General features: G+C 60.2%; 32 protein-coding genes. 5 read left to right on the top strand and 27 right to left on the bottom strand.

Annotated features, from left to right (window positions below):
- The 7 genes from AABA86_RS31540 to AABA86_RS31510 all read right to left on the bottom strand — a co-directional run.
- Nucleotides 1–1,972 (bottom strand): Ig-like domain-containing protein (locus tag AABA86_RS31540; RefSeq protein ID WP_338309560.1); only part of this gene is annotated, 1,972 nt, incomplete at its 3' end.
- A 701-nt stretch (nt 1,973–2,673) separates the two neighbouring features.
- On the bottom strand, nt 2,674–3,441 hold the full coding sequence (locus AABA86_RS31535) for a class I SAM-dependent methyltransferase (protein ID WP_338309559.1): 768 nt from the start codon (nt 3,439–3,441) through the stop codon (nt 2,674–2,676).
- Nucleotides 3,428–4,723 (bottom strand): O-antigen ligase family protein, encoded by a 1,296-nt coding sequence (locus AABA86_RS31530; protein WP_338309557.1) that lies wholly within the window; start codon nt 4,721–4,723, stop codon nt 3,428–3,430. Before AABA86_RS31530 ends, AABA86_RS31535 begins: the two co-directional genes overlap by 14 nt.
- 79 nt (nt 4,724–4,802) lie before the next feature.
- Nucleotides 4,803–5,864 carry a right-handed parallel beta-helix repeat-containing protein gene (locus AABA86_RS31525; RefSeq protein ID WP_338309556.1) on the bottom strand — a complete coding sequence of 354 codons (1,062 nt, stop codon included), beginning with the start codon at nt 5,862–5,864 and terminating at the stop codon, nt 4,803–4,805.
- Nucleotides 5,782–6,786, bottom strand: coding sequence for a glycosyltransferase family 2 protein (locus AABA86_RS31520; RefSeq protein WP_212252370.1), 1,005 nt, complete (start codon nt 6,784–6,786; stop codon nt 5,782–5,784). Before AABA86_RS31520 ends, AABA86_RS31525 begins: the two co-directional genes overlap by 83 nt.
- Nucleotides 6,787–6,869: 83 nt before the next feature.
- Nucleotides 6,870–8,039, bottom strand: a complete 1,170-nt coding sequence (locus AABA86_RS31515) for an acyltransferase family protein (RefSeq protein WP_338309554.1) — start codon at nt 8,037–8,039, stop codon at nt 6,870–6,872.
- 84 nt (nt 8,040–8,123) lie between these two features.
- On the bottom strand, nt 8,124–9,668 hold the full coding sequence (locus AABA86_RS31510; RefSeq protein WP_338309553.1) for a class I SAM-dependent methyltransferase: 1,545 nt from the start codon (nt 9,666–9,668) through the stop codon (nt 8,124–8,126).
- A 181-nt stretch (nt 9,669–9,849) separates the two neighbouring features.
- On the opposite strand from AABA86_RS31510, the gene AABA86_RS31505 reads away from it, so the two are divergent.
- The gene (locus AABA86_RS31505; RefSeq protein ID WP_338309552.1) at nt 9,850–11,169 is read left to right on the top strand and encodes a glycosyltransferase family 4 protein; all 1,320 of its coding nucleotides are present in this window, start codon (nt 9,850–9,852) and stop codon (nt 11,167–11,169) included.
- Here AABA86_RS31505 and AABA86_RS31500 read toward each other — a convergent pair.
- The 9 genes from AABA86_RS31500 to AABA86_RS31460 all read right to left on the bottom strand — a co-directional run bounded on the left by AABA86_RS31500 (nt 11,139) and on the right by AABA86_RS31460 (nt 20,987).
- Nucleotides 11,139–12,389 (bottom strand): DegT/DnrJ/EryC1/StrS family aminotransferase, encoded by a 1,251-nt coding sequence (locus AABA86_RS31500; RefSeq protein ID WP_338309551.1) that lies wholly within the window; start codon nt 12,387–12,389, stop codon nt 11,139–11,141. The two genes, AABA86_RS31505 and AABA86_RS31500, sit on opposite strands and share 31 nt — an antisense overlap.
- A complete protein-coding gene (locus tag AABA86_RS31495) occupies nt 12,329–13,330 on the bottom strand; it encodes an NAD-dependent epimerase/dehydratase family protein (protein ID WP_212252380.1) in 1,002 nt (333 codons plus the stop codon). Before AABA86_RS31495 ends, AABA86_RS31500 begins: the two co-directional genes overlap by 61 nt.
- Entirely contained in the window at nt 13,327–14,505 is a 1,179-nt protein-coding gene (locus tag AABA86_RS31490) for a DegT/DnrJ/EryC1/StrS family aminotransferase (RefSeq protein ID WP_338309550.1), read from the bottom strand. Before AABA86_RS31490 ends, AABA86_RS31495 begins: the two co-directional genes overlap by 4 nt.
- 97 nt (nt 14,506–14,602) lie before the next feature.
- Nucleotides 14,603–15,124, bottom strand: a complete 522-nt coding sequence (locus AABA86_RS31485) for an acyltransferase (RefSeq protein ID WP_212252384.1) — start codon at nt 15,122–15,124, stop codon at nt 14,603–14,605.
- Between the two features lie 31 nt (nt 15,125–15,155).
- Nucleotides 15,156–16,646 carry an oligosaccharide flippase family protein gene (locus tag AABA86_RS31480; RefSeq protein WP_338309561.1) on the bottom strand — a complete coding sequence of 497 codons (1,491 nt, stop codon included), beginning with the start codon at nt 16,644–16,646 and terminating at the stop codon, nt 15,156–15,158.
- Nucleotides 16,647–16,677: 31 nt separating this feature from the next.
- Nucleotides 16,678–17,739, bottom strand: coding sequence for a Gfo/Idh/MocA family protein (locus tag AABA86_RS31475; protein ID WP_338309549.1), 1,062 nt, complete (start codon nt 17,737–17,739; stop codon nt 16,678–16,680).
- 70 nt (nt 17,740–17,809) lie between these two features.
- The gene (wecC, locus tag AABA86_RS31470) at nt 17,810–19,072 is read right to left on the bottom strand and encodes a UDP-N-acetyl-D-mannosamine dehydrogenase (RefSeq protein WP_338309548.1); all 1,263 of its coding nucleotides are present in this window, start codon (nt 19,070–19,072) and stop codon (nt 17,810–17,812) included.
- The gene (gene wecB / locus AABA86_RS31465) at nt 19,065–20,189 is read right to left on the bottom strand and encodes a non-hydrolyzing UDP-N-acetylglucosamine 2-epimerase (RefSeq protein WP_212252390.1); all 1,125 of its coding nucleotides are present in this window, start codon (nt 20,187–20,189) and stop codon (nt 19,065–19,067) included. The genes wecC and wecB overlap by 8 nt, the downstream gene beginning before the upstream one ends.
- 3 nt (nt 20,190–20,192) lie before the next feature.
- Nucleotides 20,193–20,987 (bottom strand): WecB/TagA/CpsF family glycosyltransferase, encoded by a 795-nt coding sequence (locus AABA86_RS31460; RefSeq protein WP_338309547.1) that lies wholly within the window; start codon nt 20,985–20,987, stop codon nt 20,193–20,195.
- Between the two features lie 176 nt (nt 20,988–21,163).
- On the opposite strand from AABA86_RS31460, the gene AABA86_RS31455 reads away from it, so the two are divergent.
- Nucleotides 21,164–22,051, top strand: coding sequence for a glycosyltransferase (locus AABA86_RS31455; protein WP_338309546.1), 888 nt, complete (start codon nt 21,164–21,166; stop codon nt 22,049–22,051).
- Here AABA86_RS31455 and AABA86_RS31450 read toward each other — a convergent pair.
- The 10 genes from AABA86_RS31450 to rfbC all read right to left on the bottom strand — a co-directional run bounded on the left by AABA86_RS31450 (nt 22,048) and on the right by rfbC (nt 38,372).
- Nucleotides 22,048–23,268: a hypothetical protein gene (locus AABA86_RS31450; RefSeq protein ID WP_338309545.1), complete on the bottom strand. Its 1,221-nt coding sequence runs from the start codon at nt 23,266–23,268 to the stop codon at nt 22,048–22,050. The two genes, AABA86_RS31455 and AABA86_RS31450, sit on opposite strands and share 4 nt — an antisense overlap.
- Before the next feature lie 26 nt (nt 23,269–23,294).
- Nucleotides 23,295–24,722 carry an HlyD family type I secretion periplasmic adaptor subunit gene (locus AABA86_RS31445; RefSeq protein WP_445083498.1) on the bottom strand — a complete coding sequence of 476 codons (1,428 nt, stop codon included), beginning with the start codon at nt 24,720–24,722 and terminating at the stop codon, nt 23,295–23,297.
- Nucleotides 24,719–26,923 carry a peptidase domain-containing ABC transporter gene (locus AABA86_RS31440; protein WP_212252396.1) on the bottom strand — a complete coding sequence of 735 codons (2,205 nt, stop codon included), beginning with the start codon at nt 26,921–26,923 and terminating at the stop codon, nt 24,719–24,721. Before AABA86_RS31440 ends, AABA86_RS31445 begins: the two co-directional genes overlap by 4 nt.
- A complete protein-coding gene (locus tag AABA86_RS31435; RefSeq protein ID WP_338309543.1) occupies nt 26,901–27,236 on the bottom strand; it encodes a hypothetical protein in 336 nt (111 codons plus the stop codon). The genes AABA86_RS31440 and AABA86_RS31435 overlap by 23 nt, the downstream gene beginning before the upstream one ends.
- 12 nt (nt 27,237–27,248) lie before the next feature.
- A complete protein-coding gene (locus tag AABA86_RS31430) occupies nt 27,249–28,163 on the bottom strand; it encodes a class I SAM-dependent methyltransferase (RefSeq protein WP_212252398.1) in 915 nt (304 codons plus the stop codon).
- A gap of 17 nt (nt 28,164–28,180) precedes the next feature.
- Entirely contained in the window at nt 28,181–34,849 is a 6,669-nt protein-coding gene (locus tag AABA86_RS31425) for a DUF4082 domain-containing protein (RefSeq protein WP_338309542.1), read from the bottom strand.
- Between the two features lie 88 nt (nt 34,850–34,937).
- Entirely contained in the window at nt 34,938–35,840 is a 903-nt protein-coding gene (rfbA, locus tag AABA86_RS31420) for a glucose-1-phosphate thymidylyltransferase RfbA (RefSeq protein WP_212252399.1), read from the bottom strand.
- Nucleotides 35,749–36,738 (bottom strand): dTDP-4-dehydrorhamnose reductase, encoded by a 990-nt coding sequence (gene rfbD, locus AABA86_RS31415; RefSeq protein ID WP_212252401.1) that lies wholly within the window; start codon nt 36,736–36,738, stop codon nt 35,749–35,751. The genes rfbA and rfbD overlap by 92 nt, the downstream gene beginning before the upstream one ends.
- Before the next feature lie 7 nt (nt 36,739–36,745).
- Nucleotides 36,746–37,804 (bottom strand): dTDP-glucose 4,6-dehydratase, encoded by a 1,059-nt coding sequence (rfbB, locus tag AABA86_RS31410; RefSeq protein ID WP_212252403.1) that lies wholly within the window; start codon nt 37,802–37,804, stop codon nt 36,746–36,748.
- A gap of 10 nt (nt 37,805–37,814) precedes the next feature.
- On the bottom strand, nt 37,815–38,372 hold the full coding sequence (rfbC, locus tag AABA86_RS31405) for a dTDP-4-dehydrorhamnose 3,5-epimerase (protein ID WP_212252405.1): 558 nt from the start codon (nt 38,370–38,372) through the stop codon (nt 37,815–37,817).
- Nucleotides 38,373–38,671: 299 nt separating this feature from the next.
- Between rfbC and AABA86_RS31400 the strand changes: the two genes are divergently transcribed.
- The 3 genes from AABA86_RS31400 (at nt 38,672) to AABA86_RS31390 (ending at nt 44,805) form a co-directional block, all read left to right on the top strand.
- Nucleotides 38,672–41,002: an AAA family ATPase gene (locus tag AABA86_RS31400; RefSeq protein WP_338309541.1), complete on the top strand. Its 2,331-nt coding sequence runs from the start codon at nt 38,672–38,674 to the stop codon at nt 41,000–41,002.
- 94 nt (nt 41,003–41,096) lie between these two features.
- The gene (locus tag AABA86_RS31395; protein WP_338309540.1) at nt 41,097–43,196 is read left to right on the top strand and encodes a hypothetical protein; all 2,100 of its coding nucleotides are present in this window, start codon (nt 41,097–41,099) and stop codon (nt 43,194–43,196) included.
- A 139-nt stretch (nt 43,197–43,335) separates the two neighbouring features.
- Nucleotides 43,336–44,805 (top strand): exopolysaccharide biosynthesis polyprenyl glycosylphosphotransferase, encoded by a 1,470-nt coding sequence (locus AABA86_RS31390; protein ID WP_338309539.1) that lies wholly within the window; start codon nt 43,336–43,338, stop codon nt 44,803–44,805.
- Between the two features lie 55 nt (nt 44,806–44,860).
- Here AABA86_RS31390 and AABA86_RS31385 read toward each other — a convergent pair whose 3' ends face one another.
- Nucleotides 44,861–45,229 carry an H-NS histone family protein gene (locus tag AABA86_RS31385; protein WP_338309538.1) on the bottom strand — a complete coding sequence of 123 codons (369 nt, stop codon included), beginning with the start codon at nt 45,227–45,229 and terminating at the stop codon, nt 44,861–44,863.
- Nucleotides 45,230–45,725: the final 496 nt, after the last annotated feature.

The following is a 45,725-nucleotide window of genomic DNA, read 5'->3' as shown; positions in this document are numbered from 1 at the left end:
GCACATTGGTGACTTCGACGATTGCAGCGTCCTTGGTGCCGCCATGACCAATCGGCGGATCGATCGGCTGCGACAAGGCGCTGGTGTTGCCGGCGGCATCGGTCGCGGTCGCGGTGAAGGTGTGGGACCCGTGCTTGAGATTCGGGGTCGTCACGCTCCAGTCGCCGTCGCTCGCGACGGTCGCGGTGCCAAGCAGGGTCGTGCCCTCGTAGAGCTTGATCGAGCTCCCCGCCTCCGCCGTACCGGATACCGTTGCGCGGTTATGTGTCGTCGGATCGCTCAACAGGATCGGAGCATCGGGGGCAGCGCTATCCACCGTGACATCAAGCGCAGTCGATGCCTTGCTGGTAACGCCAGAGACCGTGTCGGTTGCGGTGAAGCTGTGCTTGCCGTCCGGCAGTGCGACGGTCGTGTAGTGCCACGCCCCGTTCGCATCCGCGGTTACGGTGCCGAGCTGGGTCGTGCCGTCGAGCACCTTGACCGTGCTGTTGGCAGCTGCAGTCCCCGCCAGGGTCACCGTCTTGTCGCTCGTGATGTGATCACCGGCGGTGCCGGTATCGCTGGAGAACGAGGCGATCTTCGGCGCGGCCGGCGCAGTGCTCGTGCCCGACGTGCCCGAGCCGGTGGTACCTGTACCCGAGGTACCCGAACCGGACGTGCCCGAGCCGGTGGAGCCCGTCGTCGTTCCAGAGCCAATGACCGGGTCCACAGCCGTCGACGCAGCGCTGACGTTGCCGGCAACGTCGGTCGCCTTCGCCGTCAGGGCGTGCGAACCGACCGACAATGCAGACGTCGTGACGCTCCACGCGCCGCTCGCGTTGGTCGTCGCGGTGCCGACCTGGGTCGTTCCGTCGAACACCTTGATCGCGCTGTTCGCTTCGGCAGTCCCCGACATCACGACCTGATTGGCAGTGTTGACGGTGTCACTCGCGATCGTCGGTGCAGCTGGCGCCTTGGTGTCGACGGTGACCGCCACCGCGGCCGACGCCACGCTGGTCTGGCCCGACGAGCTGGTCGCGGTTGCGGTCAACGTGTGCTTCGCATCGGTCAGGACCTTGGTGATGTAGTCCCAGCTTCCGGTCGAAGTCGCGGTCGCCGCGCCGATCTGCGTCGAACCATCATAGACCTTCACGGTGCTGCCAGCCGCGGCGGTACCGTGCAGGGTGACCTGACTGGCGTCAGTGATACCATCGCCAGTCTTGCCCGTATCGGGTGACCAGGATGCGATGGTCGGCGCTGCCGGGACTTCGGGCGTTGCGGGGGGCGTCGTCGGTGAGGTCGTCGTCGTACCGCTATTTGCCGACGTATTGAGCGTCGACGCCAGCTGCGCGCCGTCCGTGTAATTCCCGGAGAACACCGAATTGTTTCCGCGGATCAACGCGTCACCATACTGCGCGCCGCCAATGTGATTGTTGGTGAACGACACGCCGGTAATCGATGCGGTGCCCAGGTTGGAATCCGCGTATACGGTGTAGGCGCCACCAGTCAGCAGGTTATTGGCAACGGTGACATTCGAGACCGGCCCGAAGTCGTTGTCGATCATGACCGCAGAGGTCCAGCCCCACTGATTGATGATCGAATTGCCGGTGATCTGAATGTTGGAGAGGCCTCCGTCGATCTGGATGCCGTCATAGTGAGGCGATCCGCCTGCCTGGAGATCGTGGATGTAGTTGCCCTGGATGACGGAGTTGCTCCCCGGAACGATGCCATTCTCCACGTTGAAGATGTTGTTCCCGATGAACGTGCCGCTTCCCATGATGCCCTGATTGCCAGTGCCATCCGGTGCACGGCCGGTGCCATCGATGGTGCAATTCTGAACCACTGCGCCCGTGACTCCGGAATCAATGGTCACCGCAGCCCAACCGCCGGACGTGACCTTGCAGTTCTCAAGGGTCACATTGTCCGCCTTGATGTAGACACTGCCGGTGATGTTGAGTCCGGAAACCACCGCTCCCGCCTGCGTGATGACCACATCTCCAGAAGGAGTCAGCGTTACCCCTGCCGGCACCCCAGTGTTCGTCGCGTCAGGCCATGCGTTCGTTGTCGTTGCCAAAATAGTTTCTCCGTCTTCTCTGCATTATCCCCGTTAACTGACACCAGTGCTTATTGCGAGTTTGCGCTCTCGATTTAATCAGTGATCGAGATGCGCCAGGTGCCGTGCTTGCGCGGCGTTAGTGGTCGTCTGCAGACGGCCTTTTTTTGACAAGACCACGGCTCCGCTAAGGTCATTTCGCCACAAGCGCCGTCAGATTCCCGTTTCCGGAAATACCGCGCGGAAATCTACGTTACGGAAATTAAAAGCGATTTCGTTCTAGCCGCGATCAAACGACGGCAAAACATGCGCGTGCCACACTTCACAGAAAAATTCTTTCGAGCTGGCCCGTCGCAACGGTCGAGCGGCTCCGAGATCGACTGCGCTCAACGTTGGCGCACATTAAATAAACCATCGGATGTATAAATAACCAGCGACTGCGCATTATTAAATACGATGCGCGAACGTCCTCTGCAGCAGACTGCGGCAAGACAGTCAGCTCGAATTTGCCGTGCTGCTCCGTTGGCTGAGATGCGCGCCTACCGACGGAGCCAGAGGCGATGCAATGACGTGATGAATGGGCTTAGGTGACAAAGCGAGGCGGCCCGATTTCGCCGGGCAACGTCAAAGCACGGCCTGGCCTAAGTCTTCCGGCACAAAAATACTTTCTCGCCGCGGATGAGGCCATATTGCGCAACCTGAGGCTCGACCGCCGTATACTCGTCGACGACAAAGCCCGCTCGTTCGAGCCGGCGTCGGAAATCACGACCGAAGAAGCGGACGTGATCATGCTGGTTGAAATACAGTATCCGATCTTCTTCTGTTTTCTGCCTCGATCGATCCTCGAACGTTTCTTGCCACCCCTCAATAAGAGGAATCATCGCGATCAGCGTCCCGCCCTTACGCAGGATCCGAAACAGTTCGGGCATGGCCAAGCGATCGTTCACGTGCTCGAGGATGTGGCAGCAAATGATCAGATCGAACCTGTCACTTTCGAGGTCTATCTTTTCGATATTGATGTCAAGATCAGCGCCTTTTTCTCCGAACTCGCAGGTGACGTAACTTCGCGGCTTTCTCGCCTTGATATACTCCGTGAGCCCCTTCTCGGGCGCGAAGTGAAGGATATCCTTCCCCGTAAACAGGCTCTGCTCGGCGTCGCAAAGCGCCAACAGACGGTGCCGCTCGTGCGACAGACAATTCGGACAGAGCGAATCGAAGTTGATTCCCAATGCCAGCGGATTTGCGTAGGCGAAAAACCGGCCTCGATACCCACATACCGAACAGGTCCTCTCAAAGCGCCCGAACAGGAAACGGATCGTCCGAAGCCCGCTGCGTAATGACCAGACATAAGGTCGCAAACGTCCCCTGATGCCGCCAATCGACGATGATGCCACCTCAAAATTGCTCATCTTGCGCTCCCAACATCTGCCATTCCCTGAGCGAAGCACGCACGCCGATGCAAACGCCCCAAAACGTCCACATGTAGTTCCAGAAATGCACCGTCAAACCCGTGAACAGGAACACCATGCAGGCGATCGTGAATCCCGTCTGAATCTGGGTTGGACGGCGCCCGGGCACAGGCAATACCGCCGAGAGGTTCAGAACGATCAGCAGGATGGTGACCGGTACGCCGTAATGGAGGCTCGTGACCAGCCACACGCTGTCGACGGTGCGATCGAGTAGATAATAGCCAAACGTTACGAATCCGGCTCCCGTCAGAGGCGACTGCCACACCTGCGCCGAGACAGCGTCCCAGATCATGAGGCGATAGAACCCCGTTTGAGGCTCCAGTGTCGCGTGGGACAGCAGCCAGCTGAGAGGGTTATTTGTCACAGCGGTAACGGCCAGCAGGAACATGCCCGCTGCCGTCCAAAGGAGAGGCCATCGCCACGGGCAGTGGCGCAACAACCGCTCGTAAGCGTAGCTCGACATGACGACGACCATCCCCATGACAGCGGCCGAAGATAACGACAGCAATCCGCCGAAGACGCATAGACACGCCCACGACAGACGCTTGATGGAATTTGTCGCCGAGAACAGCACGATGGCCGCAGTCAACGAACAGAACACGCCATAGAGAATAGGATGATCGAACGTCGATATTGCGCGTCGCAGACCTGCTCGCACTCCATCTGCGCCCGACGTGCCGTCGTCCACGAACGCCTCAGGCTGCGGCATGAGTGCCGCCATGACCTCGCGGACGATCCAATGCCCCGTCAACACGTCCGCTAGCGCAACGCATATCGCAATCGCCGTGAATGCCTTGATGAGACGAATGAACTGCTGGACCGCCGACGGCTGCAGAACGAAAGCCCGCGCGACAAAGTATGCTCCGACAAAGTCGAGAGCCTCTGCGACAGCAGAAAACGCCGATTGAGGTCCGGCGGCGTAACCAGCCGCCGCCACCATGGCGAGCGCAAGCGTCCCCGCGAGCCCGTCCGACAGCAGGAGCCGCCGGCTCGGCTGCAATAACCGCGCGACCGCCGGCAACAGCAGGATCATGAGGCTTATTCTGGTCGGCGTCAGCTTTGCCCCGGCGATCAGCACCTGAAGGCCCGACGGCAGTACGATGCCCATCAGAAGGAGCGGGACGACCAGACTGGCCCGTTGGGGAATGGTCGATTGGAATCCGGCCGCCGTCGCGCGAATACGCGGCTGTCCCGCGAGGAGAGCATCGCCAGGATAGCTCATGAGGCTGTCTCCCTGGACAGGCCGGACCAGGCCATTAGACCCGACAAGCGCTTCAGTTGGTGCAAAGCACGCCAGCGCTTCATCTGATGGCCTCCTGTGCCGCGACGCTGCCGAAGTTCAGATTGCGCACCAGGCGCCAGCCGTCTGTCGCATTTCTGAGATAGGTGGGGCGGTTTCGCCGAAACAGGGTCGGCCCATACTGCCCCGAGCCGATGTGATTGTCGGTGATCGAGACATCCGAGATCGGATTGTCGCTGAACTTCGCATCCGAGTAGACCGTATAGCTGCCGCCGGCGAGAAGATTGCCTTCGATGACGATGTTGGAGACCGGGCCAAACTCGTTGTCGATCATGATAGCGCCGGCCGCGCCGTGAGAATTGATGATCGTGTTTTGCCGGATGACCGTGTCCGAGATGCCGCCATCGATCTGGATACCATCGTAATGCGGCGCCCCGCCGGCATTGAGATCGTGAATAAAGTTGTGCTCGATCAGATTGCCCTTCCCGGTCAGCACGATGCCGTTCTCGACGTTGGAGATGTTGTTGCGCTGGAACGTGCCCTGTCCCATGATGCCCTGGTTGCCATTGCCATCGGGACCAGCACCCTGGCCGTCGATCGTGCAATCCCTGACGACAACTCCTGTCCGATGCGGATCGATCTTGATAACGGCCCAAGCGCTAGCCGAGATGCGGGACATCTCGATGGTCACGTTGTCGGCGTTGACGACGACGCCGCCCTGAATGTCCAGTCCTGAAATCGTCGTGCCGGCAACGGCAATCGTGAGGGGGCCGGACGGCTTCAGCGCGAGATCCCGAGGCGGCCCCGTGTTGCTTGCGTCGGGCCATTGGGCGGCGAAGGCCAGCTTGGACGCGCTGTCCGGTTCAGCTGCCACCGCCGCCGGAATCTGGAGCGCTGCGACGGCAGCCGCTACGCGGGCAGCCTCGAGCACAATCTCGCCCCAGCGCTTATGGCCAAACGCGAGCCGTCCGGCTCTTCGCCATGTCCATCCCTGTCCTTCTACGCAATCTGACCTCATCGCTCTTCTCGCCAGAAACGTCTCATGCCGGCTCGACTCTCGGTGCCTCGTAACCGCCAACCCACTCTCGCCGACGCCTCCAGACGGCTTCCCAATAAGCAGCATTCCTTTGCCATTCCGCATTCCGCGCCAGGGCGGCCGCCATGCCGTATCCGTACCGGCGTGTGAGCGGCACGATCAGGTGCAAAGCCTGCCCGATCGTCCGTGCCGGCCAGCCGAAATGCCGATTGATCAAGGTGATTCTTCCCTTGAACACCTTCACCCTCTTGTCGACAGGCACGACGTCGGATGCCCCGCCATAGTGGACGATAGTCGCCTCAGGCGTGACCGCGGGCCGCGCACCGAGGGATCGCGCGCGATGACAGAGGTCCGCTTCTTCTCCGTACATGAAGAATGTGGGGTCGAACCCGCCGAGCCTCTCCCACACCAGCCGGTCGATCAGCAAAAAACAACCTGTAACGATGTCGACGTGCCGCGCGGTATCCCGGTCCCATCCGCCATAGGCCTCGGAATTGAAAATCGGACTGCGACGACCGAAATAGGTGAACCCCAACGCGAAGCACAACAAATTCCACAAGCTAATTCTTCGAAAGCACGAGGTGCGATTGAGGCTGCCGTCCGGAAACACCGTGCGTCCGCCCCAGACGTGAAATGACGGATTCGCGTCGGCGAACTCGAAAAGACGATCAATCGCGCAGTCGAGAATAACGGTGTCCGGATTGAGCAGAAGCAATCGTCGTCCGCGCGCCTGTTTTGCAGCCAGATTGTTGGCGCGTGCAAAGCCGATGTTGTCGTTTAGGGCAATCAGCCTGACGTCAGGGAATTGACGGGCGATTGCGGCAGCTGACTGGTCGGACGAGCTATTGTCGACGACGATCACCTCATATCTCGTACCCATTGTCTCCGCGGCGATCGACGCCAGACAGTCGAGCGTCATGTCGCGGGTATTGTAGCTCACGACAATGATGGAGAGGTCCAGCTGCCGATCCGAGTCCGGACCTTCGTCATCACGGTACGCGCTGCTCATAGCGACTCTGCTCCTTACGAAGACACTGCGGCCCGCTCGTCGCGCTATCACCCTCGAACCTGAGCTCAGGTGCTGGTGTCGTCTCACTCCGCTGCGCCGGCCTCGATGGTTCCTGTCAGATTGTTGCTCGGCTGATCGCGGCGCACGGCGGCCTGACTCTCAACGCCGCGTCGGCTGCCTAGACGTGCAATCTGCGACGACAGCCAACGCGAAACCCACGCCTTTTGCCTCAGCGCCGGCGCTTCGACAAATCGCCAGGACGCATACGCCAGAACGAGAGTCACTGATGCCGACAGCAGGGCCAACTGCCAGCCAGCCGCGAGATCGAATAGCGTCAGGAACGCCAATATGACCGGTGAATGGATCAGGTATACGCCGTAGGACAGATCGTACTTGAGTGGCACTCGACTCGCGACCTCGGACAGTCCGAGATAGACCACGACGTAGGGTATACACAGCGGCACCGCCACCGCGCCCAGCCCGCTCGCAAGACCGATCAGCGTGCCCCCCACGGCGGCTGCGGCCCCGATTCCGGAGAACGGGATGCTTTCACGGTAGAGGTAGAGGGTCGTGCCGGCGATGAAGTAGACGAAGAGGCCGATGAAATCCGAGAGCCGCTGCGGACAGGCCGCATGCAGCGATGGCGAGAGCGCCAGCCCAACATAGGTAAGATAGACCAGGGCGAAACTGATCATCGTCAGCACACGTCGGCGGAGAAAGCCCGCCACGCTCATCGCCGCCAGCACCGCATAGGACCAGACTTCGATATTGAGCGTCCATAGCGGTCCGTTGACCTGCACTTCGTGTCCATGCCGCACCACGCCGGGCAGGTAGTGGGACATCAGGGTCACGGCGTTCTTCAGATACAGGTAAAGCTCGGCACTGCCGAGATAGTCGGCTAGCGAATATGTCGTCAGGGCGGGCCCCAGCACGAACATCGATGCGATGACCACGACGAACAGTGCGGGCAGGATACGCAACGCTCTGTTCACGCCGAACCGGACGAGATCGCCAGATCGGGCCAGGCCAGGCGCCAGCAGGAAGCCGCTGACGCAAAAGAAAATGACGACTGCAAACAGGCCGAACTGGATGAATCCGCCGCTGAACCGGTAGAGGATGTCATTGACTCCCCACCAAGCATGGTGCCCAACCACCATGAGAGCGGCCACAAGTCGTATCTGATCAAAACCGGGGCCTCTGGCCGAAAGGACGGCAAGCCGATCGCCGATCGTGGTTGCCCCGAGCGAAATCATCGATTTCTCACGCGAAATTCTCTTTCTGCCATTTCATGATTATATATCATTTAATATCAAACCACAATTAAATGCGAACCGTTTTTAACCGGACCGGACCTCGCCGGCCGGGCGATTTGACTGAGGCGAGGCCGTCAATTTGGCTACCCTGTCAGTGCTTTGCCTTCCCCCGGACGCGGTCATGATGATCGAGGCCGCAAGCCCGAGCGAAACAAACCTAGGCGCGAGCCTGCCCAGCCGGGAGGTCATGCCAAACAATCCATCGCCAGGATCCGCTGGAACTCCGAACATCGCCTCGATTCGCAGGCCTGAATCGACGCACCAACTCGCCAGCTTGCGTCCCGAAGCGAAATGAGCGCCCACAGCCTCGTAGCCGCTGGAGCGCCCGGACTGGAGACTCGCGCCGAGATAAGACCGAATGCCCCTTGGGGACATCGTGTTGGGCATCTGGATCACTGCTAGCGATTGCTCGTGCATGAGCGATCGCAGCCTGAGAAGCAGCTTTCGCGGATCCGGAGCGAGGTGCAACAGGTTGAGACATAAAACGCAGTCGTAAGTGTCTCGATTGGAGCCGATACTGTCCAGATCGTCGTAGATCATCTCGATTCCGTCCCCGGCGGGGCCGGCAGCAATCACTGGATCGAGCGGAATCGCGGTGACGTGCAGGCCTCGCGCCTGCAGCCGCTTTTCCGTTTTGCCAGAACCACAGCCGATCGAAAGCACGCTACGCGCCGATGCCGGCACGAGCGCGATCGTCGCCTCGGATTCAGGTTCATAATAGTCCTTGGAAAAGCTCGCGCGGCGAAGGCGCGTCTCCGTTGGAAGCAACGAGTAGGGCGTGCGCCGTCCGTCCGCGATTTGCAGCAGAATCGCCTTCTGCCTGCCAATTTCCTCCTCCCCGATCCCCATCCGGCCGACGTACCGGTTGGTGAGGTGATGCACGGTGAAATCCTCCAGGTGTGAGATTGGCACCAGTTTTCTCAAACCACATTGCGTGTATGGATCCGTCGCGGCCGTACAGGCCAGATCATACTTTCCCTGATGCGGAGCTACATCGAAGCCGCCCGAACGCAGGGCGTTGCCTAGCTGCTTCCGGGTAAGGACAAAGCAGGCGGCGTGCTCGTTGGTAAAATGCGCCAGAATATAGTCGCCGCGCCGCCTAACCGATGAGGAATCCCAGTGAAAGTGCGCGTGAATATCAGGATAGTTTCGCTCGCCGTCCTCGCCGAATTCAACCCGCAGAAACCCGGCAACTTCGTCCGGAGATAGAAACGACGTTGCATCCAGCCAGGCCCGGATGTTCCTCTCGGTGATCAGGATGTCGTCTTCCGAGTAGATGAACAGATCGTATTGATCGCGACGTTCAGCAAACAGCTTCTTGTGCGCGAACGGCAGGGACCACGGGTTCCTGTCCGGCAGGCCAACAATGCACTCCACCCCGGTTCTCGCGCGCTTGTCGATGTTTGACAGCACGACGATATCAACGACGAGGGACATCGACCCGTACTCCCGGATGACCCGCTCGAGATAGCGGTCATTCGAGGTTCCATGGCTTGCAATCGCGACCAGTACGCGAGGCGGGCGACCGCCGTCTTGGCGGGCCACATGCCGGGCAGCATGCTCGTTCATCGCATCGGGGTCCCCGGTGGAGGTCAAAAGCGGGTCTCGCGTTTAAATCCGCACAGAGTATATAACCGAATTTGGACGGGTCGACATTTATTATTATTTAAATTTGGATTATATCGCGATATGGTTCTCACCAATGTCAGGTTGGTCAGCGTTTGGCGCGACACCCGGAGAATCCCATCGCATGAACGTGCTGGTCTATCCGCATTCCATGGAACTGGGAGGGTCGCAGCTCAACGCAGTCCAGCTCGCCGAGGCGGTTCGAGACCTCGGTCATGACGTCACCGTGGCGGCAGAGACTGGCCCTCTTCTGGATAGAGTAAGGGAGACGGGTCTCAGACATATCGAGATTCCCCGGCATCGGGCCCGCCCCTCGCCTCGTGTTAGCCAGATGCTCCGCAGCATCGTCAACGAACGCGCCGTAGACGTGGTGCACGGTCATGAATGGCCCCCCATTGTCGAAGCTTTTCTGAGCGTTGGACTATCGACGAGGGCTGCCGTGGTGGGAACGGTCATGTCGATGTCCGTCCCCTCCTTCCTGCCGCGCAGCGTTCCTCTGACCGTGGGCACGGAGATGATCCGTCGCGCTGCAATCGCTGCAGGACATCGGGATGTTACGTTGCTCGAGCCGCCAGTCGATACGAAGTCCGACCATCCCCTCATCGATGGCACGAGCTTTCGCGAGGCTCAGAATATCGGCCCGGACGAGGTCGTCATCGCGATGGTCTGTCGACTTGTGCCGAACCTTAAACTTGAGGGGCTGCTGTCGGCCTGCGATGCCGTCGGCGAAATAGCGCTCGACGGCCTGCCAGTGCGGCTTCTGATCATTGGTAATGGACCGGCACGACTGAGCGTCGACGCGCGTGCGGCCAGAATTAACTCGCTGGTCGGCCGGAACGCCGTCGTATTGGTGGGCGAGATGTCCGATCCACGGCCTGGCTATGCTGCCGCGGACGTCATCATTGGCCAGGGTGGTTCGGCGCTGCGCGGAATGGCCTTTGGAAAGCCGCTGGTGGTCGTTGGCGAGGACGGGTTCAGCGAGCTGTTGACGCCCGAGAGTGCACCGACCTTCCTGCAACAAGGCTGGTACGGATTGGGCAAGGGCTCGCGTGGAGCCGGCGCCAGCGCACTTCGATCGGCTCTCGAGACCATCCTGGCCTCTGCGTCGCTCCGTCAGGAGCTTGGCGGATTCGGCCGGCGGCTGGTGGAGCACCGCTTCAGCCTCGCGCAGGCGGCGAAAACGATAGAGCAAACCTATCTACATGCCCTACGCAGCAAGCCCTCAACCAGCCGACGATTGGCAGATGCCGGCCGATGCACGGCCAGCCTTGCCAACTATAAGGTGCAGCGAAAATACCGGCGTTGGATGGGTTTGGCTTCCGCCGAAGACGACAACGATCGGGCGCGAATCTCTGCGGTGCTGTCCGCAAAATCGATCGCCCCTCGATCAGACAGGGCCGCACCAGATCCGGCTCATAAGATATCCCGGCAGACCGATTCGTGACTCGCCACGGCGGCGCCGTGGTTCGTGCGGGCAAGTTCAGCCTTCACCGCATCCACGATACGATCCTGATCCGCGCCGTCCATCTGCGCATAGAGTGGAAGGAGGATCGCGTGATCCTGAGCTAGCTCGGATTGCCGCAGATCATCGCGCGACGCCGTGCCGGCATAGGGCGGCTCGCGATGGGAGCACATGATGCCCCTGCGCGTAGCGATGCCCTGATCGAGCAGCGATTGCATGATCGTCCGCTGATCCAATCGATCGGGCAAGCGTACGCAGTAGCTCTGCCAGTTCGATCGCGCCCACGCCGGCTCGAACGGCAACCGCAGCCCCTCAATATTTCCAAGCAGTTCAGCGTAACGGGATGCCAGCTCGCGCCGCCGCGCAATCAGCTGCGGAAGCCGCTCGAGCTGCTTGCGCCCGATCGCGGCCTGCATATCCGTCATTCTATAATTGTAACCGACGAGGACGTACTCTTCGAAAATGACACGCCGCGAACCATGACGCACGATATCCGGAACGCTCATCCCGTGTTGACGTAGAAGCCTGAACTTGCGATCGAGCTCGGCATCGGAGGTGGTGAGCATTCCTCCCTCACCAGTCGTGATCACCTTGCGCGGATGAAATGAAAAGCAGGCAATGTCTCCATGCGGCTTGCCGATCGCCTCCCATTGCCCGTTCATGCAGATCTGCGATCCGGCGGCACAAGCCGCATCCTCGATCACGGCGATCCCGTGGCGACGCGCCACAGCCATGAGCGCTGCCATGTCGCACGGCATGCCCATCTGATGCACCGCGATGATCGCGCGTGTGCGCTCGGTGATGGCTTCAGCCAGCCGAGCGCAATCCAGATTGTATGTCTCGGGCTCGATGTCGACGAAAACTGGAGTGGCGCCCTGATGTCGGATCACGTTCGCCGTTGCGATGAAGGAATGGCTGACCGTGATCACCTCGTCGCCGCTGCCGATACCCAGCGCGGCCAAGGCAAGCTGCAGCGCGGTCGTGCAATTCGCGACGGCACAGGCGTGCGGGGCGCCGACAAGCGCGGCGAACTCGTCTTCGAACGCAGCCACCTGCGGACCTTGCGATACCCAGCCCGACAGCACCACGGCGCGCGCAGCGTCGGCTTCTTCGTCCGCAAGCAACGGAGCTGCGATCGGGATCACGATGCCGCCACCTGCCGCTGACGATCCGAAGCGAGTTCGCGCTCTGATCGCCACCATTTCACGAGCTCGGCGAGCCCCTGCTCGAGCGAAACCGTGGTGCGGAACCCCAGTAGACGCTCGGCCTTTCCTGTCGATGCCAGCCGCCTCGGCACCGGATTGACCGAGCGCTCAGGCGCGAATTCGGGAGTCAGACCGCGGTGTCCCATCACCGACGCAAGCACCGTAGCCAGTTGCGTCAGGCTGGTCTCAGTACCGCTTCCGACGTTGAAGACCTCGTCGGTAATCTTCGCCCTGGCCGCAAGGATATTGGCGCGCGCGACGTCGCGGACGTGAACGAAATCCATCGTCTGACCGCCATCACCAAAGATAACGGGTGGTAACCCGGCCTCCAGCCGCTCCATCCAGCGGATCAAGACCTCGGTGTACCGTCCGTGCATGTCCATCCGGCTGCCATAGACGTTGAAGTATCGGAATGCCACGTAGTCGAGGCCGCATGTGTCGTTGAAGGCGCGCAGAAGCCCTTCATTGAACGCCTTGGCGGCCCCGTATAGAGTCCGGTTGTTGTACGGATTTTGTCGCTCGGTTGTCGGAAACTCCTCGGCCATGCCATATACGGAGGCCGAGGACGCTGCGATGACCTTCTCTATGTCGTGCTTGATGCACATCTCCAGGAGGTCGTAGGTGGCGTCCACCATGACCTCCTTGGCCATGCGGGGCTCCGCCGCGCAATGAGTGATGCGGAGTGCGGCCTGGTGAAACACGATGTCGGCAGCCTTCACCAAGGCTTCCATCAGCTTGCGATCGCGTATGTCGCCGTGAACCAGTCTCACCGGTCCACGACCGAGCGCACGCCGGAGATTTTCGGGGCGGCCTCTGACCATGTTGTCGAGCGCAACGATCTCGATGCAACCCTCATCGCAGAGCAAATCGGCGATGTGGGAGCCGATGAACCCTGCCCCGCCAGTGATCAGAACGCGCTTTCCCTTGAGCTCAATCAAGACGCCCTCCTGTTGCAGGATCTTGTTGTGAAGCTTTGTGATTGCTGCGCCCCGTTGCTGGCGGCTTCGCTGGGTCGCAATGCTCCGGCGTTTCTCAACGTGGAGACAACCTCGGTCGCCCGGTCCGGCAGCAGTTCCGGATAAATGGGAAGGGAGAGAAAGTCGTTCGCAAGCATCTCGGTTACCGGCAGATCACCGGCCCGATAACCGAGTTCAGCATAGGCCTTCTGCAGGTGCACCGGAATGGGATAGTGAATCCCTGTACCGATGCCGGCCTCCCGCAACAATGTGAGCGCGTCGTCGCGCCGCTGCAATCTGATCGAATAGACATGATAAACGTGGCGGCAGTCCAAGGGCGGTCGCGGACGCGCGAATGGAAGCTCTGAAAGCAGTTCGTTGTATCGTTCTGCGATCGATCGGCGGGCCTCGGTCCAGCGCTCGATGTAGTCCAGCTTGACATTCAGTATCGCGCTCTGGATCTCGTCCATGCGATAATTGTACCCGGGAATGACGTGGTCGTATTTCGCCTCCTGCCCCCAGTCCCGCAGCAGCGACACGCGGCGCGCGAATTCAGGCCGATCAGTAACGACGGCCCCCCCCTCCCCGAACGCACCCAGGTTCTTGCCTGGGTAAAAGCTGAAGCACCCCAGATCCCCGATCGAACCTGCGCGGCGTCCCCGGTATTCCGCGCCGTGCGCCTGCGCGGCGTCCTCAATGACGACCAGACCGTAACGCTGCGCAATCGACATGATGGGATCCATGTCGGCCATTAATCCATGGAGGTGAACCGGCAGAATGGCTCTGGTTCGAGGTGTGATTGCAGCCTCGATAAGGCTGGGATCCATCGTCCACGTGACCGGGTCAACGTCGACAAAAACCGGTTTGGCGCCGCTGTAAAGTATCGCTGCGGTTGTCGCCACGAAGGTCATGGATACCGTGATGACTTCATCGCCCGGCCCGACGCCCGCCGCCAACAGCGCAAGGTGGAGCGCAGAGGTCCCACTATTCACTGCGAGGCAACGCGCAGTCCGGCAATATTCCGCAAAACGCCCCTCGAACGCCGCCACCTCCGGCCCGAGCACAAAATGCCCGCTGCCGACGACTCGTGCCACCGCGGCGTCGATTTCCGGCTTGATTTGACAGTATTGGGCTTTCAGATCCAGGAAGGGTATCAAGATTCAAACCTTGGATTGGACTACATCATAATTAAATAATTAACTCGCATTATAATAATTAATCAAGCGACATTTCAACAAATAAATGCCGACCAATTCAATCTGGTCTGTGAGACTCGCTGATGAAGGCACAATCGGCGACGGCCGTGCTTCCGACTGCGGACATGGTCCGAGCGGGCACTCCCGCGACGGTGACACCCGGGGCAACATCCTTCGTCACGACCGAGCCCGCGCCAACGGCCGCACCCGCACCGATCGTGACACCGCATAGAATGGTGGCGTTGGAACCGATGGCGGCCCCCTTGCCGACGTGAGTGCGCTGCAATGTCCAGTCCGAAGCTTGCTGAAGACGACCATCCGCGGTCGTCGCCTTCGGATATTTGTCGTTCGTGAACATCACGCCATGACCGATAAACACTTCGTCCTCGATCGTGACGCCTTCGCAGATAAAACTGTGCGAAGATATCTTGCACCGCGCACCAATCTTTGCTCCCGCCTGGATTTCGACGAAAGCTCCAATCCTGCTCTCATCGCCAACTGTGCAGCCGTACAGATTGACCAGTTCCGGGTGGAGGATACGGACATCGCGACCAAGTTCTACGTCTTGTGTAATAGGCATGTCCCGCACTCCGAATGATGTCGTAGAACCGCTATGGCGCCGTCCGCGAAGGCCACAGCCCCGGCGCCATTCTCGCCAAGCCGGCTGCGGCGGAGTGAAACTGCTGCAAGAGCGGGTGCCCAGTGACCATCAGTCCAAGCCACCAACACAGCACAGCCACGGAGAAGGCTGACGCCAACCCAGCCCCCGAGGTAAGGCCTCCAGCTTCCGTCAGCACTGCACAAATAGAAGCACCGGCAATCACCAGAACCGTTACAGCTCCGCTTCTCCGCAGGGGGCGTACAAATTCGGCGGGCCGAAGGCCGAGTTGCCGCCCCAGAAAATAGAATGCAACTGCTGCCTGAAATGGCAATGTCACAAGAGCGGACGCCGCAACGGCGTGCACGCCGAGAAACGATGCGCCCAGGATCACCAGAAGTGATGGTGGCAGCGAAATTAGCGACGAGATCAGGGCGTCCTGCACCCTTCCGACCGCAACAAACATCGGGTAGGTCAGGCAGGCCGCGAAAAGCGCAAGGTTGCCGATACAGAGCAGTTGCACGAGCGGGACGATCTCCAGCCACGTCGGGCCGAGCCAGATCAGAATGATTGGCCGGGCCATGATCGCCATAAATACCAGGAACGGCCACTGCACGGCGGAGAGCAACTGGATGGCCTCGAGATAGACGGCCTTGAGATCACCACCCGCCTTGCTTCGCGCAACGATTGCCGGCATGACGACCGGACTTATCACCTGCGTGACCAGCTTGTCGAATATCTGTGTCGAGGCGGTCGCACGGCTGTAAAGACCGACAGCGGTGAAGTCGAGCACTCTCGCCAGAAACAGCTGGGGCGCCAGGCCAAAAAACACATTTACAACGCTCACCGCGCCCGAGTAGAGGCCGAAGCCGACGATCTCTCGGCAATCGACCAAGGATGGCCGCATCGCACCGAAATCCCTCCGCAATATCAGTAGCATCACGGCCAGCACCGCGTTGCCCGCCACCCCTCCCCAGAGCGGGGCCATGTAGCTGAAGTGGGCCATTGCGAGGGCGACCGAAACGACAGCGATCGTCGTACCAGCCGCGAGGTTACAGATTGCGAGCACGCCAAACTGCATCTCACGACGGAACAATGCGGCTATGGTTCCGGAGAACGGCAACAAGAGAAGATTTAGCGAGGAAACCTCGATCCCTCGGCCTAAGCGGTCCAGCTCGAAGAAGCGCGCGATCGGCTGCGCAAACACGAACAGCACGAAAGCCGTGGCCGCCGAAATCATGAGGGTAATCGTGAACGTGGTCTGCACGCTCGCGCGCGACAACTCTCGCTTCTGAATCAGATAGCTTGCACCTGCAAATTCCTGGAAGCAGGCCGCGATGATGGACGTGACGGCGTTCACGACGGCATAGATGCCAAACTCTTCCGGGGACAGCAAACGGGCTAGCACGGCGGTCGCGACAAAGACCAGCAGCAGGCCGACGTAACGGTCGAGCGCTGAAAACAGAATGGAGCGCTGCACGGACTTCATTGCGTCGTCTGTCATGTCGGTCAAGTTAGCTGGGTCGCGGCGCGCGTCATGCTATCGCTCTGGCGCGCTGCCGGGTTCCGTAAGGCTCGCGCAGCAATACCGGCGCCCCCTGTTTTGCGATCGAGCACGATGCCGCTTCCAGAACTTCGATCACGCGAAGTCCGGAGTCGCCGCTGGAAATCGGTTGGCCACCGGTGCGCACGCAATCGACAAAATGCTCGACCTCCGTCTGTAGCGCCTCCGTGGGCGAGATATGCGGAGCCCACATGTCGCCGGCGCGATATCCGATCCGAAATTGATGTGCATCTTCGGGGGGCGCGTCGAGCGTAATTCCCTTGTCATAGACCTTGATCTTCTCGGTCGGCTCGAGATCATCGTAGACAATCATCTTCTTGCTGCCACCGATGAATGTCTGGCGCACCTTGACGGGCGACAGCCAATTGACGCTGACGTGGGCCACGCATGCGTCGGCAAAAAACAGCGTGATGTGCGCCATATTCTCCGGCGAGCCGGCAACGTGGCACGAGCCGGTTGCCGAGACGGCGATCGGCGCTTCATCGAGGATATGGTGGATGATCGAGATATCGTGCACCGCCAGGTCCCAGATCACATTTACGTCCTTTTGAAACAACCCGAGGCTCGCGCGCGTGCTGTCGTAGTAGTAGATGTCGCCAAGCTCTCGGCTCAGCAGGAGTTCCCGGATCTTCTGGACCGCCGGCGTGTAGAGGAAGGTATGATCGACCATGAGCGTCAACCCGCGCCGATCTGCTTCCTCGATCAAGCGAGTCACGAGCTCAACGCTCGGCGCGAGGGGTTTTTCGACCAGAACATGCTTTCCGGCTCTCAACGCCGCAATCGCCAGCTCGTAATGCGTATGCACCGGCGTGGCGATAGCGATTGCATCGATACGGACGTCCTTCAGAAAATCTTCATAGCAAGAGGTCGTTTCCACGGCAGGGTAAAGCTGCTTCATCGCGCCGAGCCTCCCTGGGTGGAGGTCGCTCACGCCGACGACGCGGGTGGCAGGATTGATCGAGAAATTGCGGACGAGATTGGGGCCCCAATAGCCGCACCCCACAACGCCGATTCCCAGTTGACTGTCTCGCATGCTAACCTCGATGCATCCAGAAGGTAGGCCTCAGATCACTCCATTGCCGGCGACCACTTCGCGCCGGGCATTAGGTCCGTGCTGGCATGTCCTGCCATATGCCCCGGGTATCTATGACGTCGAGATGTCGGCGCTCCGATAGGGGCACCATCTTGAACTCGTCATGGTCGACGAGGAGAACCGCGATTTCGCAGCTGCGCAGAGCTTCCTCAATGTTCACGAAAGCAACACGGTGATCGGCTAACTGAGGCGGCAGACGGCGAAGGTTCGGCTCAACGACCTTGACTCGTTCTCCGTACTTTGCCGCTAGATGCGTGGCGATCTCCATGGCAGGACTTTCACGCAAATCGTCGACATTGGCCTTGAAGGTCAATCCACAACAAGCGACGTTTGCATAGGGATGATCGTCGATCAGCGCCTCTGTACGTTCGATGATCCTCTGAGTTTTGGCGTTGTTGACTTCCCGGCTTGTTCGCATCACCCGAGCGAGGTCTGGTGCGGAGTCGATGATGAACCAGGGATCGACCGCAATGCAGTGCCCGCCTACTCCCGGTCCTGGCCGCAATACGTTTACGCGAGGATGGCGGTTGGCGATGTCGATCACTTCCCAGACATTGATGTCGAACCTCTCGCAAATCAACGAGAGCTCGTTCGCGAATGCTATATTGGTATCGCGGAACGCGTTTTCCGTCAGCTTGACCAGCTCGGCTGCACGCGCCGTGGTCCCCACGCAGGCACCGCGAACAAACATTTTGTAGAAGCGTTGAGCACGCCGCGTGCAGGTTGGCGTAATTCCCCCTATGCACCTGTCGTTGTTGATAAGCTCGGTCAGAATCCGCCCCGGCAACACGCGTTCCGGACAATAGGCGATGTAAATCGCTCCGTCTTCCTTGCCGTTGACACCTATGTGCAGATCCGGCCTGCGTTCGACGATTCGCTTTGCTATGGCCTCGGTGGTCCCGATCGGCGACGTCGATTCGAGGATGACGAGATTGCCCGGCGAAAGGATGTCGACGATCTGGTCGACTGCGGCATTGACGCTTGAAAGGTCTGGACGGTTTTCGCGGTCGATCGGCGTCGGCACTGCGATGATGAAGACGTCGGCAGGCTGCGGCTTGGTGGAGGTCGTCAGTGCACCGCTCGATACGACCTTGGAAACGAGACCATCGAGATCGGGCTCCGCAATGTGAATTTTTCCGGATGCGACCGTATCGACGATGCGCTCATTGGTGTCGATACCGACCACCTGCAGTCCCCGGCTCGCAATCAGCGCTGCGGTCGGGAGCCCGATATAGCCAAGTCCAATGACATTGATCTTCTGAAATTCAGGCATCGAGAAGCACCTTCACGATACGCTCGCTCGCGTGCCCGTCACCGAACGGATTATGCGAACGGGCCATGGCGGCATAGGTCTCGTCATCGTCGAGCAAGCGAAATGTCTCGGCTACGATCTTGTCGTAGTTCGCACCGACCAGGCGCGCCGTCCCGGCCTCCACCCCCTCAGGACGCTCGGTGGTATCGCGCATCACCAGGACTGGTTTACCGAAGGTGGGGGCCTCCTCCTGGACGCCACCTGAATCCGTCAGGACCAAGTGGGACAACGAGAGCAGGCTCACGAAGTCCGTGTATTCCTGAGGAGAAATGAGGACGACCCTCGGGTGATCCGATAACCGGGCCGCAAACAAGTCGCGGACATTCGGATTCGGATGCACGGGGAGCACCACAGCGACGTCTTCCCTGCACAGGATCGTTTCCAACGCGTTCACGATGTTGACGACACCGCCGCCGAAATTCTCCCGGCGGTGGCAAGTCACCAGAATGATGCGCCGATTGCCGTGGCGCTTCTTGATACCGTCCCAGCGGCACGAAAGCCCCGGATCGGCTTCGACCATTGCTTTCGCGAGGATGAGCGCGTCCACCACCGTGTTGCCGGTGACGTGGATGCGGTCGTCCGAGACGTTTTCAGAGCGCAACGCGCGCGCCGCGCGTTCTGTCGGGGCGAAATGCTGATCGGCGATCGACCCGACGATCTTGCGGTTCACCTCCTCGGGCCACGGAGCGAAGATGTCGCCGCTGCGCAGTCCCGCCTCGATGTGCGAAACCGGTATCCGGTGGTAATAGGACGCCAACGCGCCGACCATGGCGGTCGCCGTGTCGCCTTGGACAATGACCCTGGTAGGCTTCACTTTGTCGAGGAGCTCACCGATTTCTCCGAGCAACCGGGCCGTCAGATGATCCAGCGTCTGATTGGCCGTCATGACGTTCAGATCAAAATCCGGAACTACCTTGGCAAGCTTGAGGACCTGATCAAGCAACTGTCGATGCTGGGCCGTCGCACAGATCGTCAGCGAAATGTCCTTGCGGTTCTCGGCCTTGAGTCGGTTGATGACCGGAAAGAGTTTGATTGCTTCTGGTCGGGTTCCCAAGAGGATGAAAAAATGCTTCCGCACGTCTCACCCTCCGATCCGGCTCGGGCCCCGCGGCACGGCGCCCGGCGTGCCAAATGTATGCCCTAACGCTTGCTTGACGAGCGCTTGCACCAGGATGCTCGCAAACAACGTGTTCGTTGTGGCGTATCGCCACCACATCCGCCCGGGCTCTTGATAGATGCGGTAAAGCCATTCGAGGCCCAGCCTCTGAATCCGCGCCGGCGCGCGCTGAACGGTGCCCGCAAGGATATCGAACGCTCCGCCCACGCCCATGATAAAGGGTACGCCGAGCTCGTCACGATGGACGGCGAGAAAGCGCTCTTTCCGTGGTGTAGGCATGCCGATGAAGAGACAATCGGCCCCGCTGGACTGGATGTCCCGCACGACGTCCCTCTCCTGCTCCGGCCTGAAGTAACCGTCGTGCCAGCCCGCGAAGACGAGTGAGGGATATCTCTCTCGCGCATGCTGCATTGCCTGATGCAGGACGGCGGGAGTGGCTCCCAGGAAATAGGGCTTGTAACCCTCTTGCGCACATACCGCGAGCAACTCGGCCAGGAGATCGACGCCGGCGACCCGTGACCTCGCCGGCAAACCCAGGGCTCGGGCGCCCCAGAGAATTCCCATGCCGTCGATGCTGACGATGTCGCTGTTGGCGACATCGGCCGCGAGCATGGGATCCGATCGCATGTTGACAAATTTGGCGACGTTCAGCGCGACATGTTGCAGCCGTCGGCGGCACCGCATGGCGCCGCGCGCGAGCTCGACGGTTTCCGCCATTGTCAGCAGGTCGATTGGGCACGCCAGGAACGATGCACGCATTTGAACCGACCTCCAAAACGCAATTTGTTTAAGTTGCATTTAAGATTATAATAACGATAATAATTCGCTAACATTTAATTGCAAGGATTAAATGCATCAACCTCCTCGATGGACGCGGAAATATCGGCCGGCGGGCATGCCGTAGGCCGGGGAGGATTAAATAGAGGCATCAACAAATGATCTCGGTCATTATTCCCCATCTCAATCAGGCCGACGCCCTGGAATCCTGTCTGCGAAGCCTGGATGCGCAGACCCTGTCACGGGACTTGTTCGAGGTCATCGTGGTGGACAACGGCTCGGCCGTGTCGCCCATAGACGTCATTGCCGGCCATTCCGGCGCCAGGCTGGAGCACGAAGCGCATCCCGGCCCTGGTCCGGCGCGAAACGCAGGCGCGGCTTGCGCGAGAGGCGATATCCTCGCTTTTGTGGATGCCGACTGCCGGGCTCATCCGGACTGGCTGACCGCGATCCATGAGGCGTTCCAGCAGGTCGGGCCGGCGACGATCCTTGGCGGAGAGGTCCGCATCAGGCCTGCCGTCGAAGGGCGTTTCACCGCGATCGAAGCCTACGAAAGCGTTTTTGGCTTTCGCAATCGCTTGTACGTCACCAGGCACGGTTACTCCGTCACGGCAAATCTTGCGGTTCGCCGCGCCGACTTTGCGAAGATCGGACCTTTCCCGGGCATTCAGTTCGCGGAAGATATGCAATGGGGACAAATGGCCATCCGCGCCGGCCACGAATTCCGCTACGTTCCCGGGATGGTCGTGTTTCACCCTGCCCGGCGCTCTCTTCGAGAGCTCTACGCGAAATGGGACCGCCAGATCGCGCACTACCGCAACACGGCGCAGGCGGCGCGCGGCTGGCAGCTGCGCTGGTTTGCCACGGCCCTGCTCGTCCTCGCATCACCGGCGGTCGGCGCCATCACTGTACTGACGAGCGGACGCCTCCATGGGATAAGCGCCCGCCTCAAGGCGATTGCCGTGCTCTGCGCGGTTCGCAGCCATCGAACGACCAAGATGCTGGCCCTACTTCGGAGAGAGGGCACGGTTGTCTGGAATCGCTAGCCGAGCGCGCTGCCGTTGCTCCGCGGCTCGCTGCCGGCCGGGCACGCTGACTGTTCGAATGCGACGTGGTGACTGAGATCCTGCAAGTCGGTACGCCGACCGAATGACCACAAAATCCAACCCAGCTCGTAGCTGCGGCACTCGAGCCGAACTCCCACATCTTGGCTGTCGATCAGCTCTCCCCCGTTCTCGAGCCAGACGTTCTTGATCGCGCGCAATACCCGCGGCGCCTTGGTCGTCAGTTCACCCTTTCGGACCTGCGAACGGATCGTCAGGCTCAGTTCAGGCACGAGCATGGTCCGACCCAGCTGGTTGTGACCCAGCACCCAGTTGAATCCCCTGACCAAAGCATCCCGCGCTCCCCGTCGTCCAAAGCGCTCGGCCCATTCCAGCAGCGCGGGGGCCATTCCATACTGATGGACCGAATAGATCTCGTAGAAATCGAGGATGCGGCCGCTCATCGCGTCGAAGAACCACGGCCATTCGCCTTGTGGGCCTTGAAGCGCGATCAGATCGCGCACGCAAGTGTCGGCCATGACGAGCGCGGACGCATCGCCGGTGAATTCCCCGTACTGGTAGCAGGCGATGGAGAGATAGGTTTGCGTCGCAAATGATGCGAAACGGCGACGGAAACCGGACGGCGCGTCGAAGAATAATCCGGAATCGCCATGGAAACGCTCCTTCAGGAATCGGTAGAGCGGGTCGGCGAAGCATAGCCACTCCTTCTCGCCTTCCCTCGCCTGGGCGATGACACCCGTCAGCAGCATGCCAAGATCCTGCGCCCGAAAAGCCTGCCACCGCGACTGATCCGAGAAAACCGCTTTCAGCTCGCGCCTGACTGGCTCCGGAACGGGAAGGCGGAGCTCGGCGGCGGCCCACAGCGCCATGCCGAACGCATATTTGCGCACGGGGAGCGCGGTAAGCCTAATGGCATTTCGATAGAAGATCTCCGGGAGATCAATATCAGCCGGAAGTTTCGCGACCCGCGACATCCCAAGCAAGACGTTGAGAGTGTAGAACACGTCGCTATGTGGCAGCGACTCGTTCGGCGAAGCGGGCCGGTCGAGGTGATAAACATGCGACCAACGACGCTCCGCGGGCAACCAGCACCGTTCAAGCCCCCGCAACGCGTAGTTCACAAGGGGCGAGTTTGATAACGGCCCCTTCGCTCCAGCGGGCACTATGAATTTCACACCAGAATTCGGACTGATCATCATTTCCAGTACACCATTGTAAATTCGGCTCAGTACTCCCGGATGCTCTCATCCAAGCCGCGAAGCAGGGGATAGAGGAAATATGAAATCACCGTTCGCTGTCCGACCTTCATCTCGGCGGTGACTGCCATACCGGGCATCAACTGGGCGCGCTCGGACGGCAGCCGAAGGTGCGTGTCCCGCAGATCGATCAGTACGCGGTAATAGGGAGCTGATGACCGGCGCACACCTTCGGCCTTCACCTCTGGCGAGAATGAGTCCTGACTAATGACTCCGACCTCGCCAGTAGCGGTGCCGTACTTCTGAAATGGAAATGCATCGAACTTCACTCGGACGGCCTGCCCGACCGCCACCTGCCCGATATCCCTCCCCTCCACGTTGACCTCCGCCCGGAGCGTCTCGTCCCGAGGAACCAGCACAAACAAAGTCTCGGCCTCGCGGACCACCGAACCCACGGTCCGATTGGCAATGTCGAGTACCACCGCATCCGCCGGTGCATTCAGCACGATCAGTTGCCGGCGGAGCTCCGCCTTTTTGAGCTCTTCGGCAGTTCCATCGCGCTTTGGTAACGTCTCGACCAGTTCCTGATAGGCAGCGCGGCGAAACTCGGCGGCGAACACCTTCTGGTCCGCATGGACCTTGTCCAGGCGATGCGTGTTATCGACGATGCTGCCATGGACCCGCGCCAGGTTGCTTTCGACCTCCAACCGCGCATCCCGTGATAGCAGGAAGTTCAGTCTTGAGCCGACCTCCTTGGCCATCAACGCATTTCGCATGGCTTCAATGGACTGCATCGTGTCCAGCCGCTGGGCCAGGACCAACTCCTCGTTCTGAGCCGTTTTTAGATTGGCCTCTGCGGACGCAATCTGCGCGTCATAGTTCTGGATCTGAAGGTCGTAAGCCGCCTTCCTCTGGAGGAATACCCTTCTCTGCAGAGCCTGGTCGGCGTTCGCCGTCTCATCGACGCCGTAGTCCGTGCCATCCAACTCGGCTCGAAGCCGGCCGATGGAGGCGTCGAGACCCGCCAGGCGGCCGCGCAGTTGGGCAAGATCGGCTTGAGAGAATGTCGGATCGAGGACCGCAAGCACGTCACCGCGATTAACGGCTTCGCCGGCCTTGACCCGAATTTCCCGAATGACCGACGTTTCCAGCGGTTGCACGACCAGGTTGGGACGCGTCGTGATCAACTTGCCCTGCGCAGTCACAATCATATCAACGCGAGACACGCATGCGAATGTGACCGCCGCAGCGATCAGGGCGACGACACAATAGAGCGTGATCCGTCCGACACGCGGTGGCATCAGCTGCTCGATCTCGGCTGCGTCTGACTGAAATTGCGAGACAATGCGAGGACCTGCGGGCGCGGACCTCAAGAGCCGGCGTCTCGTCCGTAAACCGGACGGAGGCCCGGATCTGCCCGGGGCCGCTTCAGCCCTGGTCTTTTCAGCCGCGCTCATGCGATCTGCCTCGTCTGCTGATTCCAGAGATGCCTGTAGAAGGTGCACTTCGAGAGCAGTGCGTCGTGACGATCCACATCGACGATCCGTCCACGGTCGATCACCAAAATCTGGCTTGCGTCCGACAGCATCGAAAGCCGATGAGATACGATGATGACGGTCCGTCCCTCCGCGATCCGTCGCAGATTGCGACGAATGATCGCCTCGCTCTCGGAGTCCAGCGCGCTGGTGGCCTCATCGAGGATCAGAATACGCGGATTGACGATCAAGGCCCGCGCGATGGCCAGCCGCTGCTTTTGCCCGCCCGACAGGTTCGATGCCTGCTCCTCGAGCATCGTGTCGAACCCCCTCGGCAGCCGCTCAATGAACTCGTCGGCGCCCGCGAGCTGAGCCGCCCGGACCACCTCCTCGAATGGGGCGTCGCGCTTCACGCAGGCGATATTTTCGCGCACTGTGCCCCGGAACAGGAAATTGTCCTGGAGCACGATCCCGAGATTCCGCCGCAGATGGGCGAGATCGATCTCGCGCGAATCGTGACCGTCGATGCGCACCAATCCCTGCTGAACCGGATACATTCCCGCAATAAGGCGTGTCAGTGTCGTCTTGCCCGAACCGCTCCGGCCGACAATTCCGAAGATCGAGCCGGGAGCGATTGAGAACGACACGTCTTCCAGCGCCGGCGTTCCCTCGCCATAGCGAAACGTGACGTCTTCAAACTCGATCTGCCCGGCGAAGTCCGGCCGCAGGCCCTCGCGACGACCGTCTCGTTCCAGCTCCCTGTTCATAACCTCGCCCAGCATCTTAACGGCGAGCGCAACCTCTTGATATTCGTGCACCATGGTCACCATCTGCACCAGCGGCCCCGAAACGCGTCCCGCCAGCATGTTGAAGGCGACAAGTGCGCCGATCGTCATCTCGCCGCCGAAGACATCGAGCGCACCAAGTGCGACGATGCCGAGCGTCATCATCTTCTCGAGGAAACCGGTCAAGGCCTGAGCGCCCGCCGAGATTTTTTCGACGCCAAACCGCATCGAGACCGACTGCGCGCAACGATCGTCCCATGTCCTGCTCTGGCCGGGCTCCATGGCCAACGACTTCACGGTACGCATGCCGTGCACGGTCTCGACGAGGAGCGCCTGGCGCCCGGCTTCGGCCTGATAAAGCTGGTAGAGCCGCCGTCGGAACGGTCCCATCAAGATAGCGATCACGCTCGCGCTGATGGCGGTGAAGGCCAGCACGACGCACGTCAGCTTGATGCTGTATAGCGCCAGAACGGGCAGAAAGACGAAAAGCGAGAGCGCGTCCAAGGCGGTCAGGAACAGTCGGCCGGTCAGAAACTCACGGATTCGTCCGGCTTGCTGCATGTGCTTCACCAACACGCCAGCCGAGATGCGCTCGAAGAACGTTACCGGAAGTCCCAAAAGATGCCGAAACGTCCTGGTCGCGACCCGAATGTCGATCTTGTTCGTGGCATAGAGCAGCAGGTACCGCCGCAAGAAGCTGAAGACGGCGTCGAAGCAGAGCGCCAGGATCGCGCCAGCAGAAAGCACGTAGAGCGTCGTGAGACTCTCGTGGACAAGAACCTTGTCGATGACGAGCTGAAAGAAGATCGGAAGCGCCAGCCCGAGCGCATAGAGGAACACCGCAGCAATTGCGACGTCGGAAAAGAGCCGCCACTCCCGCAGCATTTCAGGTATGAACCAGCGCAGCCCAAAGGGCCTCTTGCCCTGCGATGGAGCGCTCTCGCGCTTGAACAGAACCACCTTTCCGGACCACATAGCGCAAAAGCGATCCGCATCGACCAGCAGGTGCTCTCCCCTCCGCTCCGCCAGAGGATCGAAGACCGTTACAGCGTCGCGTTCCGGCCCGGCGCCGACCACGAGGACCCAATTGAGGTTCGAGAGCTGGACGAGAGCCGGATAGGCTTCGCCGAGCTGGCATATCGCCTTCCAATCGAGCTGCGCCGTGCGGGCGCGAAGGCCCGCATCATGGGCCATGCGCAGCAAGAGATCGGTCGAGATGCCGGCCTCGTCGACGGCATAGGCGTGCCGCAGCCGGTCGGGAGGTAGATCGATGCCGTGATGGGCAGCGATCCTGGACAGGCATTCAAGGGCGGTTTGAGCAGCCCGACCCGGTTCGTCCTCCGACGAGGGCAGCTCCGGTTCGAACCTCTCGATTTCAACGGAAATTGGTTGAGACATTGGGAGATCGTGGATTGTCCGAAACTGACGAGGCAGGCTCGACTCGCGCGCTCGTCTGTGGCGCGACCATCGGCGCCCTGGGCCGAGAGCGCTGGACGACGCCGGCATCGACCAGACCCTGAAGCGCGTTCTGCATCACCTCCACAGAGTTCGCGAACGACTCCGCGGAAAAGATCAGCCTTTGCCGAAAGACTTTCTTGGGCGCGTTGTTGGCATCACGTTCCGTGGGTGACAGACTGACCAGGTCCACTCGCACGATCGACCCGCCAATTGTGACCTCGTCAATCCCGTCTGTATAGAGCTCTGTATGCATCAGCCTGCTTCCCTATTTCGGTTGAGATGGATGGCCTAGTCTGCTCGTGTCATTCGGGCGCATTGCTATGACGCAGAGGCAATGATGCAGATGAATGCCCTCGGAGCGATTGTGGGGAATTCGGGCCCCATTGTAGGAGGCGTCCGGACGCAACGGCTCCAGGATCTCAAGGCCCGCCTCGGCGTACATGCGGCGGATGGCTCCCTCCTCGTAGGCGATCGACGCTTCTGGCTGATCGTCGTCCTTCACGCGGAACTCACCGTGATCGAACTTCCAGCTACGCTCCACGCTGCCCTCCGTCTGGGTCAGTTCGAGGGTGCGCTTGTTATAGACCAGCCAAGTCGCCACCAGCCGGCCACCAGGCCTTAGGACCCGCGCGGCCTGCTCCAGATAATTGCAGGCTCCGCCGGGCAAGATGTGCGTGAAAATCGAGCCGGCGTAAGCGAAATCAAATCGACCATCGGGATAGGGAAATCGATATCGGTCCACCGATACCTGCTCGTTCGGGCTCCACCGCGTTGCGACCCTCGCAAGCTGGAACTGGAAGTTGGGCCGCCGGGCACTGATCTTGCTCTGGCACCAGTCAATCAGCTCTTCCTTGATGTCGAAGCCGTCATAGCTTCCCCTCCCGTTCAGATATGTGGTGAGGGGGATGGCCAGACGGCCGACGCCACACGCGATGTCAAGAACACGATGCGACGGCCGCAGACCGGCCATCTCGACGAAGAACTCCAACTGATCCCGTCCGGTATCGTGAAAATCAAACCATGTCGGCGAAATCCACGCCCGCAGACGCCGCGGCGGTAGCCCCGCCACTGCATATGAGAACCGGTCGCATGCGGCGCGAAGCACGCTCCGCACCGGCTGCGGCGTGACACGTCTCGCCAGCGCGAACGGCGATGCGATAGTCCTAGATAGGCTCGACATGAACTCCCCTTTCTTGTCTAGGCAGCGAGCTGCGGCCTGAAGAGAACGTCGACCGCATAGCTGGTCGCCCCGAAGCTGTTGGTCGGAAACAGGCTGCCGGATCCGTACGCGTACACGCCGTTGCCCCCGCTCGATGAGGATGACGGAGCCGTCAGTGGTCCGTTCGTCACCGCATTGGCAAACAGGTTTGGATCGTCCGAATAGTTGCCCGCAGTGTGGTAGGAGGCGATGTAAGTCGTCCCTGCCGTGATCGTGACTGGCGTCGCGAAGTTGACCTGTTGCCAGCCGCTCGCGGTCTCATTGGTGAAGGTGGCGGTGGCCAGCAGGGTCCCTGTGCTGCTCCAGAGATCGGCGACGTGCTGGCCCGTATTGGACGGCCCTTTGTAGAAGCGCAGGCCGACAATGTCGCCCGATGTTGACGCCTGGAACTTCATGCCAAGCTCCACCGAATTCGGATCATTCACCGTCACCACGCCAGGCGTGGGATTGGAGCTGAAAAGGCTTACGGTGGTTGCTGACGGCGCATGAACAGTTACGCTCACACCGGCGGTTGCCGAACCGCCCCGACCGTCGGAAATGGCGTAGTTGAACGATGCCGACCCGGTATATCCGTTGGCGGGAGTGAACGTCACCGTGTTGTCCTGGGCACTGAAACCGACGGTGCCGTTGACGGCCCCGCTGACGCCCGTGATTGACAGGGCATCCCCGTTCGGATCGGTATCGTTTGCGAGAAGCGCCGCCCCGGAAATGCTGAGCGGTACGTTTTGGGTGGCATTGAAGCCGCTGTCGTTGCTGGCGATCGGCGGCTGGTTCGTGCCGCCACCCGAATTGCTGAACAAGACATCGACCCAATAATTTGTCGCGCTGAATGTGCTGGTCGGAAACAAATTGCCCGTTCCATAGGTGTAGACACCATTGTTGCTCGCGGAAGCCGTGAGTGGGCCGTTCGTGCGCGCGGCGGTAAAGTAGTTGGGCGTATCGGCGTAGTGGCCGTTGCTGTGGAAACTCGCGACGTAGGTGGTTCCCGCCGCGATCGCTACCGGACTATTGAATGTGAGGGTTTGCCAACCGCTGCTGCTCTCGTTGGAGAAGGTCGCGCTCGCAAGGAGCGTTCCCGTGCTACTCCACAGTGAGCCGGTATGAGTGCCGGCGTCGTTCGCACTCTTGTAGTACTTGATCCCGGTAATCGTGCCGGCCGCGGAGGACGTAAACCGCACGCCAAGATTGACCTGAGATGTGTCTGACGTCGACAGCATCGACGGCGTATCGGAAGCTGAGAACAAGCTGACCGTCGACGAGGCTGCACCCACCGCGATATTGAACGTCTCGCTGGCCGTGAGGCCGCCGAGGTCGGTCGCAACGGCCTTCACGCCGAGCGTGCCGACATCGGCCGACGTCGGCGTGCCACTGAAAGTCCGGGTCGAAGCGTTGAAGGCCAACCAGGCGGGAAGTGCCGAGCCGTCGGCCGCAGTTGCCGTATAGGTGAGTGAATCCCCGGAATCGACGTCGGTGAACGTGCCGGCCGGCAGCGTCAGCGAGAAGGCCGAACCAGCCGTTGCAGTCTGGTTACCGGTTTGGCTCGCCAGGACCGGCGCATCATTGGCGCCATGAATGGTGATTGTGAGCGTTGTCGAGGATGTCGCACCGGCGGCATCACGCATCGTATAATTGAAGGCGTCTGTCAGCACGTTGGACGCAAGCCGCAGGGCCTGCACTGCAGCATCCGTCTCATTGACCGTATAGGTGAAGGCGCCTGACGCGTTGAGCACGAGGCTTCCGTGCGCGCCGTTCAGCGCCGAGCCGAGCGCACCGGAGGTCGAACCGAAGCTGACCGCAGTCACAGTCTCGGTATCGCCGGCGTCTGGATCGGTGTCGTTGGTCAGCACGTTTCCCGCGGCAGAGGAACCGCCGGTGCCGTTGTTGACACCACCCTTCTCGGTGGCGTCGCCCGTGTCGGCGACCGCCGTCGGCGGCGTGTTCGGAGTTGTCGTCACGGTGATATTGAATATCTCGCTTGCAGCAAGGCTGCCGAGATCGGTCGCGGTTGCCTTCACGCCGAGCGTGCCGACGTCGGCCGACGATGGCGTACCGCTGAAGGTTCGGGTTGATGCGTTAAAGGTCAGCCAGGCGGGAAGTGCCGAGCCGTTGGCCGCTGTCGCGGCGTAAGTGAGGGAATCGCCGGAATCGACGTCGGTGAAGGTGCCTACCGGTAGCGTGAGCGAGAAGGCCGAACCAACCGTTGCAGTCTGGTTGCCGGTTTGGGTCGCCAGGACCGGCGCATCATTGGCGCCATGAATGGTGATTGTGAGCGTAGTCGAGGATGTCGCACCGGCGGCATCACGCATCGTGTAATTGAAGACGTCCGTCAGCGTGTTGGTCACAAGCCGCAGGGCCTGGACGGCAGAATCCGTCTCATTGACCGTATAGGTGAAGGCGCCTGAAGCGTCGAGCACGAGGCCGCCATGCGCGCCGTTCAGCGCCGATCCGAGCGTGCCCGACGTCGCGCCTAAGCTGACCGCAGTCACGGTCTTGGTGTCGCCGATGTTCGAATCGGTGTCGTTGGTCAGCACATTTCCTGCGGCAGACGAACCGCCGGTGCCGTTGTTGACACCTCCCTTCTCGGTGGCGTCGCCCGTGTCGGCGACCGCCGTCGGCGGCGTGTTGGTACTCGCGGATCCGTTGAAAACGACGTCGACAAAGTAGTTTGTTGCCTTGAAGACGCTGGTCGGGAATACGGCTCCGGTTCCGTAGCCATACACGCCATTTCCCGTGGCGGGGGCGCTCAGCTGGCCATTCGAGATCGACGTGGTGAAATAGTTCTGAGTGTCCGAATAGTTGCCGTTGGTGTGGTAGGAAGCGACATAGGTCGTGCCCGCGGTAATGGCTATCGGGCTCGAGAAACTGACCTGCTGCCAACCGCTGGCGGTCTCACTCGCGAAGGTCGCGGTGCCGAGCAGCGTTCCCGTCGAACTCCAGAGATGCGCGACGTGGGTACCTGTGTTCAGCGAGCCCTTGTAGAAGCGCAGGCCCGTTATGGTCCCGTTGACCGACGCGCTGAACTTGAGACCCACCTCGACCGAGCTCGTGTCGCCCGAATTGCCGACGCTCGGCGCGTCGTTGGTGCCGAACAGGCTCTGCGCGGATAGCGGATAGCTGACATTGAGGAAGACCTGGCCCGTTCCGGTGGCGCCCGCGGAATCCGTGATCGTGTACGCAAACTGTGCCGCTCCCGCGTAGCTTGCGGCAGGATTAAATGTCACCGTCTGGGTCTGGACATTGTAGCTTACGGTGCCGTTAGCCGGATTACTCACGCCACTGATCGAAAAGGACAGGCCGGCCGGATCCGTATCATTGGCGAGCAGCGCCGATGCCGGGATGTTCAGCACTCCGTTCTGCGTGACCGTGAACCCGCTGTCATTGTTGGCCTGCGGCAGCTGGCTCGTATCCCTGAAGACGACATCGACCCAGTAATTGTCACCATCTGCAATCGAAATATTGGATGGGAAAAGCGGCCCGGTGCCGTACGCGTAGACGCCGTTCAGGCCGCTCCCCGTTGCTGTCAATGAGCCGTTGGTATGACCTGGGTTGTCGAAATAGAAATCGGTCGTGGAATAGTGACCGGTGTTGGTGTGATACGAGGCGACGTAGGTCACCCCCGCTTGTATGTGGACGGGCGTGGTGAAATTGACCTGTTGCCAGCCGCTGCCGGTTTCGTTGGTGAATGTTGCGCTTGCGAGTAGCGTCCCGTTCGCCGTCCAGAGATCGCCGAGATGCGTTCCCGTGTTCTGGGTGCTCTTATAGAACCGGATGCCTGTGATATCGCCGGCGATGGCGGCAACGAACTTGACTCCCAGCTCCACGGCGGCATTGTCCAGCGTATTAACGACCGCGGGCGTGTCCGTGGGACTGAAGATCGTCAGGTTCGAAGAGGGCGTCACCGTGTAGGCAACGCCCGCGCCCGGGACTTCGAGGTTCAAACTATCGTCGACGGCCCTGCTCCGGACCTTCACTTGCCCCGGCGCGCCCGCAGCGAACGTATAGGTCCAAGTGACATTCGATGCTCCGACGGTGCTGCTGGCCGGATGCCAAGTGGTGCCGCCGTCGGACGACACTTCAACACCACCGATCACCCCGCCGGCGTCGCTTGCCGTTCCGGTCACGGTGATCGGCCGCCCCTCCACGACGCTCGTGGCTGAGAGATTCGTGATCGTGGAGGTCGGGGTTGTGTGATCGGTCGATTGGCTCGCAATCACCAGACTGGCCTGCAGCGTCGCGGGCTGCACGCCCATGTCAGCGAACAGATTGACCATGGCCTGCTGGACGTTCCGATCGCTCGGCGTCTGCGGGGCGAGGTTGTACTGGTCATGATCCGATGAAAGACCCCAGGACCAGAACACGGTGCCAGCGCCAAAGACAAGCGCGCCGCTCACGGGGTCTCGAAACTCCACCAGATTGTGAGTCGCTGTACCGTTGCCGGTCGTGTTGCCGTAATCGAGCAAGTATTTTGTGGTTTGCAGAGTGGTCGAGGAGACATCTACCAGACCGGCGGGGCGGAAGCCGTTGTCCGGTGACGCATCCCACTCATAGCCGAGCAGGTTCGGCGTCAGGGACGCAGTCTGGCCTTGGGCCGTTCCCGCAATCGGCGCGTTGCGCCAAAGCCTCAACTGCGTCATCCCGTATGGGATCTTGATCGTGCCGTAGGAATCCCCGTCCACCTGGAAGACCGTTCCGGTCAGCGCATTGGATGGAATGCCCGACATGCCTCCGGTCGAGGCAAAGCGTGCATCCATGAATGTTCCGGTCGCTGTGCCTGTCGGGTCGATCAATTGGTTGGCATGGGTATCCTTGTACGTGATCAAGGTCCGGTTAGCCGTATGGCTGGGATCAATGCTGGTTGCCAGTCTCGTCTGCCAATACACCTCGTTGCCGCTCAGGAACGTCAGATTGACACCGGCGTGGCCGGCCGCCTGGACGTTGGCAAACTGGCTGTCGGTCCAATATTCGTCGTGACCTACATCCATATAGATCTGATGATTGAGCAACAGCGATCCATTGGTGGCCGCATCGATGCCCGAGATGTAGGAAACGTCGTATCCGTTCTGCTCCAGCCAGTAGATCGCCGGATACTCCGCCGAGAATACCATGTCGTTGGAGGAACTCTCGAGTCCGCCGTCGCGCGTCGTGATCGGACGATTGTAGCTGACGGCGTAAGCAGAGCCGTTCACGCCAGGCCCGTTGCCGGTGTAGAGATTGGCGCCGCCCCAGGGGTTGTAGGCCTGCCAGGTCTGATCGGCCGTCTGAAACACGATTGCGCTCTGCGACGCATCATTGCGGACCACAAATGGAATTTGAAACACTTGCGTTCCGTCGATGACGTTGGCGATGTACACGCCAGAAACCGCGTCCGTCGGCACGCTCCACGAGTCGGTCACACTCCAATTTCCGGCGTCGACGAGGCCCGTCGACGCGTCCTTCAAGGGAGCCGGCTGCACCACGGAGGTCGCAGCCTGATGCTGCAGGCTCGTAACCAGCCTCGCGCCGTTGCCGCCATAATAGCCAAGCCGATAGATATCGACGTGATAGTTGGGCGCGCCGGTCTGGTTGTTGATCTTGAATTGAACGGTCCCGCCGACATTGGTACTTATCGCCGTGGTGAACCCTTGGATTTTCGTCGAATCTTCACCGGGGCTGATCTGCCAAATGCTCTTCGATGTGCCTTGCTTCTGATTCTCAAGCACGATCGGGTTCGTTGTCACCGGATCCGCAATGATGGTGCCGCCCAGCCCATCGCTTGCAAAGGTCCAATTTGGATCGTTCCCGGAAAACAGCAGGGTGACATTGCCGGCCCCGTTGCTAAAATCGACCGTGCTGATGTTTGAGCTGGGGTCGTATTGAACCGACGCTGACATCGTCGCCGTGAAGGGGAAATCCCTGAGATCAATCAGGTTGCCAACAGAAAGCGGTCGATCCGGCGACGAACTTCCGATCAGGCCGTGGAATTGGGCAGAGTGATCGAGAATCAGGGTGCCAACCTCCGTCTCGAACGAGACGGTTATTCCGTAAAACGAACCGTTCACGAGTTGCCCGGAGACCGAGCCTCCGATCTCGAGCGCCGATCTGTCGGAAATCGCGAAGGCGCCCGACCCGCGGACGTCACCTTTAAAGTCCGCTGCGGCAACCCCATCGCCGCCGGGCGATCCGAGCTTGATGCTGCCGTTGTTTATGGCGTCACCTTCCACGACGAACGACAATTTTTCTCCGAGCGCGATCGTCACACCCGCATCAACGATCAAACTGCCCACATCGACATTGGCCTTTATGGTGACAACATAGTATCCAGGCGCGTCGATGAAGGCGCCGGACGCGGCGTTCGGAATGCCCGCACTCCAGTTCGCGGCGACATTCCAATAGCCGCCGCTCGAACTTATCCAATGTGTCGTACCGGCATGCGAACGTGAAGGCGCGACCACAGCTCGCAGATCGGAGCCGGAAACGAGTCGCGCGCCGAGACCGTCCGGGCGCGTAAGGGGGCTGGTCGTCCTCCACAGCCAAGCAGCGTCCCTGCTCCAGGTCGGATTCCAGAGGGGCGCACCCAGCAAGACCGCATCCATCTGACCGAAATCTACCTCTTCCGGGAGCAGAGGCCTTGCCGCTCGATAGAACACGCTCGCCTTTTGATTTAACATGGCCAGCCCTCGAGGTTCGCAAGAGAAAGCATTTAATTTAAAAGAGCTGCACCGGTCAATTAATTAAATTAGAAATATGTAATTTAAATCAGCCATCGATTGCAGCGCCGGCGCGCGCCCCGGGCAACCGCAGGATTTCATTGAGATACCTGCCGTATCCGCTCTTCTCCAGCGGCTGAATCAGTCCGAGAAGCTGATCTTCATCGATGAATCCCTGCCGAAAGGCGACCTCCTCGAGACAAGCCACCTTCATGCCCTGTCGCTTTTCAAGCGTCTGCACGAAGGTTCCAGCATCGAGAAGCGACTCGACCGTGCCCGTATCCAACCATGCAAATCCCCGTCCCATGCGCTCGACATGGAGAGCGCCGGCCGCGAGATAGCGCATTTGCAGATCGGTGATCTCGAGCTCCCCCCGGGGCGACGGCTCGACGCGGCGGGCATATCGCACGACCCGGTTGTCGAAGAAATAGAGACCGGTGATGGCCCAGTTCGATGTCGGCTTTCTCGGTTTCTCCTCGATTCGTAGCGGGCGGCCCGTGTCATCGAACGTAACGACGCCGTATCGTTCGGGATCGCGCACGTGATACGCGAACACGGTTGCACCTTCTTCGCGGGCAGCGGCCCTTGCGAGTAGTTCGCGCAAGCCGCCGCCGAAGAAGATATTGTCTCCGAGCACCATTGCGACGCGATCGGTTCCGATGAAATCGGCACCTACGATGAACGCTTCCGCCAGGCCGCCGGGACGAGGCTGTTCCGCATAGCTGAGCCGAATCCCCCACTGGCTTCCGTTTCCGAGCAATCGCTCAAACTGAGACCGATCGGCCGGGGTCGTGATCACAAGGATCTGGCGGATTCCTGCCAGCATCAGCGTCGACAGCGGATAGTAGATCATCGGCTTGTCATAGATGGGCAGCAACTGCTTGCTGACCACACGCGTGATCGGATACAGCCGCGTTCCGCTGCCGCCAGCCAGGACGATTCCCTTCAGCATCGGTGTCTCCTTTTCCGACAAGTTGGTCGAGACAGATTTCGAGAGAGTGGCGCCAGGCCGGCAATCGAATTCCAAACACGCGCTCCGCTTTGGATGAGTCCAGGCGGGAATTTAGGGGCCTGGGCGCAGCGCAGGGATACTGCTCGGTCGTGATCGCCTCCAGCGCCGGCGGCCGCACTCCACGACGGGATAAACCATCGAAGATTGCCTCGGCAAAGCCGTGCCAGCTCGTTGTTCCCTGGCCGGACACATGAAAGATGCCCGCCGCGATGCGGCGATCATCGGTGATCGACCGCTCTGCGATCTTCAGGAGCGCTGCGGCCAGCTCCGCCGCTGACGTCGGGCTTCCGTATTGGTCGCAGACGACCCTTACGATTGGACGCGTCTCGGCCAGCCGCAGCATCGTCCGAACGAAGTTGCTGCCTGTTGCGCTGTAGATCCAAGACGACCTGACGACGGTCGCGAGAGGATGCGTCGCCAAAACCGCCGCCTCTCCGGCCAACTTTGATGCACCATATGTGTTCAACGGCGCCGGCACGTCGGCTTCGTCGTAAGCCTCGCGTTTGGCACCGTCAAAGACATAATCCGTCGACAAATGCACAAATGGAATATTTCTCTGCCATGCGACATCCGCTAACGCAGCCGCACCGTCGCGGTTGATACTGAAGGCTTTACCGACTTCAGACTCCGCGCGATCCACAGCCGTATAAGCCGCTGCATTAATGATCATGCAGGGGGCGATCGCGGCGACCGTCCTGTCGATCCCGTCCCGGACTTCCAGGTCGAGCTCCTCACGTCCGAGGGCTACCGCAGATAGGCCGCGAAGAGCAGCGAGATCACGAAGGCAACTACCCAATTGGCCATCTCGACCAGCAATCAGAATCGGTCCTTCGATCATGGTAACCTCAGTGTCGGGTGGCTGGGAGACCAAGGCGCGCGCCGTCGTAGACCATATTGCGAGCCCGCGCCCACCAGGTGCCGCTGGCCAGATACCATTCCACCGTGTCGGCGAGCCCTTGCTCGAAGCTTCGGGTCGGCTGCCATCCCAGCTCGCTGCGAGCCTTGGACGCATCGATTGCGTAACGTGCGTCGTGTCCCGGACGGTCCGGCACAAACGAGATCAATGACCGCCTGGCTGCCGGCCCTGGACGCAACCGATCAAGCACGTCACAAATCTGGGTGACTACCTCCAGGTTTGAGCGCTCGCTATCGCCGCCGAAATTGTACTTCTCTCCGGCCCTGCCCTGGAATAGCAGCCTGATCAGGCCTGCGGCGTGATCGTCGACATGAAGCCAATCGCGCACATTGCTGCCATCGCCATAGACAGGCAACGGTTTGTGCTCAATCGCGTTGAGAACCGTCAGCGGAATGAGTTTTTCCGGGAATTGGAATGGTCCGTAATTGTTCGAACAGTTAGATACGATTACCGGCAAACCATAGGTCTTATACCAGGCGAGCGCGAGGTGGTCCGAGGCGGCCTTGCTCGCCGAATAGGGTGAACTCGGCCGATAAGGGGTATCTTCCCGGAAGCAGTCGACCGGCCCCAATGAACCGTAGACCTCGTCCGTCGACACGTGAATGAACCTGAACTGTCTTCGCCTCTGGCCTGAGAGCCCGTCGTAATATCGTCTGGCAGATTCCAGCAGAGTATAGGTGCCGACGATGTTGGTGCTAACGAACGCTGCCGACCCTGTAATCGACCGATCGACATGGCTCTCCGCTGCCAAGTGGATGACTGCGCTTGGTTCCCACTTGTAAAACAGACGAGTGACCGCCTCCTGATCGCAGATGTCGTACTGCTCAAATCGATAGCGGCTGGTACCTTCGATGGATGTCAGCGAGGCCAAATTGGCCGCATAGGTCAACTTGTCGACATTGACGACCGAGGCACCGGCCTCCAATACCAACTGTCGACAAACCGCAGACCCGATAAATCCAGCTCCTCCGGTCACCAGGACACACATGCCACGTCCTCTATTCAAACACTGAAGCGAGCCGGTCGAACGGGGGAAGCGCTCGATCCTTCGGTGAAAGCTGGGCCGCCGAGGCCCTCACCGGCCACTCGATGGCCAATTCGGGATCCGCCCAATAGATACCGGCGTCGTGGTCCGGAGAGTAGACCTCGTCGACCTTGTAAAAGACCGTGGTTTGAGGCTGGAGCGTGCAGAACCCGTGAGCGAACCCCTTCGGGACGAGCAACTGCTCGTCGCTCTCGCTATCCAGTTTGACCGCAACGTGCCGGCCGAATGTCGGCGATCGCCGCCGAAGGTCGACCACCACATCAAGGATCGCTCCCCTCAACACGCGAACCAGCTTGGTCTGCGCGAAGGGAGGCTGCTGGAAGTGCAATCCGCGAACCGTCCCGACGCGCTCCGAGCAGGATTGGTTGTCCTGGATGAAATCGTGAGAAATTCCTCTTTCGGCAAAAGCAGAACGACGAAACGTCTCGCAAAAATAGCCGCGCATATCGGAAAAGCGCTTCGATCGGACCAGCTTGACATCCGGGATCGCCAAACTTCGCACTTCCAGCATGACCGCACGCTCCGATAAGCGGCGCTATCGCCCGGACGGTCGGCCTGATCTCCCCAATATCGTCTCAGCCGAGCAGCGCAGCCGACCAAGTCCGCCTCGCTCCGCTCGCGACAAATATGGGGGTTTAATCGGACGCCGATCCCTCATCTAGTTAATTACCTGGCAATTAATGCCTGAGCTAGATTTAATTGGCAATACAAAATTTATCAGATATATTATTTTAAATGCGGCCGCTGGTCCGAATATCGCCTGCGGCCTCGTGCTCACGCACGACTGTCGACAGCCGAGAGAATTGTCCGATGCTTCAGACCAATACGCTCCAGACCGATGGGGCACGTCTGCCCTCCGCCATGCCAATGCAGTCGGATCGCCAAGGCGCCGCGGGCATCGGCGAGCTCATTAAATTGGCGCTCGTCTTTATAAGGCGGCAATACCTCGTCATCATTTTCACCACCGTCCTGGCAGGTGCCGCCAGCCTCATATACCTCCGACTGGTCTCGCCAGCCTATACGGCGCAGGTTCAGCTCCTGTTCGAAAACCCGAGGACACAATTCCTTCAGAAGCAATCGTTTCTCTCAGAACCGATCGTCGATGTCACCCAGATCGAAACGCAGCTGCAGATCATCAAGTCGCAGGCAACCGCTGCCGCCGTGATCAAGCAGTTGAAATTGGGCGATCATCCGGATTTCAAAGAGTCCCGGCCGCTGCAGTCCTGGCTACTGAGCTGGCTTCGACGATGGCGATCGAATCCGTCGGAAGCTGCGCAATCTGCCGCGCCAGAGCAGCTCTCAGAAGCGGCCATTGCGAGCTTCCTGGATCGCCTATCTGCAGGTCGAGTTGGCTATAGTCACGTTATTGAAGTCAACTTCACCTCGAGCGATCCAGCGCTCGCGGCGGAAATCGCGAACGCAATTGCCAAAGCCTACATCAACGATCAGCTCGACGCGAAATTCGAAGCCAGCCGCACTGCAACAAGTTGGCTGCGGGAACGGCTGCGAAACCTCGGTGAGGAGGCGTTGACCGCCGAACGTGCGGTTGAGGCTTACAAATCTCAGAACAACATCGTTTCGCCCGGTGGAAAGCCGATCGACGAGCAGCAGATCACGGAACTCAACACTCGGCTGGCTACCGCCCGCGCGCAGAGTTCGGAGGCTGCGGCCAAGCTGTCCCGCTACGAAACTCTCCTCGGCACCGACCCGGCAAAACCATCGATCAGCAATCTGGATGCCATCGGCTCCGACGCGATGAACAGTCCAATCATTACGTCGCTACGCCAGCAATATCTCGAACTCGCCAGGCGTGAGGCCGAGCTATCGGCACGCGTCGGGCGCGACCATCTGGCGGTCGTCAACGTCCGAAACAGGCTCCGCGAATTTCGGGTCTCCATTCTGGACGAGGTTAAGAGGCTATCCGAGATCAGCCGCAGCGAAGCCGAACTCGCAAAGCAGCGCCAGCAGGAGATTGAAAAACGTCTGTCCGTGGCCATTGCGCAGTCACGCCTCACGAACTCGGCAGAGCTGACGATAAGAGATTTGGAAAGTAGAGCGAAAAGCCTGCGGGCGCTCTACGACACCTTCCTTCAGCAGTACATGGGCTCGACGCAGCAGGAGACCTTCCCGATTTCGGAAACCCGGGTCATCTTCCCTGCGTCCGCCGCTCAGACAAAGAGCAAACCGAAGACGAAGGTCGTGCTGAGTTTCGGTCTTCTGGGTGGCCTCGCGCTGGGACTACTGCTCGGCTTCGTGAGAGACGTAATGGACCGCGTATTCCGTACGTCTTCCCAACTCGAGGCTGCGCTGGAACTGCCGTGCCTGTCTCTCGTACCGATCCTGAGCTTGCCCAAGCAGCAGAGGCCGTCGGCCCGGCTTCAACAGACGCAGGAAGACTCGAGCCAGCGAATTCTTTCGACCGCTCCGGACATTCATCGCGCCGTCGTAGGCATGCCTCTCTCTCGGTACACGGAGGCCATCCGTGCGATTAAGATTGCGATCGATCACAGCCCGGCAAAGACCCCGAACCAGGTGATTGGCGTGACGTCGGCTCTCCCAAATGAGGGCAAGACCACGATTGCTGCTTCCGTGGCGCAACTCATCGGACACAGCGGGAAGAAGGTCATCATAGTGGACTGCGATCTCCGAAATCCGTCGCTCTCGGCCCGTGTCGTCCCGAAGGCAGTAGATGGCATCATTGAGGTCATGAACGGTGATCGCCCACTCGAGGAGGTGGTGTGGCGGGATCCGAGGACAAATCTCACCGTTCTTCCGGCCGTTCAACGCGGGCCCGTACTCCACTCGAGCGAACTTCTGTCCGACGGATCGATATGCAAGCTATTTGATCGCCTGCGACAGAGTTATGACTACGTCATTGTAGATCTTCCGCCGCTGAGTCCGCTTGTCGACGTACGGGTCACGGCCCCTCTGATCGATTGTTACGTTCTCGTCGTCGAGTGGGGACGCACCAAGATCGAGGTCGTGCAGCATGCACTACACACCGCCCCGACGATCTCGGACTCCCTGATCGGCGCAGTCCTGAACAAGACGGACATCAAGGCGATGGCGCGATATGACACCCAGCGAAGCGACTATTACGACGACAGTCACTATGTTCGTTATGGTCTTTCGAACTCTTGAGCGGCCTGCCGCCGTGCACCATCACGATTTGCGCGTTGGACGGTCTGCCGATCGGAGCATCCGGAGGAACGCCAAGCCAGAGAGGTGACGTAGTATGCTCGTCAGGTTCCTGATGCTGGCACTCGTTGTGTCCGTCGCGGCAGCTTTTGCAATGCCCGATATCCCGCAGCAACGAGCTCTATCCTCTGCTCTTCTCGCGACCGCAGTGCTGGCGGCCGCAGTCTTCGCCTCATCCTCCGCAATCGCGGGTCTGGTACGACGGTCGGGACTCGTTCTCGTCCTCATTCTCGCTGTACCGGCGATCTACATGGCCTTCCAACTCGCTCCAGTTCCTATCCACGGGCTCGGCAATCCGATTTGGGAAACCGCATCGGCCGCATTGAATGCTCCCCTCGCCGAACGGCTCACGGTGGACATCCGTGCAACTGTGCAGGCAGTCTTGCACTACAATGCTGCCGTCGCCCTCGCGCTCGTCACGGCCGTCGTCGCGCTGGACAGGCAGCGTGCGTGGCAACTCCTCTCCATTCTGGTCTCTATCGCGACGACCGTCAGCGCGTACCTGCTGTTGCGGCAGGCGATCGGATCGGACGGTTTCTCGCGCGGCGATACTCCTGTCCTCGTCGTGACCGGCGCTGTCCCTGCCGTGCTGGGGCTGGTGCTGTCCGCAGCGATGATGGTTCGTGCGTTCGAGGACCGCCGTCGTGTCAAGCAACGCTCATTTCGAGTGGCAACGACCCTGTGGTTCGCACTCCTCGCAATGCTTCTCTGTCTGTCGGCAACCCTCGCCAGCGGAGACGGGATTGGAACTGCCACGGCGGCATTGCTCGGAGTGGGAATAGTGCTCGCCGCGTTCGCGATCCAGAACTGGTTCTCTGGAGTCTGGGGTATCGCGAGCGTCCTGGCCACGGCTGCAGTGTTGCTTCTGGCGGCCTTCACCCTCATGCCAATGAGGCCGAATGCCGATCTGACAGTCGCCCTGTCCGAGCACCCCTCGGGCGCGACTGAGCGGATGTTGCAGGATGCCGGCCATGCCGGCTCCGGCGCGGGAACCTACGCGGCATTGCTACCAATCCATCGCGATATTGCCGCGCCGTTGTCACGAGAGCGTCCGACGGCTGCCGCGGCCATCGCAATCGAGATGGGCCGCCCCTTTCTGTACAGCGTGTTGATCGTTGCGGTGCTTGGCGCCGGGGCTCTGCTAAGATGCTCCCTGCGGCGAAGGCATGACTACGTCTACGCGGCCATTGGCGCCGGCGCTGCGGCTTCGTTGGTTGTGCTGGCCTTGGTCGAGGACGGCATTCTCGAGTTCGGTGCATCGCTGTTGGCCGCCGCGCTGTTCGGACTTGCGGTCGCCCAGAGCCAGCGTGATATGGGCGCTGCGACCGAGCAACCGCATTCAACGCGGCCCGTCAGTGGACTGGATAGTCCGGGCCGGGCATGCGCGCGAATACGCTCATATGGGATTGGCAATGCATCAATGCGTATCGGATTGGGCTGCATTGCAGTCGCGCTGATTGCGCAAACGGTCTGGCTGCTCACTCAGCCGTCGTATCCTGGCCGTCTTCCGGTCGAAGCGCTCGCCGCCAATGATGCCTCGCGCCAAGCACCTCCGAGGGTGCTACCGCCGAACTCATTGCGCGGTGATGGCGATTTGCGGTCTGGGAGACCCGGTCACGCCCCACAGCCCACGGCCAATGGAGCAGCCGCCTCAAGACCGGAGCTCGGATTCCAAGCTGCCGCGCCGACTGTACTGGCACAGGCACTGCGGTCCTCGCCATTACGAGGAGATCTTTGGCTCATGCTTGCGGCACTGTCGAGGGAACAAAGATCGCTCGAATACGACGTCGCGGCCCTGCTGAAACTCTCGTACTACACAGCTCCAAACGATTTGACCCTGCTTCCGCAACGACTGACTGCCGCTCTCGGCGAGGCCTCGGTCGTCAGCGATCCTGAATTGCGTGAACTGGTGCAGCGCGACGTCAAGATTGCCTTTGCTAGACAGCCCGCTCTTCGACCCGCCCTGATTGCTGCCTACCAATCGGCGTCGGCTGAGGGGAAGGCCCTTGTGGACAATCTGATCTCGGAATCGGACTCAGCAACTCTTCAAGGCACGCGAAAGGAAGTCCCGATTCCCTGGCCTAAGACGGATCTCCTTTTGCCGAACCGGACCTCGGATCGAGGGACAGCGCGGTAGGCTCCAAACCTGTTCCGCTTCTGGGCAGTCCTGCGCCAGATCCGCAAGAGCGGCATTTGGTATCATTTAAATTGAGATATTTCTGCTTGATATATTCAATATTAATAATAAATTAAATGCGAATTCCGAGTGCCCCACCATGAACTTCGTGAACCGGCACCTCCCCGATCGAAACGATACGGCTCGTGTTAGTCTCGAGCCGTCGGTGTCCCCCAGGCATAAATGGCCCCTCCGTTATGACTGGATCGAACATGTTGCACTCTGTGCCGATATCGCGACGATTTTGTTGGCCAGCGCCGTCTCCACATTACTGTATCGGCTCCAAAACGGGCAAGCTGAGGGAGACCCTGGCAACGCATTTGGCTTGGCGCTGGTCAGCGCAGCTTGCGTTGCTTCCGTGCTGAAGGCTCAAGGTCTGTATCGCCCGATTGAGCTTCTCGTCCTCAAAAATCAGGTTCGGGCCGTCTGCGCGACGTGGGCGTCATTGCTGCTCTTGATTTGGGCCGCCGACGGCTTTGCAATTCGTCCGGGCGCATCTCAGCAAGCAAGCCCGCTCTTCGCCATCCTTGGCCTAGGGTTGCTGGTAGCCAAGCGATGGGCTGTCAAGTCGCTGCTGATAAGAGGTCTGAGCGAAAGAAGATTTGCCAGCACGAATATCGTTCTAATCACGGACCAGCCGCTTTCGAAGAACGCCGGCCTGCCGGAAACCTTGGCCATGCATGGGTATTGCGTCAAGGGACGGTTCAGCCTGCCGCCGGTTGGGTTCGGTCCCGCCGGACGCAAGCGGCTGACGTCTCGCGTAATCGAGCACATTCGCGACGCGCGGCTCGATCAGGTGGTGGTCGAAGCCAGCCCGGAGCGATGGCCCGAGCTTCGGGCACTTGTTGCCGAGTTGCGGGTCTTGCCGTTTCCGGTCATATTCGTGCCGGTCGGTACAATAGCCGAATTGCTTCGACATCCCACGCGCAGCCTTGGAAGTGCCGTTTGCGTGGAATTGCAGCGCGGTCCCCTTACCCCGTTCGAGTGCGCGACCAAGCGAATCATTGATATCCTTGGCGCGGGGCTCGCCTTGGCGATCTCCGCACCGCTGCTTGCGCTTGCCGCGATCGCAATCAAGCTGGATTCTGCCGGCCCCGTGTTCTTCCGACAAAAACGCTGTGGTTTTAATGGTCGGACATTCTTGATCCGCAAATTTCGGACCATGCATGTGCTCGAGGACGGCAGCGTGATAGTTCAGGCCACCCCCGTCGACCAACGCATCACCCGCGTGGGCAAATGGCTGCGTCGAACTAGTTTCGATGAACTGCCGCAACTGCTGAATGTGCTCGAGGGCAGCATGTCGCTGGTGGGTCCGCGCCCCCACGCCTTGGCCCACGACGGGCAGTTTGACAAGCTCGTGCGAAACTACGCGTTTCGCCGCAGGGTCAGGCCAGGACTGACCGGATGGGCCCAGATCCACGGCTGCCGCGGCGCAACCCCCACAGCGTCCATGATCGAAGCACGTGTACAGTACGATCTCTGGTACATCGACAATTGGAGTCTTCGGCTGGATCTCGCAATCCTGCTGCAAACTCCGATGGAGGTCTTGCGGGGCCGCAACGCCTACTAGGCTCGATCTCCACTCAGAGCGCCAAGCTGCGCCAGCCTGCTGGCGCAACGACGCTTCACGCCCGCTGCCGAAGCTTCGGAGCCACTGCGCCTATGCGAAACTCCTCGATCCGACGGCCGGATTTCATGGCAGCAACCAGCCACCGCGGCCGCTTGCCACGTCCTGACCAGGTTTCAGAAGTCTGGGGGTTGCGATATTTCGGCAGCACACGCGGATATTTGCGCCTCTGCTTGCCGGTCGGAGAGACGCCCGACCCGCCTGTATCGGCTAACACGGCCATCCCCCCGCCGAGAACCGCCAGGCGTTTCTCCAGTTCCTGCTTCTCCGCCTTAATCCGGTCCGACAAAATGCCGCTAATTTCCTCATGAAGCGACCATAGGTCGTCGAGAGACATCGCTTCTAGTTCGAGCTTCTTGGTCGACATGCTAGCATCCTGTAGTTGCGCCCATTTAATATTGTCCCGGCCGGCTAATCAAGAACCAAGTGGTCAGCTTAAACAGAAATATATGGAACCGAACGGTAAGTTCGCGCTCCACATAACTGCGCCGCCGGTTCTAATCAAGACAAAAAAATGAACTATCCGCTCAATTAATAACGGCCAAAGTAACATCACGCGCCTTACGTGCACCGCGGCCTCGACTCTCCAGTGAATAATGGCGCGTCAAGCCGGCGGGGGGATCAATCTGCCACGCCGCACTTTCGACAAATATGATCGGCACGCGAGGCCGCGTTGCTTCGTTCTTGCCGAGATACGACCATCAACCCGCGGCAACCCGGAGCTCCATGATTGCGATATCCCTCGGCGCGAACCGTCGCAGCTGGATCCGTGGCTTCAAACCTGGATATCGGTCAATCCAGCCGCGGGAGCGGTGAGCCGGCCGATCGCCGCCTGAAGGTGCTCCAGAGGGCAATCGATAACA

The organism is Bradyrhizobium sp. TM233 (genome assembly GCF_036247965.1).
GTDB lineage: Bacteria > Pseudomonadota > Alphaproteobacteria > Rhizobiales > Xanthobacteraceae > Bradyrhizobium > Bradyrhizobium ottawaense.
This window is presented reverse-complemented; position numbering and strand designations above follow the sequence as displayed.

Excerpts from the sequence above, each read along its gene's own strand:
- AABA86_RS31445 (WP_445083498.1), bottom strand. The coding sequence starts at position 24,722 with ATGAGCGCGGCTGAAAAGACCAGGGCTGAAGCGGCCCCGGGCAGATCC.
- AABA86_RS31515 (WP_338309554.1), bottom strand. The coding sequence starts at position 8,039 with ATGATTTCGCTCGGGGCAACCACGATCGGCGATCGGCTTGCCGTCCTT.
- AABA86_RS31510 (WP_338309553.1), bottom strand. The coding sequence starts at position 9,668 with ATGAACGAGCATGCTGCCCGGCATGTGGCCCGCCAAGACGGCGGTCGC.
- rfbB (WP_212252403.1), bottom strand. The coding sequence starts at position 37,804 with ATGTGTGTCCTGGTGACCGGAGGAGCTGGATTTATCGGGTCTGCGGTT.
- AABA86_RS31475 (WP_338309549.1), bottom strand. The coding sequence starts at position 17,739 with ATGCGAGACAGTCAACTGGGAATCGGCGTTGTGGGGTGCGGCTATTGG.
- AABA86_RS31455 (WP_338309546.1), top strand. The coding sequence starts at position 21,164 with ATGATCTCGGTCATTATTCCCCATCTCAATCAGGCCGACGCCCTGGAA.
- AABA86_RS31430 (WP_212252398.1), bottom strand. The coding sequence starts at position 28,163 with ATGTCGAGCCTATCTAGGACTATCGCATCGCCGTTCGCGCTGGCGAGA.
- AABA86_RS31460 (WP_338309547.1), bottom strand. The coding sequence starts at position 20,987 with ATGCGTGCATCGTTCCTGGCGTGCCCAATCGACCTGCTGACAATGGCG.
- AABA86_RS31400 (WP_338309541.1), top strand. The coding sequence starts at position 38,672 with ATGCTTCAGACCAATACGCTCCAGACCGATGGGGCACGTCTGCCCTCC.
- AABA86_RS31450 (WP_338309545.1), bottom strand. The coding sequence starts at position 23,268 with ATGATGATCAGTCCGAATTCTGGTGTGAAATTCATAGTGCCCGCTGGA.
- rfbC (WP_212252405.1), bottom strand. The coding sequence starts at position 38,372 with ATGCTGGAAGTGCGAAGTTTGGCGATCCCGGATGTCAAGCTGGTCCGA.
- AABA86_RS31525 (WP_338309556.1), bottom strand. The coding sequence starts at position 5,864 with ATGCTGCTTATTGGGAAGCCGTCTGGAGGCGTCGGCGAGAGTGGGTTG.
- rfbA (WP_212252399.1), bottom strand. The coding sequence starts at position 35,840 with ATGCTGAAGGGAATCGTCCTGGCTGGCGGCAGCGGAACGCGGCTGTAT.
- AABA86_RS31535 (WP_338309559.1), bottom strand. The coding sequence starts at position 3,441 with ATGAGCAATTTTGAGGTGGCATCATCGTCGATTGGCGGCATCAGGGGA.
- rfbD (WP_212252401.1), bottom strand. The coding sequence starts at position 36,738 with ATGATCGAAGGACCGATTCTGATTGCTGGTCGAGATGGCCAATTGGGT.
- AABA86_RS31480 (WP_338309561.1), bottom strand. The coding sequence starts at position 16,646 with ATGACAGACGACGCAATGAAGTCCGTGCAGCGCTCCATTCTGTTTTCA.
- AABA86_RS31505 (WP_338309552.1), top strand. The coding sequence starts at position 9,850 with ATGAACGTGCTGGTCTATCCGCATTCCATGGAACTGGGAGGGTCGCAG.
- AABA86_RS31530 (WP_338309557.1), bottom strand. The coding sequence starts at position 4,723 with ATGAGCTATCCTGGCGATGCTCTCCTCGCGGGACAGCCGCGTATTCGC.
- AABA86_RS31390 (WP_338309539.1), top strand. The coding sequence starts at position 43,336 with ATGAACTTCGTGAACCGGCACCTCCCCGATCGAAACGATACGGCTCGT.
- AABA86_RS31520 (WP_212252370.1), bottom strand. The coding sequence starts at position 6,786 with ATGAGCAGCGCGTACCGTGATGACGAAGGTCCGGACTCGGATCGGCAG.
- wecC (WP_338309548.1), bottom strand. The coding sequence starts at position 19,072 with ATGCCTGAATTTCAGAAGATCAATGTCATTGGACTTGGCTATATCGGG.
- AABA86_RS31500 (WP_338309551.1), bottom strand. The coding sequence starts at position 12,389 with ATGGTGGCGATCAGAGCGCGAACTCGCTTCGGATCGTCAGCGGCAGGT.
- AABA86_RS31385 (WP_338309538.1), bottom strand. The coding sequence starts at position 45,229 with ATGTCGACCAAGAAGCTCGAACTAGAAGCGATGTCTCTCGACGACCTA.
- AABA86_RS31425 (WP_338309542.1), bottom strand. The coding sequence starts at position 34,849 with ATGTTAAATCAAAAGGCGAGCGTGTTCTATCGAGCGGCAAGGCCTCTG.
- AABA86_RS31435 (WP_338309543.1), bottom strand. The coding sequence starts at position 27,236 with ATGCATACAGAGCTCTATACAGACGGGATTGACGAGGTCACAATTGGC.
- AABA86_RS31395 (WP_338309540.1), top strand. The coding sequence starts at position 41,097 with ATGCTCGTCAGGTTCCTGATGCTGGCACTCGTTGTGTCCGTCGCGGCA.
- AABA86_RS31440 (WP_212252396.1), bottom strand. The coding sequence starts at position 26,923 with ATGTCTCAACCAATTTCCGTTGAAATCGAGAGGTTCGAACCGGAGCTG.
- AABA86_RS31485 (WP_212252384.1), bottom strand. The coding sequence starts at position 15,124 with ATGCCTATTACACAAGACGTAGAACTTGGTCGCGATGTCCGTATCCTC.